Source organism: Methylobacterium sp. 275MFSha3.1 (genome assembly GCF_900108435.1).
In the GTDB taxonomy this organism is placed as follows: Bacteria; Pseudomonadota; Alphaproteobacteria; order Rhizobiales; family Beijerinckiaceae; genus Methylobacterium.
The window spans coordinates 112,677-169,299 of the sequence record NZ_FNWP01000011.1 but is presented as its reverse complement, the minus strand read 5'-3'; the positions used below and the strand labels follow the sequence as shown (position 1 = coordinate 169,299).

Sequence of the window (56,623 nt, the reverse complement as noted above, 5' to 3'; positions counted from 1 at the left end):
CCGGCTGCGCCCTGTTCGGCCTCATGGTCGAGCGGGCGCTGGTCCGCCCGTTCGTGGCGCGCGGCTCGGACGCGTGGCTCCTGGCGACGGTGGCGGGCGGCATCGTCCTCGACAACACCGTGCTGTTCACCTTCGGCAAGGAGCCGCGCAGCCTGCCGTCCCCGCTGGCGACGAAGCCGGTGGAGATCCTCGGGACCGGCATCTACCCGCTGCAGCTCGTGATCCCGGTGGTCGGGATCGCGCTGGCCTTCGCGATCCGCACGGTGTTCCGGAAGACCGATCTCGGCCGCGTCCTGCTCGCCGTGGCGCAGAACGCCGACGCCGCCCGGCTGATGGGGATTGACGTGCGCCGCACCGTGGCCTGCGCCTTCGCGCTCTCGGCGGTGCTCGCCGGCGTCGCGGGCCTGCTGATCGCGCCGCTGTTCTCGGTCTCGGCCGAGCTCGGCACGCTGTTCGGCATCAAGGCCTTCGCGGTCGCGATCCTGGGCGGCATCGGCTCCGCCACCGGGGTGATCCTGGCGGGGCTGCTCTACGGCCTCGTCGAGGCCGGCGTCACCGCGACCCTGGGCTCGACCTACACGCAGCTCGTGGTGTTCTCGGTGATCATCCTGGCCCTCACCCTGCGCCCCGACGGCCTGCTTGGCCGCGCCGCGGTCAACAAGGTCTGACCCGATGCCGTACCTGCGCTCAGGCCCGGCGATGCGGCTCGGCATCGCCGGCCTCACCGCCGCCGCGCTCGGCCTCGTGGCGCTGACCGCCGGCTACAGCCACTTCGTGATCGCCCTCGTGGCGCTGACCACGGTGGCGGGCGTCGGCCTCAACGTGCTCCTCGGCCTGACCGGGCTGATCTCCTTCGGCCAGGCCGGCTTCTACGCGATCGGCGCCTACGCGAGCGCGATCCTGACGCTCCACGGCGTCAGCTTCTGGCTGGCGCTCCCGGCGGCGGCCCTGATCGCGGCGCTCGTCGGCGGCCTCGTGGCGGTGCCGGCGATGCGGGTGAAGGGCCCCTACCTCGCCATGCTGACGATCGCCTTCGGCTTCATCGTCGAGCACGGGCTGATCGAGGGCGGCGAGCTGACCGGCGGCCAGAACGGCCTCGTCGTCACCGACGCGCCGAGCCTCCTCGGCGAGCCGCTCTCGCCGGCCGGCCTAGCGATGCTGGCGGTGCTCGCCGCCGGGGCGAGCCTCGCCGGGTTCGACATCCTCGCCCGCAGCCGCCTCGGCCGGACGATGCGCGCCGTGCGCGACGCCGACGTCGCCGCCGCGGCGCTGGGCTTCGACCCGGTCCGGGTGAAGACCCTGGCCTTCGCGATCTCCGCCGCCCTGACCGGCCTCGCGGGGGCAATCCTTCCGCCGCTGATGCTGTTCATCGCGCCGAGCTCGTTCCCGTTCACGCAGTCGATCCTGTTCGTCCTCTCGGTGATCGTCGGCGGCGCCGGCACGGTGCTCGGCCCGCTCCTCGGGGCCCTCGTCACCGTGCTGCTGCCGGAGGCGCTGTCCGGCCTCGCCGAGTACCGCCTGCTGTTCTTCGGCGTCGCGACCCTGGCGGTGCTGTGGCTGGTACCCTCGGGGCTGGTCGGCAGCCTCGCCCGGCTGCTGCCCCGGGGCCGCGACGAGGCGGCCGCCCCGGAGAGCGGGGAGTTACCGCTGCCCGGCACGGCGGCGCGCGAGGCCCTCGTCTTGGAGGGCGTCGGCATCCGCTTCGGCGGCATCACGGCGGCGGACGGCGTCGACCTCACGGCGCGGCCGGCGGCGGTCACCAGCGTGATCGGCCCGAACGGGGCCGGCAAGACCACCGTGCTCAACATGGTCTCGGGCTTCTACCGTCCGAGCGCCGGGGCGATCCGGCTGGGCGGGCGCGACCTCGCCGGGCGGCCGGCCCACGTCGTCGCCCGCGCCGGCATCGCGCGCACCTACCAGACCACGCGCCTGTTCGGCTCGCTGCCGGTGGCCGACAACGTCGCCCTCGGCCTCGCGCCGGGCCGGCTCTGGCGCCGCGCGCGGGCGCGGGACCGCGCGACAGCCGCCGCGCTCCTCGCCTTCGTCGGCTACCGGGGCGCCCTCGACCGCCCGGCCGCCGAGCTGCCCCACGTCGACCGGCGGCTCGTGGAGATCGCCCGGGCGCTCGCCGGCAGCCCCGCGGTGCTGCTCCTCGACGAGCCCGCCGCCGGCCTGTCGCGGGCCGACACCGACCGGCTGGCCCGGCTGATCCGCCGGATCGCCGACAGCGGCGTCGCGGTGGTGCTGGTCGAGCACGACATGCCGCTGGTGATGGGCATCTCCGACCACATCCTCGTCATGGATGCCGGCCGCCCGATCGCGCGCGGCACGCCCGCTGAGATCCGGCGCGACCCGGCGGTGCTGCGCGCGTATCTCGGCGGCGCCGATACCCCGGCCCGGCCGCGGAGCGCGCCGTGGCAGGGACCGGCAGACGCCGTCCTCTCGGTCCTCGACCTGACCGCCGGCTACGGCGCCGCGCCCGTCCTCGACGGCGTCCATCTCGACGTGCGGCCCGGCGAGACCGTCGCCCTCCTGGGCGCGAACGGGGCCGGCAAGTCCACGGCCATGCGGGCGCTGGCGGGGCTTCTGCGCCCGGTCGCGGGATCGGTCGTGTTCGACGACCGGCGCGTCGAGGCGCTGCCCGCCCACCGGATCGCCCGCGGCGGGCTCGTGCTGGTGCCGGAGGGCCGGCAGGTCTTCCCGGAGCTCACCGTCGTCGAGAACATCCGCCTCGGCGCCTTCGGGCGCGGGTCGCCGATCGACCCCGCCGAGGTCGAGCGCCTGCTCGACCGGTTCCCGCGGCTGCGCGACCGGGCGGCGAGCCGGGCGGGCCTGCTCTCCGGCGGCGAGCAGCAGATGCTGGCGATCGCCCGCGGGTTGATGGCGCACCCGCGCATCCTGCTCCTCGACGAGCCGTCGCTCGGCCTCGCGCCGGCGATGATCAACGCCCTCTACGCCACCGTGGCCGAGCTGCGCGACGAGGGCGTCACCATCCTGATCGTGGACCAGATGGCGGCGCTGGCCCTCACGGTCGCCGACCGCGGCTACGTGCTGGAGCAGGGCCGGGTCGTCGCGCGCGGAACCGCCGCGGAGCTGTCGGCGGACAAGGGGCTGGAAGCGGCCTATCTCGGTGCGGCGTAACGGGGGCTCTGATGGACACGAATGCCGGACACGGTCGCTACGGCTACAGCGCCCTCCCCGACCGCCCGGTCTACGACTGGCCGGAGGGCAAGCGGCTGGCCGTCTATGTCGGGCTGAACCTCGAGACCTTCGCGTTCGGCGAGGGCCTGGGCGCCGAGCTGGCGCCGGGCGGCCCGCAGCCGGACGTGCTCAACTACGCGTGGCGCGACTGGGGCAACCGGGTCGGCGCGTGGCGGATCGCCGAGATGCTGGACACTCTGGCGATGCCGGCGAGCGTGCTCGTCAACAGCAACCTCTACCGGGACTGCCCCGGGCTGATCGAGGCGTTCCGGGCGCGGGGCGACGAGATCGTCGGCCACGGACGCACCAACGCCGAGCGGCAGGGTACCCTCGACGAGGACGCGGAGCGGGCCCTGATCGCCGAGACGACCCGCGAGATCGCCGCGCGGGAGGGCCGCCCCCCCGCCGGGTGGCTCGGGCCGTGGATCTCGCAGTCGCGGGTGACGCCCGATCTCCTCGCCGAGGCCGGGTACCGCTACCTGCTCGACTGGGACCACGACGACCAGCCGACCTGGTTCAAGACCCGCGGCGGCGGCCGCATCCTGACGGTGCCCTACCCGCAGGAACTCAACGACATCCCCGCGATCGTCGCCCGCAAGGAGACGGGCCGCCAGTTCGCCGAAGCCATCGTCGACGCCTTCGAAGAAATGCTGGAGCAGTCTCGGGGCGCGCCGCTGGTGATGGGCATCGCGCTCCATCCCTATATCGTCGGGCGCCCGCACCGGCTGCGGCCCCTGCGGCAGGCGCTCCGGCACATCGCAGACCGCCGCGACGCCATCTGGCTCACCACCGCCGGGGCGATCGCCGACCACATCGTGGCGCGGGAGGCCGGGCCGCGCTGACGCGGCCCTGACCCCGGCGGGCTCAGAGCACCTGCGACAGGAACCGGCGCGTGCGCTCGTCCTGGGCGGAGGCGAAGAAGGTCGCGGGCGGCCCGTGCTCGACGATCACGCCGCGGTCGGTGAAGTAGATGTGGTCGGCGACGTCGCGGGCGAAGTTCATCTCGTGCGTGACGAGCATGCAGGTCATGCCCTCCTCGGCGAGTTCCCGGATCGTCACCAGGACCTCCTTGACCGTCTCCGGGTCGAGGGCGGCGGTGACCTCGTCGAACAGCATCACGTCGGGCCGCATCGCCAGCGAGCGGGCGATGGCCACGCGCTGCTGCTGACCGCCGGACAACTCGCCCGGATAGGCGTTCTCCTTGCCGGCCAGCCGGACCTTGGCGAGGAGCGCCCGCGCCCGGGCCTCGACCTCGCGCTTCTCCTGCCCGAGGACGTGGATGGGGGCCATCATCACGTTCTGAAGCGCGGTCTTATGCGGGAACAGGTTGTACTGCTGGAACACCATGCCGACCTTGCGGCGCAGCGCCAGCTTGTCGAGCCGCGGATCGGTCACCTCGATCCCCTCGACCTGGATCGAGCCCGCGCTCACCGGCACCAAGGCGTTGACGCAGCGGATCAGCGTCGACTTGCCCGAGCCCGAGGGGCCGATGATGCAGACGACCTCGCCCTTGCGGACGTCGAAGCTGATCCCCTTCAGCACCTCGAACGTCCCGAAGGATTTGTGCACGTCGACGACGCGGACGATCGGCTGATCGGGGGTCCAGCTCGGGGACGGGGTGGCGGCCAGGGTCGCGCGCGTCATGGTCTCAGCGGGTCTCGAAGCGGCGTTCCAGGGCGGCGGTGAACCGGTCGATCGGGTAGCAGTAGAGGAAGAAGCAGAGCAGCGCGAAGCCGTAGAGGGGCGCGAACAGCTCGGGGCGGCCGCCCTCGGCGGCGTGCACCTGCGCGGTCAGCGTCAGCATCTCGGTGACGCCGACGATGGAGGCCTGCACGGTCGCCATCGCGATGAGCGAGTAGACGTTCATCCAGGGCGGCAGCATGCGCTTCGCGCACTGGGGCAGGATGATGCGCCACATCGTCTGGCGCCGGGTGAAGGCCAGGGATTCGGCGGCCTCCCACTGGGTGTTGGGCACCGAGCGCACCGCGCCGCGGACGATCTCGGCGACGTTGGCCATGACCGGCAGGCTGAAGCCGAAGGTCGCCTTGACCCAGTCGGGCAGCGGCACGCGGACACCGAACACCGTGACCTGGAACGGGACCAGGAACATCACGAAGAACAGCAGGACCAGCCAGGGCACGTTGCGGAAGACCTGCGTGGCGCACCACGCGAGGCGCGGCAGGACCCGGCCCTCCGCCAACATGGCCAGACCGAGCCCGATGCCCGCCACCGTCCCGATCGCCATCGCCATCAGCGAGATCGCGACGTTGAAGGCGAAGCCGGTGAGCAGGAGGGGTGCCCACTTGATCACGACCTCCAGCGGCGACAGCGCGGCGGCCCCGCCCTGCGCCCAGGCCGGGACGGCGACGAGGGCGAGGCCGGCCAGCAGCCAGAGATGGGCCGGGCGCAGGCGCGCCGCCGCGCGGTCCGTCGGGAGCGCGAAGGGCAGCAGCACCGGCAGGTCGCCCGGTCGCCCGCCCCGCGGATCGGCAGCTTTCATCGGCCGTATCCCGGGATCCGCAGGGCGCGTTCCCAGCGGTGCATGATCCAGACGAGCACGCCGACGAGGACCGCGTAGGTCGCGAGCAGCACCAGCATCATCTCCAGCACGTTCTGCGACTCGGACCAGATCTGCTTGACCGCGTACAGCGTCTCCGGGACCGCGATGGCGTAGGCCAGTGTGGTAGTCTTGAGGAGGTTGATCAGGTTGTTGTTGAGCGCCGGCAGGCAGACGCGCAGGGCCAGCGGCAGGACGACGTACCGGTAGGCCTTGAAGCGCGTGTAGCCCAGGGCCTCCGCGGCCTCGACCGTGGTCCGCGGCACCGCCTCGATGCCGGAGCGGAAGATCTCCACGTTGAACGCGCCCGCGAACAGCGACAGCGAGATGATCGCCCACTGGACATTGTTGAGGATCGGCGCGCGCAGGCCGTCGGCCGAGCGGATGTCCGGGAGCAGCGTCCCGAGGCCGAAGTAGAAGAAGAAGATCTGCACGAGCGGCGGCGTGTTCCGGAAGACCACTACGAAGCCGTTGACCAGCGCCCGCAGGACGCGCGACGGCCCGCTCTGCAGGAGCGCGCCGACGGCGCCGATGACGAGGCTCGCCAGGATCGTGCTGATCCCGAGGAGCAGCGTCATCCGCAGGCCGGCCACGTACCGGTCCCAGTCGTAGGGATCGTAGAAGACCGTGAAGTTGAAGCCCGTGGTCTCGTAGAGCTGCTGGAACCACGCCTGGATCGTGGCGATCATCGCGGGCGAACGCTCGGTGTTGTCGCGCAGAACCGCATCAGTTGGTCGCGTTCTTGTACTTCTCGTGCATCGCCTTCGAGTAAGCGGTCGGCTCGATGCCCCACTTCTTCTCCTCGTTGACGATGAAGCCGGTCTTCATCCAGTCCTTGGTGGCGTCCTCGACCGCGGCCTGGAGCGTGGTGTTGCCCTGCGCCACCGCCATCATCCACGGGGCGTCGAGGATGCCCTTGAGCGGCAGCGCGTAGTTGGCCTTCCAGTCGTCGTCGAGCAGCTTACCCTGCAGCATGCTCTGGTCGTACACGTAGCCGATGCAGTTGCCCTGCTTGAGCGCGAAGAGCGGCTTCTCGGACCCGTCGAAGGCGACGATCTCCGCCCCGTAGGTCCGCGCGACGTCCTTGTTGTACCAGGCGCCCGAGGTGGCGCAGAGCGGCTTGCCCTTGAGCTGCGCCCAGTCGGTGATGCCGGACGACTTGGGCAGCAGGACGTTCACGAAGTCGGAATAGTAGTTCGGGTCGATCGCCTGCACCACGCGGCGGCGCTCCGGCTTGTCCGACAGGGTGGCGATCAGCAGATCGACCTTGCCCTGCTGCAGGAACTCGATCCGGTTGGCCGAGACGACCGGCACGAGCTCGAGCTTCACGCCGAGCCGCTTGGCGAGGTCGGCGGCGAGGTCGGGCTCCAGGCCGATGATGGTCCCGCTCGGGTCGCGGAAGCCGAACGGCTTGTAATCCGCCTTCACGCCGACGATCAGCGTTCCGCGCTTCTTGATCGCGTCGACGCCGTCGGCGGCCGTGGCCCGGCCGGGCAGCGCGACGGTCGAGAACGCCGCGAGCGCGGCCAGCGCACCGGTGGTCAGAAGGGTGCGGACGGTGAGACGCATCGGATCTTTCCTGCTCGGGTCGACGGATCTTGGCATGGTTTCAAGCAATCCACGAGCCATTGGCCGGCGCATCAACTGAAACGTGCCAGAGCGAAGGGCTTGAGATCGACGGTGCTACCGGTCCCAGCCAGCTCCGCGGCGACGGCCTCGCCGATGCCGGCCGAGTGCTTGAAGCCGTGCCCCGAGCAGGCGGAGACGACCAGGATCCGCTCCATCGCGGGATGCCGGTCGATGATGAAGCCGCGGTCGGGGGTCACCGTGTAGACGCAGGCGGCGGCCTGGACGACCTCCGGGGTCGCGCCGGCCAGCCGGTTCGCGACGCGCAGCCGGTACATGTCGTCGGATTCCGACGGATCGACGCGGCGCTCCACCCCGTCGGCGGTGGTGGTGGTGCTGTACTGCTCCGTCGCGACCTTGATGGACCCGTCGAGCGGCGGGAAGCCGTAGAGGTATTCCGTGTCGCTCGTCCCGTACATCCAGATGAAGACCGGCGCGTGCGGCCCGTAGGCGGTCTCGTCCGCGAGCGCGTACCAGTGCAGCAGTTGGCGACGGACGGTCAGGAGCCGGTCGAAGGGGCTCCCGAGCAGGGGGGCCGTCCAGGCGCCCGCGGCCACGACGGCGCGGTCGGCCAGGATGGTCTCCTCCGCCGTCTCGATGCGGACGCCGCTCCCGTCCTGCTGCAGCCCGACCACCGTGCAGTTGGTGCGGATCTCGGCGCCCGCGGCACCCGCGCGGCCGAGCTGCGCCGCGAGGCATCGCTCCGGGAACACGTAGCCGCCGCCCGGCTCGTAATAGGCCTTCTCGTCGCCCGCGAGGTTCAGGAATTGCGGGAAGCGGCGGGCCACCTCCGCCCCTGTCAGCACCTCGTGGACGATGCCGGCGCCCTCCGCGGCGCTGATGGACCGGCCCACGAAGTCCGGTTTGCCGTGGTGCGAGGAGACGCCGTGGCCCGGGGCCATGACGAGCGCCCCGCAGGCGTTCAGCAGGGTCTCGCCCGTCTCGGCCTCCAGCTCGCGCCAGATGCGGTGCGAGGCGGTGACGAAGGGGACGTAGTCGGAGCCCTCACCGACCGCCTGACGGGTGATCCGCGTCTCGCCGTGGCTCGACCCGAGCGCGTGGGGCGGCGCGAAGCGGTCGAGCCCGATGACCGCGGCGCCCCGCTTCGCCAGCTGGTAGAGCGCGGCGCTGCCCATCGCGCCGAGACCCAGCACGGCGACGTCGTAGCGGCGGCTCACGGCCGACACTCCCGCTCGATTCCGGGACGGGCCGCCGCGGCGGCGCGGAACGGAGGAAGATCGGCAGGTCGAGGCATCCGGAAGCGATCTCGCGCGGGACGGGGTAACGGCACACAGCATGATCAATGCCGAGGCGGGCGTTTGACTGAAACGGACGGTTTCCTGCACGTTTGAGCCATCGAGGAGCGGAGGGGGCGTCCGAGATGGAGGCGGAGACCGGGGATCGCCCACAGGAGATCGGCTTCATCCTCGTGCCCGGCTTCGCGCTGCTGTCCTTCGCTTCGGGGTGCGAGCCGTTCCGGGCGGCCAACGAACTTGCCGGGCGGCCGCTCTACCGCCTGCGCTACTTCGGCGAGTCGGAGGGCCGGGTGGCCGCCTCGTCGGGCGCCGAGGTCCCCACCGAGGCGCTGCCGCGCCAGCGCGGCCACCTCCACACCCTCTTCGTCTGCGCGGGCGGCGAGCCGACCGGGTGGGACAGGCCCGAGATCCACGCGACCCTGCGGCGGATGGCCCGACTCGGCGTCCGCATCGGCGGCATCTCGGGCGGTCCCTACCTGATGGCCGAAGCGGGCCTGCTGGCCGATCGCGCGTTCACGCTCCACTGGGAATATGCCGGTGCCACGGTCGAGACCTTCCCGGAGGCGCGCCTGAGCCGGGCGCGCTACGTCGCCGACGGCGATCGCCTGACCTGCGGCGGCGGCGTCGCGCCCCTGGAGATGGCCCACGCCCTGATCGCCGAACGCATGGGCGAGGCCTTCGCCCGGCGCGTCTCCGACTGGTTCCTCCACACCGCCATCGGCGCCGCCGACGACCCGCAGCGGGCCTCCGCGGTCGAGCGCTACGGAATCCACCATCCGGCTCTGCTGGCGGTGCTGGAGACGATGGAGAAGACCGTGGAGGCGCCGCTCGGCCGCCTCGCCATGGCGCGCCTCGCGGCGATCAGCCCGCGCCACCTCGACCGGCTGTTCCTCGACAAGCTCGGGCTCAGCTTCTCGGCCCAGTACAGGGCGATTCGCCTCGCCCACGGACGCCGCCTTCTGCGCCAGAGCCCGCTCAGGATCGGGGAGATCGCGACGGCCTGCGGCTTCACGAGCGCGGCCCATTTCGCCCGCTGCTACCGGTCCCATTTCGGCTGCAGCCCGTCCGCGGAGCGCGCGTGACGTCCGCCTGGGTCGTCCGAGCGGTCAGTCCCGCGCGTCCGGCAGCGCCTTCGGGTCTGCGGGATCGTCCCGGCGCAGCGCGACGCCGCTGGTGCCCTGGGCCAGCATCGCCCGCAGCAGCGCCTCCATCTGCGCGGCGGCCACCTCGACCGCCAGACCGCCCTCCCGGATGTTCGAGATGCAGTTCCGCCGGGAATCGGGCAGCCCCGGCGCCGGGCCGTACGTGACGTAGCAGCCCAGGCTGTCGGAGGCCGACAGGCCCGGCCGCTCCCCGATCAGAACCACGACGCAGCGCGCCCCGAGCCGCGCCCCGATCGGATCGCCGATCGCTACACGTCCCTGGCTCGCGACGACCACCGGCGCGAGGCGCCAGCCGGCCCGCCGCACCCGCGCTGCCAGCGCCGCCGCCGCCGGAACCGCGTTCAGCGCGACCGCCGTCGCCGACAGCCCGTCCGCGATCACGATCGCCACGTCAAAGCCCGGCCCGTGCCCGTCGAGTACCGACCCGGATTCCGGATCGAGGGTGCGGCCCCTGTCCGGCCGGCGCAGGTACTCCGCCCGGTCGGCCACGGCGGAGCGGACCTCCACCGCGTCGAGGCCCTGCGCCCGCAGCCCTTCGCGGATCGCGGCCACGTCGAGGGGCGTCCACACCGCCTCGCGGGCGCGGGCATGGTCGAGCCCGAAGGCGAGCGCCGCGCCGGTCGGCAGGCCAGCACCGTGCGCGCCGAGCGCGATGCGCGCCTGGGTCAGCCCGCGCAGCTCGCGCAGCTCGCGCAGCGTCGGGTGGCCCGGACGGGCCGGCTCGCCGCTCACGCCGCCCGCCCGGGCAGGAGGCGGGACGCCTCGGCCAGGGCCGGGGGCAGCGCGCCCGTCGCGCTGGCCAGCCGGCCCTGCCCGTCCGTGATGCCCACGGCCCGCAGCCACGCCTCGAATTCCGGGGCCGGACGGCGACCCAGGGTCTCGCGGGCGTAGACAGCGTCGTGGTGCGACAATGACTGGTAGTTCAGCATCACGTCGTCCGCCCCCGGCACCGTGATGACGAAGTTGACCCCGGCCGCGCACAGCAGGGTCAGGAGCGCGTCCATGTCCTCGCCGTCGGCATCGGCGTGATTGGTGTAGCAGACGTCCACGCCCATCGGCAGGCCGAGCAGCTTCCCGCAGAAGTGGTCCTCCAGCCCGGCGCGGATGATCTGCTTGCCGTCGTAGAGGTACTCGGGACCGATGAAGCCCACGACCGTGTTGACCAGCAGCGGGTCGAACTCCCGCGCCACCGCGTAGGCGCGCGCCTCCATGGTCTGCTGGTCGACGCCCCAGTGGGCGTCGGCCGAGAGCGCCGAGCCCTGGCCGGTCTCGAAGTACATGAGCTGCCCGCCCTCCGGGCAGCGGCCGAGCGCGCGGGCAGCGTCCGAGGCCTCGCGCAGGACGGCGAGGTCGACGCCGAAGCCGGCATTGGCCTTCTGCGAGCCGGCCACCGACTGGAACACGAGGTCGACGGGCGCGCCGCGGGCCATGGCCTCGATCGCCACGGTGACGTGGCCGAGGCAGCAGTGCTGGGTCGGCACGTCGAGGCGCAACCGCAGGGTCTCGAGCAGCTCGACGATGCGGATGTAGTCCGGCAGGGAATCGGTGGCCGGGTTGACGCCGATGACCGCGTCGCCCGAGCCCATCAGCAGTCCGTCGAGCGCCGAGAGCAGGATGCCCTCGGAGGAGTCGGTCGGGTGGTTGGGCTGGTTGCGGGTGGCGAGGCGCCCGGGCAGGCCGATGGTGGAGCGGAAGCGCGTCACCACCGGCCGCTTGGCAGCCACCGCGACGAGGTCCTGCAGCCGGCAGATCTTGGAGACCGCCGCGACCATCTCGGGCGTGAGGCCGGGCGCGAGGGCAGTGAGGGCGTCCGCGTCGGCGGCGGGCGCGAGCAGCCACTCGCGGAAGGCGCCGACCGTCAGGGATGAGACCGGCGCGAAGGCTTTCGTGTCGTGCCGGCGGGCGATGAGGTCGGAGACCTCGTCCTGGTCCGAGGGGATCAGCTCCTCGGCCAGGAAGGTCTTGAGCGGCAGGTCGGCGAGGGCGATCTGCGCGGCCAGGCGCTCGACCGGCCCGTCGGCGCAGAGCCCGGCGAGTTGGTCGCCCGAGCGCTCCGGCGTGGCCTTGGCGAGCAGGCTGCGCAGGTCGGGGAAGGTGAAGCGTGTGCCTTCGATCGTCGTCGCGTAGGCCATGCGGGCGCTCCCGGCGCGCTGTCGGACCTCAGGGGACCCGATCCTGCAGGATGTCGGGGCCGCCGGGAAGCGGGGACGGCGCGGGCGCTGCCCGCCCTCAGGCCGGCAGCACGACCACCTTCGTCTTCACCGGCGTGCGCGCGTAGAGGTGGATCATGTCCTGGCTGAGCAGGCCGACGCAACCGCTGGTGATGCCCGTGCCGATCGATTCGGCGTCGCTGCTGGCGTAGATCGTGTAGAGCGTATATGCGCCGTTCTGGTAGAGGTGCAGCGTGCGGGCACCGAGCGGGTTGTCGAGGCCGCCGGGCATGCCGCGGGCATACTTCGCGGCCTCGGGCTGGCGCCGGATCATCTCCTTGGGCGGGGTCCAGGTTGCCCACTCGGACTTGCGGCCGACATAGGCGTTCCCGTTCCACAGGAAGCCCTGGCGGCCGACATTGGCGCCGTAGCGGGTTGCGGTGCCGTCACCCTCGATGCGGTAGACGTAGTAGTTGGCGGGATCGACCACGATCGTGCCGGGCGCCTCCGACGAGGCGTACTGGACGGTCCGCCGGTAGTATTTCGGGTTGACCTTGCTGACGTCGACCGCCGGGATCGGGAACTTCTCGTTCGGCATCGGCCCGTAGGTCTTCGCCGCCTCGGCCATGAGCAGGGTGTCGGTCGTCCCGCACCCGCCGAGCGAGAGCGCGCCGATCCCGAGGGCCGAGCCGGCCAGGAACGACCGGCGGCTGAGAACTCCCGCCTCGCTTCCGAGGCGCCCGCGCCCGTCGAGCCCGCCGGCCTCGCGATCGTCCGTCTTCATCGCCCTGGACTTCCCTGTCCTGCAGCCCGGCGCGACTGGGCGGTGTGCCACCGCCGCGCGAACGGCCAAGCTTGAGAGTGCCGCGTGCCAGCGCGCGTGGCAAGCTTGTCTTTACAGAGTCGAGAGCGGCCGAAATGCGTCGCAAGTGTGGTGAGTCCTCGCGATCTCCGGACTTCGTCGCTGAACGACCGTACTGAACGCGCCGGGTGTGCTTCGGACGTCGCAGGTGTCTCGGTGCGGGGCGAGGCCGGTCGGCGTCAGAACTGCACGCCGCGGGTCAGGCTGCCGTCGACCACGAGGTTGGTGCCGGTGATGAAGCTCGCGGCCGGGCTCGCCAGGAACACGGCGGCGCGGGCCACCTCCTCTGGCCGCGCCATCCGGCCGGTCGGGTTCAGCCGGAGCGCCTCGGCGAACAGCGCCGGGTTGCCGGTCTCGATCTGGTGCCAGACGCCGCCCGAGAAGTAGGTGTTGCCGGGCGAGACCGAGTTCGCGCGGATGTTCCGGGGTGCGAGCTGGAAGGCCAGCCCCTGCGCGTAGTGGATCAGCGCCGCCTTGAAGGCGCCGTAGGGACCGGCCGCGAAGTCGATCTCCCGCCCGGAGACGCTGGAGATGACGACGATCGCGCCGGCCTCGGAGCGCTCGAGGTACGGCATCGCCGCCTCGACCGCCGAGACGGTGCCCATCATGTCGACGGCGAAGCCGCTGCGCCACGCCGCCTCGTCGCTGCCGACCGCCAGCGCGCTCACGTTCGGCACCACGATGTCGAGGCCGCCGAGCTCCTCCGCGGCCTCGGCGATCCAGTCGCGCAGGGCCGTGGAATCGGCGACGTCGACGGCGCGCCCGGTCGCCGCAACGCCCCGGGCGCGCAGGGCCGCCACCTTGGCGGCGACCTCCGCAGCGTTGCGGGCGCAGAGGGCGACCGCCGCCCCCTCGTCGGCCAGCAGGTCGACGATCGCCGCGCCGATCCCCTTGGTGCCGCCGGTCACCAGCGCGCGGCGGCCTCTGAGCCCGAGATCCATGCCATCCTCCTCCGTCGCCGGTCAGGCGTGGGCGATCGCCTTCGTGATCGAGGCGCCGAGCGTGTATTTCGGATCGACCATGTTGCCGAGCCGCACGCGCCCGCACTGCGTGAGCAGCATGTAGGCGTCGATCTCGTCGAAGCCGAAATCGGCGGCGAGCCAGCGGATCAGCTCCCGGTAGGCGATGCGCGCCGCGTCCTCCATCGGCCGGGACGAGCCGATCGTCATGTAGAAGTCTTCGGTCTCGAGCCGCGGCCAGCGGAAGGTCCAGCCCTTGATCAGGTCGATCTGCACCGTCGTGTGGGTCGGGTGCTCCACCGCGACGCCGCAGAGTTCGCCGTCGCCCTGCGCGGCGTGGCAGTCGCCGAGGTAGAGGAGCGCGCCCTTCGCATTCACCGGCAGGTAGATCACCGCGCCGACGCCCACGTCCGGCAGGTCCATGTTGCCGCCGTAATAGTCCGGCTGCAGCGAGGAGATCGCCTCGATCTCCGGCGAGGTGCCGATCGTGCCGATGAACGGCTGGTAGGGCAGCGTGATCCGGTCGTTCCAGCGCACGCCGGTCTCGGCCGTGACCTCGAGCTTGCGCACCCGCTCGGGGAGCGGCGGATTGAGGAGCGCGGTGTCGCCGGTGGCGACGAGGCCGCCGAATTCCGGCATGATCAGCGTCGTGCCGCAGGGCTGCGGGCCGCGCGGCCGGATCGAGCGGATCGCCACCGCGAGGCAGTCGCCCTTCTCGGCGCCGTTGACGTAGATCGGCCCGTTCTGCGGGTTGAGGTAGGGGAAATTCAGGATCTGCGTCGGGCTGTCGGTCTCGTGGCGGATCTTGCCCTCGAAGGCGTCGTGCGTCTCGACGGTGACGACGGCGCCGGGATCGACGGTCAGCACCGGCTCGGCGAAGGGCCCGTAGACGTAGTGGTAGCGGCCCTGCTCGGCCTCGGTGATCGTGTACTCCCGGCCGGGCTTGCCGCCGGCGACGCCCTTGCGGGCCATGATGGACTGGTCGAGCCACTGCATGGTCGTCTATCCCTTGATTGTCTGCCGTGTCGTCAGACGGCGAGGTGGCGCCGCACGAGATCGCGGTCGTCGAGGTCCCGGGCCGTCAGCTCCGCGACGATCCGGCCCTTGTCCATGACGTAGCTGCGCTGGGCCATGGCGCGGATCAGGTCGAGGTTCTGCTCCACGAACATGATCGTCACCCCGGTGCGGCGGTTGAGATCGACCAGGGTGCGGCCGATCTGCTGCACCACCGAGGGCTGGATGCCCTCGGAGGGCTCGTCGAGGAGGATCAGCGCAGGCCCGCCGACGAGGACGCGGCCGATGGCGAGCTGCTGCTGCTGGCCGCCCGAGAGCGTCCCCGCCCGCTGCCCGCGCCGCTCCCGCAGGATCGGGAAAGGCCCGAAGGCGCGCTCGTAATCCGGCCGCTCCCCCTTCGGCAGCAGCGACGCGCCGACCGTCAGGTTGTCGACGACGCTCATGCGCGGGAAGACATCGCGGCCCTGCGGCACGTAGCCGATGCCGAGGCGGGCGCGCCGGTGGGCGGCGAGCCCCTCGACGGCCGCGCCGCGGAACGCAATCCCGCCCGCGGAGGCGGGCAGGAGCCCGACGAGGCTGCGCATCAGCGTCGACTTGCCGACGCCGTTGCGGCCGATCACCGCCACGATCTCGCCGGGCCGGACCGCGAGGTCGACGCCCTGCAGCACGGGCTTGCCGCCGTAGCCGGCGCGGAGGCCGGTCGTCGCGAGGAGCGGGTCAGGCATCGGCGACGCTCCGAAGCGGCGGCGCGTCCGCCTCCCCGAGGTAGATCGCGGCGACCCGCTCGTCCGCGATGATCGCGTCGGTGGTGCCCTGAGCGAAGATGCGCCCGACATGGAGCACGGTCACCCGCTGGGCGATCTGCCGGACGAAGGCCATGTCGTGCTCGATGGCCAGCACGGCGACGCCGTCGCGGTTGAGCGCCTGCACCATCGCGCCGGTGGCGAAGGTCTCGTCCGGCGACATCCCGGCGGTGGGCTCGTCGAGGAGGAGCAGGCGCGGCTTGAGGCTGATCGCCATGCCGATCTCCAGCCACTGCTTCTGCCCGTGGCTGAGGTTACCGGCGCGGTCGGAGGCCGCCGCGGTGAGATTGAGGAAGGCGAGCAGTCGGCGGATCTCGGCGCCGAGCGAGGCGCCCTCCAGATGGTGCTGCAGGGCGATCTCCAGGTTGTGCGCCACCGACAGGCTCGGGAAGATGCCCGGCACCTGGAACTTGACGCTCATGCCCCGCCGGATCCGCGCGAAGGGCTTGAGCGCGGTGATGTCCTCGCCGGCGTAAAGGATCTGCCCCCGCTCCGGCACGTACTCGCCGAGCAGCAGGCGGAAGAAGGTGCTCTTGCCGGCGCCGTTCGGCCCGATCAGGCAGTGGATCTCCCCCGCCGCGAGTGCGAAGTTCACGTCGTTGGTGACGTGCAGCCCACCGAAATGCTTGCTGAGATCGCGGGTCTCGAGGAGCGGGCTCATCGGCCCGCCTCCCGGCCGCGCAGGCGCCCGAGCCCGCGCATGGCCGCCACCACGAGGCCGTCGGGCGCGGCCAGCACCACCACGACGAGGAGCAGGCCCATCACCACCAGGGCGTACTGGCTGCCGTAGATCGTCAGCGCCTGGAAGCCGCCGAGGACCACGAGCGTGCCGATGAGCGTGGCCGTCAGGTCGCCGCGGCCGCCGACCGCGACCCAGATCACCGGCAGCGCGGCGGCGGTGAGGCCCATGCTGGAGGGCGTGATGTACTGGCCCCAGGCGGTGTAGAGGGTGCCGCTCAGCCCCGCGAGGGCCGAGCCGATCACGAAGGCGGCGAGCTGGTAGCGCCGCACGTCGTAGCCGAGCATCTCGGCCCGTTCCGGGTTCTCGCGGATCGCCACCAGCACGTTGCCGAACCGGGCGTTCACCAGGATGCGCAGCGCGAGGTAGACGACGATCAGGAGGCCCAGGAGGCCGTAGTAGAGGGCGACGTCGGGAAACAGCACGACGTCGCCGTCGAGCCACGGCACTGTCAGGGGCGGCATGCCGCTCATGCCGTTGTAGCCGTTGAGGCGCGCCGCCCCGATCTTCCATTCCGGACCGGCGGTCTGCGCCATGAAGCGCTCCAGGGCGAGCGTCACCGACAGGGTGATGATGCCGAGGAACACCCCGCCGATCCGGCCGAAGAACAGGAAGTAGCCGAGGAGCGCCGCCATCACGGCCGAGAGCGCGACCGCCAGCACCAGGGCCGCCAGGGTGAAGCCGTAGGCCGCGCCGACATTGAGCGTGAGCACGCCGTAGGCGTAGCCGGAGAGGCCGAAGAAGGCGGTCTGGCCGAAGCTGAGCGCGCCGCCGTAGCCCCAGATCAGGCACAGGCCGAGCGCCATGAATACCCAGCAGAAGAAGTAGGCGGTGTTGCCGACCGTGTAGCCGTCCGCGAACCACGGGTAGGCCACGGCAGCCGCCACCGCGAGGGCGAAGGCGGTCCAGAAGGCCGGGCCGCGCCCCAGGGTCTGCGGGCCCTCGAGGCGCCGGAGCAGGGTCATCGCCGGAATCATCGCCATGGCTTCAGGCCCGCTCGCGCAGGATCAGGCCCGAGATGCCCCGCGGCAGCACCCGGATCACCAGGATCACCGCGACGAGGAGTCCGATCTGGCCGAAGAGCTGGCCCTGCCACGTCGTGAGCAGCGCCCGCACCGTGCCCAGCACGAGCGCCGCCGGCGCCGTGCCGAGGAAGATGTCGGCGCCACCGACCACCACGGTGACGAAGGCCTCCATGATGAAGGTCGTCCCCATAGTCGGCACGATGGTCATGGTCGGCGCGTAGAGCCCGCCCGCGAGGCCCGCCAGCGCCGCGCCGAGGCCGAAGGTCAGGGCGTAGACCTTGCGGGTGTCGACGCCGAGGGCCTCGGCCATGTGCGGCACCTGGATGGTGGCGCGGGCGAGCGTCCCGAAGCGGGTGGCGTTGAAGGCGAGATAGAGGCCGGCCAGCACAGCGACGGCGGCGACCATCAGCACCACGCGGTAGGTCGAATAGGAGTAGCCGCCGACCGTGAAGCTGCCGAGCGGCGTGCCGATCCCCGGCATGCTGGAGCCCAGCAGGATCAGCGTGCCCTGCGTCGCCGCGAGGCTGATGCCCCAGGTCGCCACGATCGTGTCGAGGGGCCGCCCGTAGAGGTGGCGGATGACGAGGCGCTCCATCACCATGCCGACGGCCCCGGCGACGAGCGCGCCGGCCAGGATGGCCAGAGGCAGCGGCAGCCCGGCCCGCGAGGTCGCCGCCGTGACGTAGGCGCCGCACATGATCAGCTCGCCGTGCGCGAGGTTGATTACGCCCATCATGCCGAACACCACCGCGAGGCCGCAGGCGGAGAGGACCAGGAACGAGAACGCGTCGCCGATCTGGTAGAGGAACGTGAAGGCGTGAGTCAGCAGATCCATCCGGAGGCCCGATCGTGATGGCTGTGGGCCGGGGCCTCGGCCCCGGCGATGTCGCGTCGTCTCCGGCCCGGGACCGCGGCGCGCGGGAACCCGTCCCGGCGGCTCAGGGCTTCGGCGGGTTGCTCGGCGTGTACTGCGCCATCGGATCCTTCTTCGTCAGGTCGCAGCCGGCCTTCCCGAGCCAGTACGGCTGGATGTTGTCCCAGGTCTTCGGGAAGGAGATCGCGTGCTTCTCGTCGACCTTGGCGAGGTAGATCGTGTGGGAGGCGTGCTGGCTCTTCGGGTCGATGCAGACCTTGCCCTCCGGCGCGTCCACGCAGACATCGCCCGCCGCGATGACCTTGCGCAGGTCGGCGCGCTTGGTCGAGCCGTTCGCCCGCTCGACCATCTGCTTGTAGAGGTAGACCGCGAGGTAGGAGTTCTCGGCCTCCTGGTTGACGTACGGCTCGTTCGGAAACTTCGCCTTCCACTTGGCCAGGAACGCCTTGCTCGACGGGCTGTCGACCTCCTCGATGTAGTTCGTGGTCACGTACATGTTGGCGAGGCTCGGGGGCTGGAAGCGCTTGTGCTCGTAGCCCTGGCCGATGTTGACCGAGGAGCCCATCGGCACCTTCAGGTTCGCGGCCGCCGCCTGCTCGTAGTAGGAGGCCTGCGCCGTCCCGACGAGCAGCGTCATCAGGATGTCGGGCTTGGCCTTCTGGATGTTCTGGATCGTCTGCGAGAATTGCGACACGCCGAGGGGGATAAATTCTTCCCCGACCATCTCGCCGCCGTTCTCCTTGACGATGTTGCGCACCCACTCGGCCGAGATCTGACCGAAATTGTAGTCGGCCGCGATCGTGTAGACCCGCTTGCCGAACTTCTCTATCATCCACGGGATCAGCGTCGAGAACTGCTGCTCCGGCACCGCGCCCGTGACGACCATGTGGCCGTCGCAGACGCCGCCCTCGTACTGGTTGTTGTAGAAGGCGAAGCCGTCGAGCTGGTCGACGATCGGCCGGTAGGCCTCGCGGGACGCGCTGGAGAAGCCCGCGAAGACGGCGTTGACCTTGTCGCGCTGGAGCACCCGGCGCATGAATTCCTGGTAGCGCGTGTTGTCGGACTGCGTGTCGTAGATCACGAGCTCCAGCTTGCGTCCGGCGATGCCGCCCGCGGCGTTGATCTCGTCCGCGGCGAGCTGGATGCCGTGGACCTTGCCGATGGTGGCGACCGCGAAGTCGCCGGACTGGTCCTCGAGGACGCCGAGCTTGATCGGGTCGGCGGCGCGGGCCGCCGGGGCGGCCAGGGATGCGCCCGCGAGCAGGGCGGCCGCGAGGGCGGACAGGCGGGATCCGCGGGGCGTTCTCGTCATCGGGTCGTCCTCGTCTACGGGGTGGAGTGCGTGCTTCAGGATCGGGCCAGCCGCGGCGAGAGGGCCGGCGCGGCGACGGACGGACGGGTGCGGACCAGCGCCTCGCAGTAGGCTTCCAGGGGCTGCCGGGCGCGCATGGCGTCGCGCCGCAGCGTCTCGTAGGCCGCGTCGTCGTCGAGGCCGTGCTCCTGCATCAGCCGGAGGATCGCCTTGACGACGTGGCGCCGACCGCGCCTCCGCTCCTCGTGGCGGGCCAGGCGCTCCTCGAGGAGACGGCGCCGGTTGTGCTTGTTCACCGCCAGGAACAGGGCGGCGTAGACCGAGGCGCCGTGGATCGGCTTGCGCAGCAGGCCGGTCGCGCCGAGCTGGAGCAGCCCCTTGAGACGGCTCGGCGCCTCGACGCCCACGAGCCCGACCACCGGGACCGGCGGCAGGTCGGGCACGGCGCTCGCCGCGAGGCCCGGCAGCGGCAGGTCGCCGTCCACGATGACGATGTGGTGCTCGGGGTCGAGGATCTCGAAATCGAGCCACGGCGCCTCGCCGGCCGGGACGACCGAGGCCACGGTGAGCCCGAGCTTCATCAGGGTGCTCGCCAGGACGTCCGTGGCGGTGCTCGGCGGCGCGATCAGCAGGGCCTGCGCACCGCTGAAATTCTGGATCAGCCGGGGCGTCGTCATGGCACCACCTTCAGGTGCGGGCGCCGGCTCACCGGCACGACGCGCGGATCGCTGCGCACCAGGTAGGGGTCCGGCGCGACCGGCGCCTCGGCCTGCGCCACGATGGTGAAGCGGGCCGCCGCCGTCGAGAGGCCGATCCGAGGGGTCAGGCAGGCGTGGAGGGTCGTCTCGTCGAGGCGCACCGGTCCCTGGGGCGCCTCGAACTCGTCGGCGCAGGCCGCCCGGCGCACCGTCGCGGCATCCTCGGTCCCGGCCCGCGCCAGCGCCCGCGCCAGGAGATGCACCGCGATGTACGAGGATTCCGCATCCGCCGAGGGGGTCGGGCCTTCGGGAAAACGCGCCGCGTAAGCCGCCATGAAGGCGCGGTTGCGGGGCGTGTCGATCGACGTGAAGTAGACGCTGGAGGACAGGTGGCCGTCGACCGCCTCCGGCCCGATCGCCTCCAGTTCCGGCTCGGCGAGGCTGCAGCTCGCCACCGGCATGGTCCGCGCCTGGTCGATGCCGCGCGCCGCGCAGGCACTCCGGAAGTCGCGGAAGAAGCGGTACGCCGAGATGCCGATCAGCGTGTTGAAGACGAAGTTTGGCTTCGCGTCCAGGATCGCCGCGATCACCTGATCGAAGACGGTCTCGCCCACCGCGAAATAGCGCTCACCCGCGACCCTGCCGCCGGCGATCGCCAGCGTCTCCCGCAGGATCCGGTTGTTCTCCCAGGCCCAGATGTAGTTGGAGCCGACGCAGAAGGCGGTGCGGCCGCCCCGGGCGAGGAGGTGCCGCACCAGCGGGACGATGTGCTGATTCGGCGCCGCCCCGGTGTAGACAACGTTCGCCGAGGTCTCGAAGCCCTCGTAATGCGACGGGTACCAGAGCAGGGCGTCCCGCTTCTCGAAGATCGGGATAATCTCCTTGCGGCTCGACGAGGTGTAGCAGCCGACGACGTGGCGGATCCCCGCGTCGAGGAGCCGCTCGGCGCCGGCGACGTAGCCCGCGAGGGCGCCCTGCGGATCGCGGATCACCGGCTCCAGGGCGCAGTCGGCCCGCGCGTTCACCTCGTCGACCGCCAGGAGCGCGCCGTTCAGCATCGCCCGCCCGACGAGACCGTAGGGTCCGTCCGCGGAGAACAGGATGCCGATGCGGTGATGGCTGAGGCCCATGCAATCCTTCAGAACGCAAAAAGCCCGCCAGTGCGGAAGCACTGCGGGCGGCATCGCCGTGAAAGATGGTGACGTATTGGCGCGAAACTGGGCAGCTTTGCCCCGCGCCTGAAAACTAGGCTCCTCGGTAATGGCCTCGGTGTCAAGTCCCGCGCAGTCTTTTCGGAACCGGCGTCTTGATGATTGCTTCCCGGGTCGCTGATCGGCGTCTGCGCCAAGCCCGTCCGCGGCGCCTGTACCCGCGGGGCGAGGCGGATGACGGCCGCGCCAAGCCGCGCGATTATTCCGATTTCCGGAATGATGAACTGCGGAGAACGCCTATTCTGCTCGCCCGAACGCGGCGGCATTCTCCTCACACGGCCCGGGGCGATCCCGGCCCCCGACGGAGATCCACGGTCATGAAGCTCTACCACCATCCCCTCTCCGGCCACGCGCATCGGGCCCGCCTGTTCCTCTCCCTGGTCGAGGCCCCGCACGAGTTGATCGAGGTCGACCTGAAGGCGGGCGGACACAAGACGCCGGCCTTCTTGGCCATGAACCCGTTCGGTCAGGTGCCGGTGCTCGACGACGACGGCGTGATCGTCTCCGATTCCAACGCCATCCTCGTCTACGTGGCGAAGCGGCTCGGCCGATCCGACTGGCTGCCCGAGGATCCGCGCGCCGCGGCGGCGGTCCAGCGCTGGCTCTCGGTCGCGGCGGGCGAACTCGCCTACGGGCCGGCGGCAGCGCGGCTGATCACGGTGTTCGGCGCCACGTTCCATCCGGAGGAGGTGATCGCCCGGGCGCACACGCTCCTGGGGCGGCTCGAGGCGCATCTCGATGGCCGGGACTGGCTCGCGGCCGAGCGGCCGACCGTCGCGGACGTGGCGGTCTACAGCTACCTCGCCCGCGCCCCGGAGGGGAACGTGGACCTGTCGGGCTACCCGCGGGTCGAGGCCTTCCTGCGCCGGATCGAGGGCCTGCCGGGCTTCGTCCCCTTCGCCCAGACCCCCGCGGGCCTCACGACCGCGGCGTGACCGGAAGGCCCCGGGCGCACCCGCGCCCGGGGGCGGATACGAGTGGAGGGCGCGGAGATGGCTGACGGTCAGACCTTTGCGACGCTGCCGACATGGCATGCCGGCGAGACGTCCATCCAGGAAACGGTCGGCGCCGCCGACCGAATGGCGGTGATCGGCCAGCGGGTGGTGCGGGACTTCATGCCCGATCAGCACCGCGCCTTCTTCGCGGAGATCCCCTTCATCGTGCTGGGCAGCGTCGACCGGCAGGGCGACGCCTGGGCCACGCTCCTAGCTGGCCGTCCCGGCTTCATCTCCTCGCCGACCGCCACGACCCTCGACATCGCCGCGCGGCCGGACCAGGCCGACCCCGCGTCCGATGGCACGGGCGACGGCGACGCAATCGGCCTCCTCGGGATCGCGCTGGACAGCCGCCGCCGCAACCGCGTCAACGGCCTCGTCCGCTCCACGGCCGGCGGAGTCCTGCACTTCGCCGTCGACCAGAGCTTCGGGAACTGCCCGCAATACATCCAGCTGCGCGACATGAGCTTCGTCCGCGAGCCGGGCGCCCCCGCTCCGGCCCCCGCCGAGGAGAGCGCGGAGCTCGACCCGGAAGCCCGCGGCCTGATCGCGGCGGCGGACACGTTCTTCGTGGCCTCCTACGCCGACCGGGAGGGCCGGCGCCAGGTCGACGTCTCGCATCGCGGCGGCAAGGCGGGGTTCGTCCGCATCGCCGCGGACGGCACGCTGACCATCCCCGACTTCGCCGGCAACCTGTTCTTCGCCACGCTCGGGAACATCTTCCTGAACGGCAGGGCCGGCCTGGTCTTCACCGATTTCGAGACGGGCGATCTCCTGCAGCTGACCGGCGACGCCGCGGTGATCCTGGACTCGCCCGAGATCGCGGCCTTCCAGGGCGCCGAGCGGCTCTGGAGCTTCCGGCCGCGCCGGGTGATCCGCCGACGCGGTGCCCTGCCGCTGCGCTGGTCGTTCCGGCCGGACGGCTGGTCGCCGAACGCGCTGATGACCGGCGACTGGGCGGAGGCCACCGACCGCGTCCGGGCGGCCGAGCGCGCGACGCAGTGGCGGCCGTTCCGGGTAGCCGAGATCGTCGACGAGAGCCGCACGATCCGGTCCTTCCACCTGACCCCGGACGACGGGGCCGGGCGGCTCCCGCACCGCGCGGGCCAGCACCTGCCGATCCGCGTGACACTGCCAGGGGCCGACGCGCCGGTCATCCGGACCTACACGCTGTCGGTGGCGCCCTCGGACCCGACCTACCGGATCAGCGTGAAGCGAGACGGTACCGTCTCGCAGCACCTCCACGACCGAGTTCGGGTCGGCGACATCGTCGAGGCGCGCGCGCCCGGCGGCGGCTTCACCCTCGACGCGAGCGCGGCGCGCCCGGCCGTGCTGCTCGCCGGCGGCGTCGGGATCACGCCGCTTCTCGCGATGCTCCGGCACGTGGTCTACGAGGGCCTGCGCACCCGCAAGATCCGGCCGACCACGCTCGTCTACGCTGCCCGCACCCGCGCCGAGCGCGCCTTCGACCGGGAGTTGTCCGAACTCGCCGCGGCGGCGCAGGGAGCCGTGCGGATCGTGCGCGTCCTGAGCGATGTCTCCGATGCCGCGGCTGGCGTCGATTACGAGGCCGCGGGCCGGATCGACATGGCCCTGCTCACGCGGTTCCTGGCCTTCGCGGATTACGATTTCTACCTGTGCGGCCCGTCGGCCTTCACCCAGGCGCTCTATGACGGCCTGCGCGGCTACAACGTGGCGGACGACCGGATCCACGCGGAGGCGTTCGGTCCATCGGGGCTCATCCGCGACACCGGAACGGCGGCGGCCGTGCCTCCGCGGCCACCGGCCTCCACGGAGACGGTGCCGGTCGCCTTCCTCGACACCGGCAAGGAAGCGCGCTGGACGCCGGATTCGGGCAGCCTCCTCGACCTCGCCGAGGCGCGGGGTCTCGCACCGGAGTTCAGCTGCCGCGAGGGCAGCTGCGGGACCTGCCGCACCAAGCTACTGGCCGGCGCGGTGACCTATCTGAGGGAACCGAGCGCACCGGTGGCTGAGGACGAGGTGCTGATCTGCTCCGCGGTGCCCGCGGAGGGCACGGACCGGGTGCAGCTGGCGCTCTGACGCGCGCGACGGCACGGCGCGCGCCGTGTTCCGCCTCGCGGGACCGGCGCCGGCGGATCATCCTGCGCCGCTACCGGAGCCGGGCTGAACCTTCCCCGAGGACAAGGAGCCCATCCTGTCCGTCCGCCGCTGCCGCCCTTCGACGCGCAGAGCACGATCACGAAGGTCCGCCTCGCCGAGGACGGGCTGATGCGCTATCGGCACAGCAGCATCAACGCGTTGCCGATCGCGGAATCGGACCGCGAGTTTCACTGGCCCCTCGGGCGCCGGCCGGACGACCATCCGGACCTGAGCCAATTCGGCTTCTGACCGATCGGCCGGGACGCCGACGCGGCAGGCCGGATCGGGCGTGAGCGTCGCGACACGGCCGCGAGAACCCGGAGCGAGGCTATGGATCGGTGGCAGGCCATGCGCATCTTCGCGAAGGTCGCCGAGACGGCGAGCTTCGCGCAGACCGCCCGCCTCCTGCACATGAGCCCGCCGGCCGTGACGCGCGCCGTGGCGGCGCTCGAGGAGACCATCGGCGCCCGCCTCCTGATCCGGACGACCCGCTCCGTGAAGCTCACGGAAGCGGGCAGCCGGTACTACGAGGATTGCCGGCGGATCCTGGCCGACATCGCCGAGGCGGAATCGGCGGCGGCCGGCTCCAACGCGACACCGTCGGGCACGCTCGCGGTGACGGCCTCGGTCCTGTTCGGACGGATGCACGTGCTCCCGATCGTCACCGATTACCTCGACACCTACCCGACCATGGTGGCGCGGACCCTCTTCGTCGACCGGCCGGTCAGCATGGTGGAGGAGGGAATCGACGTGGCGATCCGCATCGGCCACCTGACCGATTCCGGGTTCACGGCCGCTCGGGTCGGGTCGGTGCGCCACGTCATCTGCGGCGCCCCGGACTACTTCGCGCGGCACGGCGTGCCGGCGACCCCGGCAGATCTCAAGCGCCACCGGATCGCCGTCTCCACCGGGGCCTTCGCGTCGCCGGAGTGGCGGTTCGGCCGGAACGAGCGGGTGGTCGTCCGCCCCACTCTGGAGGGCAACACCAACGAGGTCTCGATCGGCGCCGCACGGTCGGGCTGGGGGCTGGCGCGTGTCCTGAACTACCAGATCGGCCCGGACCTGCGGGACGGCCGGCTGCAGATCGTGCTCGCCGATTACGAGGAAGCGCCGCTGCCCGTCCACGTCCTGTACCCGGAAGGCCGGCACGCGCCCGCGAAGGTGCGGACGTTCGTCGACCTGGCCGTGGCGCGGCTGCGCGCCAACCGGACGCTGAACTGAGAGCAGCCCGGATCGACGACGGTCGCATTGGTCGCAGCCGCGGCCGGGGAAAGGATGGCTCAGTCTTAGGTTAGTTTTTTAGGATCTTCCGCATCTTCTGCGGGCAATGGGGGCCCATACGTGACGAGACCCGAGCGCGCGACCGTGGGCAACCGCCCCTCAGCGGCCATTCGCCTGGATGTCGACGCGGTGGCGCTCTGAGAGGAGTCAGGCGCATGGATCAGTGGACCCGCCTGGATCCCGTCTACGATTCCGAGGCGGCCGCGCGCGCGATCGCCGCGTCGGCGCCCGCGCGCGCCGACGCCCAGGATCACGACGACGGCTTCCCACAGGACGATATCGCCGATCTCGCCCGCCTGGGGCTGCTCGCCGCGCCCGTACCGGTGGATCACGGCGGCGCGGGCCTCGGGACGGAGCCGGGCGCCGGTGCCCTGGCGGAGGTTCTGCGGCTGGTCGGCTACGGAAGCCTCGCTCTCGGCCGGCTCTACGAGGGTCACGTCAACGCCCTCCAGCTCGTCGCCCGTTACGGCTCACCCGCCCAGCGCGTCCGCCTGTTCGCCGACGCGCGCGCCGGCCACCTGTTCGGTGTCTGGAACACCGAGCCGGGGGAAGGCGGCCTCACGATCGAGGCCTCGGACGTCGACGGCCATCTCCGCGGCGTGAAGACCTACGCGTCGGGCGCCGGCTTCGTCACCCGCGCCCTCGTCACCGCCCGGCATCCGGGACAGGGCGGCACGGCGATGATGGTGGTGCCGCTCGACGCCGGCACGCGGTCCGATCTCTCGGCGTGGCGGGCGCAGGGCATGCGCGCCTCGGCGACCGGCACGATCGACTTCACCGGCCTCGCCTTCGCGGCCGACGATATCCTCGGCCAGCCCGACGATTACTTCCGGCAGCCGGCCTTCTCGGGCGGCGCGTGGCGCTTCGCGGCGGTGCAGCTCGGCGGCATCGAGGCCGTGTTCGATGCCTGGCGCGGCCATCTGCGCCGCCTCGGCCGGGGGAGCGATCCGCACCAGCTGGCGCGCCTCGGCGAGGGCGCTATCGCGGTCGAGGGCGCGCGTCTCTGGGTCGAGCGCGGGGCGCAGGTCGCGTCGGACGCGGCGATGCCGCCGGAGCGCGTCGTCGCCTACATCAACCTGGTCCGCCTCGCGGTCGAGCGCGCCGGCCTCGACATCCTCCAGCTGGCCCAGCGCTCGGTCGGCCTCCAGGGTTTCCTGCGCGGCCATCCGCTGGAGCGGCTGTCGCGCGATCTCGCCACCTACCTGCGCCAGCCCGGACCGGATCACGCGCTCACCAGCGCGGCCTCCGAGATCCTGCGCGGGGACGGCCTGGCCGGTGACCTCTGGACCGAGAACGCCGCGTGACGGAGCAGAGCGGCCACGCCACCGCATCGCGGACCGTCTGGCTGGACACGCCGGAGCGGTACGGTCGCGTCAGCCGCGGCTTCCACTGGGTGATGGCGGCCCTGTTCGCCTGGCAATTCACCGGGGCGCTGCTCTACGTCACGATCGGCGATGCGGCGCTCACCCGCCTCGTCGGCGGCAGCCACTTCACCCTCGGCTTCACCCTGTTCGTGCTCGTGCTCCTGCGCGGGGTGTGGGGCCTCGCGAACCTTCACCGGCGCCCCGCCCATCCGGGCGCGCCGGGGCGCGCGGTCGCGGCCGGTCACGGCCTGATCTATCTCCTGATGGTCCTGGTCCCGAGCCTCGCGCTGCTGCGCCAGTACGGATCGGGCAAGCCCTTCGCGCCCTACGGCATCCCGGTCATGCCGGCGCGCGAAACGAAGATCGAGTGGATGATGCTGCCCGCCGACCTGTTTCACTACTGGCTGGGCTTCACGCTCCTCGTCGTCGTGCTCGGCCACGCCGCGATGGCGTTCCTGCACCGCAGGCTCTGGAACGAGACCGTCCTGACCCGCATGACCTGACCGGCGGCGGGCCCGCGGGACGCGATCCTCAGCCCGTCGCCTCCGCCGCGGCGGGCGCGCGGTCGGGCAGCGGCGCGTCCAGCGTGAAGACCACGCCGCGGGGGCGGTACTCGATCTCGGCCGAGCCGCCCATCTCGGCGGCCAGCGCCCGCTCGATGAGGCGCGTGCCGAACCCGCCGCGGGCCGGTGCCGTCACCGCGGGTCCGCCGACCTCCTCCCAGCGGAACCAGAGACGGGCCGGCGTCGCCCCGTCGACCACGTCCCAGTTCAGGACCACTCGCCCCCGGTCGTTCGACAGGGCGCCGTACTTCACGGCGTTGGTCGCCAGTTCGTGCAGCGCCATCGTGAAGGCGAGCGTCAGGCGCGGCGTCAGCCACACCTCCGGTCCGTTGATCAGGAAGCGCTGTCCCGCCCCGCCCCGGAACGCCTGGAGGGTGCCCTCCACGATGACGTCGAGCGTGGCCCCGATCCAGCTCTGGCGGGTCAGGACGTCGTGGGCCGCCGAGAGCGAGTGCAGCCGCGCGTCGAGGGTCCTGTGCGCCTCCTCCAGGGAGGCGGCGTTGCGCAGGGTCTGGTGCGCGATCGACTGCATAGTCGCCATCGAGTTCTTCACCCGGTGATTCAACTCGTCGGCCAGGAGGGCGCGGTGCTCCTCCGCGCGCTTGCGCTCGGTCACGTCGATGGAGACGCCGGCCATGCTCAGCGGCTGCCCGACCGAGTCGTAGAAGGTCTGACCCCGGATCTGCAGCCAGCGAAGCTCGCCGCCGGGCGTGCGCGCCCGGTACTCGATGTCGTAGTCGCTGTGCTCGCGGATCGAGGTCTGCACCGCGGCCTGCATGCGCGGCCGGTCCTCGGGCTCGATCGCGGCGATCAGGTCCTCGTAGCTGAACGCCTCGCCCGGCACCCGCCCGAAATTCTCCTTGCAGGTCTCGGAGGCCACGAGCCGCATGTCGGCGAGATCGAGGGTCCACGAGCCGAAACGTCCGGCCTTCAGGATGAATCGCAGCCGCTCCTCGCTGCGGGTGAGGTCGCTGGTGCGGCGCTCGATCTCCTGCTCGAGCGCCTCCCGGTCGCGCTGCATCCGCGCGAGCTTCTCCCGCTCCAGCGTCACGTCGAACTGCGACGCGAAGAAGTAGGTGAGCTCCCCGGCGCGATCGAAGACCGGCGAGATCAGCAGCCGGTTCCAGAAGAGCTCGCCGTTCTTCTTGTGGTTCAGGAGCTCGATCTCGATCGGCACGCGGCGGGCGATCGCCGCCCTGATCTTCGCGATGTCGGCCTTGCTGGTCTCAGGCCCCTGAAGGAACCGGCAGTTCCGGCCGATGATCTCGTCGTGGCCGTACCCGGTCAGCTTGGAGAAGGCGGCGTTGACGAAGACGATGGGGTTGTCCGGCTGATGGGGATCGGTGATCAGCATCGGCATCCGCGTCGCCCGGACGGCGGAGACGAAGGGGTCGGTGCTCGCGTCGGTCCGGGCGAATTCCGCCTCGAAACGCGTGCGTTCCTGCTGATCCGTCAATGCCCGGTCGCCCCTGTCACGACTCGCCGATGGCGGCCTTCGGCCCTCGTGGCGTGGCTGTACCACAGCGGGGATAGCTTGTGCGCAATCATGATGCGGTCCGAGACGCCGCAGGGGGTCGCGACGCCTCGCCCGATCGGACCCGGGAAGAGGCCCGCCGCTACACCGCGGCCCGACCGGGGCCGAACCCGGCCGGCGGGCGCGAGCCGAGATGGTCCCGCAGCGTCCGGCCCTCGTACTCGGTGCGGAACAGGCCGCGCCGCCGCAGCTCCGGCAGGACCAGCGCGATGAAGTCGTCGAGGCCGCCGGGCAGCGTCGGCGGCATGATGTTGAAGCCGTCCGCCCCGCCGGCCCGGAACCGCGCCTCCATCTCGTCCACGATCTGGGCCGGCGTGCCGACGATCTGCGAGTGGCCGCGCGCGCCGGCGATGCGCAGGTAGAGTTGGCGCAGGGTCAGGCCCTCGCGGCGGGCGAGGTCGAACATGAGCTGCTGGCGGGACTTGATGCCTTCGGTCTCGGGCAACTCCGGCACCGGCCCCTCGGGATCGTAGCCCGACAGATCGTGGCCGCCGATCATGCGACCGAGCAGCGCCAGCCCGACCACCGGGTCGATCAGGTCCTGCAGCGCCTCGAACTTCGCCCGCGCCTCGGCCTCGCTGCGCCCGACGACGGGGAACAGGCCGGGCATGATCTTCAGATCATCCGGCGCACGACCGAAGCCGGGCATGCGCCCCTTGAGATCGCCGTAGAACTCGACCGCCTCCTCCAGCGTCTGGTTCGCGGTGAAGACGATCTCGGCGGTCCGCGCCGCGAGGTCCTTGCCGGGCCCGGAAGCGCCGGCCTGCACCAGCACGGGCTGGCCCTGCGGCGTCCGCGAGATGTTGAGCGGACCGCGGACCTCGAAATGCTTGCCCCGGTGATCCAGCGGGCGGAAGCCGTCCGGCTTCGAGAACTGGCCGCTCGCGCGGTCGATGATCACGGCGCCGTCGTCCCAGGTGTTCCAGAGGCCGAGGACCACGTCCGCAAATTCCTCGGCGCGCTCGTAGCGGTCGGCGTGACGGCCGATCCGGTCGCCGCCGAAATTCGCCGCCTCCGCGTCGGTCGCGGAGGTCACGAGGTTCCAGCCGGCGCGCCCGCCGCTGAGATGGTCGAGGGAGGCGAACCGGCGCGCGACGTTGAAGGGCTCGTTGAAGCTGGTGGAGGTGGTGGCGACGAGACCGATCCGGCGCGTCACCGCCGCGAGGGCCGACAGCAGCGTCAGCGGCTCGAAATGGGTCGAGCGCGCGGTGCGCTCGCTCGACCGCAGGTCGAGGTCGCGGATCCCGCTCCCGTCCTCCAGGAAGATGAGGTCGAACTTCGCGGCCTCGGCGCGCTGCGCCCAGCCGACGTAGCGCTCCAGGACGAGCCCGCCGTCGGCCTCGCTGGAGGGATGGCGCCAGCCCGCGACGTGGTGGCCGGTCGCGTAGAAGAACGCGCCGAGGCGCAGGGTACCCTGTCTCATCGAACCGACCGTCATCGTGCCTGATCCGCTCCGTGCCTTCCGCGCGGGCCGGTGTCCAGCCGAACCGTGCGCACGGGCGGACCCCGCGTCGCGCACGGCTCATCCGCCGCACCGGAACTCCGGCCGGGCGGCCGGAGCCTCAGCGCGGGACTGCGGCGTCCGGCGCGTTGTCGGCGGGGAGGTCGCGCAGGTCGGACGAGGCGTAACGCCCGTGCCGGGCCGCCAGCGAGCCCCTTGCCTCCTGCATCGGCATGAAGGCCGCGAATCCGACCGGCTCAGCCATGTCGTGGTAGATCGCCTCCATGCCGCCGCGCATGTGGTAGGTCTCGTGCCAGATGCCGACGCCGCGCGTATCGCGCAGGAAATCCCGCCACCAGATCCGGTGCGGCTCGGACTTGGACCACGCGACCATGCTGTCCATGTCCCGCCAATACCAGCGCATGCCGACATGGAGCGGGCGCAGGCTGAAGATGATGTTGTTCTCGTAGTGCAGGAGGCCCTCTGGCCGCGCCGCGCCGACCCTGTCGATCCGCGGCCCGAAGCCGAGCAGGGTCTTCACGCCGGCCAGGGTGCGGACCTTCATCCCGAGATAGATCACGACGAGGTCCGGGTAGCCCGAGAAGTCCGGGACCGCGTGTCGCCGGTTCGCCCCCATGATCGCGCCCTCCCTCGCCGGCCAGTCCTGGTGGGCCTTCAGCGTCGAGAATAGGCGACGATGCGGTCGGAGAGCAATATTCGTGGACCGCGTTGCTTACGACCCGCGACGTCCGGCAGTATCGGACGAACGCGATCGCCCTCCGTCACGGCCGCCGCGCGGCAGGCGCGATCCGGGCGGACGCTCCCTCGCGCGCCGCCGCGGAGATCCTCGAGGTTCGTGCCGACCGCCTCGAAGATCTCCGCTCCGTCGCCGGATCGTTCGGGGTCGCGCGCGGCTCAGCGCGTGCGCTTGCCGCAATCCGGGCCATTCTGCTGGGAGCGCGGCCAGGCGCGGGTGCGGATGTACTGTTCGACCACGAGAGCCCCTCCTCCAAGAACAACCACAGCGAGAATGGTTTCGCGGAAATTGCCAGGATCGATCATCGCCTCGGCTCCTTGAAATGAATCGCCCCTGCCGGAGCCTGAGAGCTCTTCAACTCTGCTCGCCCTCGTCAATCCCTGATCGCTTCCCGGGTTGCGCTGCCTAGCTGACAATTGCCCTTCGACGACGTGAACATTCTGTAAGACCGAGGATCGTGAGAGCGGCGCGTCGGCGCCGAGCGCGCGGCCGGAGAATGGGCCCGTTCACCGCGTGCGCTGGCCGACTGGCATCGTGTCGACGGCGCAAGGCCTTCGAGATTTCGCGCGACGCGCCCGTGTCGGATGCTAGGATCCGACGATGCAGCAGCAGATCTCGGTCATCACGCTCGGCGTCTCATCGCTCGGCCGGTCGCGCGCCTTCTACGGCGACGGCTTCGGCTGGGCTCCCGTGTTCGAGAACGACGAGATCGTCTTCTACCAGATGAACGGGTTCATGCTCGGAACCTGGCAGAACCCCAACCTCGACCAGGACATGCGGCGCGCGAGCGAACCGAGCCCGAGCGCGTTCTGCCTCGCCCACAACGTCCCGAACCGCGGCGACGTCGCGCCCACCATCGCGCGGCTCGTCGCGGCGGGCGGGACGCTCCTGCGCGCGGCCGACGAACCGCCCCACGGCGGATACCGCGGATATCTGAGCGATCCAGACGGACATGCCTGGGAGATCGCCTGGAACCCGGCCTGGCGGATCGATGAAAGCGGTCGGGTGACGTTCGGACTCTGAGCGGGCGCGGAGGCCGCCGAGAGATCGGCCGTGCCGGGAAGGCCGCGCCTCAGAGGTGGGTGAGCCGCAGGCGCCACCCGGACGAATCCGCGACGATGGCCGGGTCGAGGGCCGGATCGGGGGGCCGCGCCGCGGCCGGCGCGGCCGTCGGAGGCTCCGCCACGGCGATGTCGGCGGACGGGGCGCGGCCGGAAACGCAGCCGCAGAGGGGCAGCGCGAGGGCGAGTGCCGCGACGGCGACAGACCGGATCGGTACGGTCCACCCGCGGATCGGCGATCCGGCCTCGACCGCGCGGGAGACCGCGGCGCTCCGTCCTCGGCGCGGAGCGCGTCCGGAAACGGGTCCCGGCGAACGGCCTGAAGCGGCGCCGTGGAGGGGCCGGGTGCCCGACGCGGACATGGCCCGGCCCCGGCACTCGGCCTCAGGCGCCCGCCGGCCCGCGGCTCACGTGGCCGCCCAGAAGGAGCGCCTTGGCGGCCGCGTCGATCCGGCCGAGCCACTTCTCCGCGGTCTCCGCGCGCAGGTCGGCGACGCGGACCTGCTCCTCGGCGGCCCGGACCCAGGCTTCGGCCTCCGCGCGGATCGTCCGGACGCGCGCCTCGGCCTCCGCGCGGATGTCCTGCACCTGGGCGTCCGCCTCGGCCTGGACGCGCTGCAGCCGGATATCGGCGCGGGCCTCGACCTCGCGGACGCGCATCTCGGACAGTTGCAGGCGGTGCCGGGTCTCCGCCAGCGCGCGCTGCGCGGCGGCCAGGGCGGCCTCGTGCGACATGCTCTGCTCCTGCAGGCGCTGCTTCTGCGCTTCGGCGCGGCCGGCCATGCCGGTGATGATGTCGAGCGTGCTCATCCAGTCCGACACCGCCTCGGACTCGCAGGGGACCGGCGCGGGGCCCGCGTCGTTGACCGCGGGTTCCGGCAGGATCGGCGGGTGCGCGACGGGCTCGATGCGCGGCGCGGACAGCGCGGCCGGCCCCTCGACCGTGTCGAAGGACGGCTTGAGCTTCAGGATCTCGGCGGACGGTCCCTCGACGAAGCGGTCCAGGCTGTCGGCGACCTGCGAGAGGATGTGGGACCACGTGGCTGTGGGGGCCGCGACCATGATGGCTCTACCCTGGCGGGATTTTGGCAATAGCTAATACAATCTCCGGTATGGTTAATGGGTGGTTAATCGGCGGCGCGGCGGCGCGAATCCTGGACAGTTCGTGGCGGCCCAATCAGTCTCGGCAAGCCCGGACGGGAAGGCTCGACAATCTTCCGCCGGTTCGGTTCCAGTCTCCGAGGCGCTTCGAGCGGTTTCGGCAGGATATCGACCGCCGACGACCGGACTCCCGGACCGGCCGCGCTCGGGCCGGCATCATCGCGCGGCCTGCGTCGCGGGCGCGGCCTGGATGATCGGCGCGGCCGCGGCCAGGATGGACGCGGCGTCGCGGTCGAGGGGCGGATAGATGCGCGTGCCGTTGATGATCCGCTTCGTCGCCTTCGCGGCGGCGCCCGACGAGACCAGCGTGCCGCGATCCCAGCCGGCGGTGTAGACCGCCCCCCAGGCGCCCAGATCCAGCACGGTGACGTAGTCGGGCGCGGCGAAGCGCAGCCGCCGCTCCGGCCGGCCGGCGAGATCGCAGACGGCGTTGAAACCCGCGAACCGACCCATCGGCCGGGCGTGCTGGCACGACATCACCGTGCGATGACCGGCATCGTCCGCCGCAGCCGAGGCGATGTCGCCGGCCGCGTAGACGCCAGCGAGCCCCTGGACGGCCAGGAAGGCGTCGACGGGCAGGCGCCCGAGCGGGTCGAGGGGGAGGCCGAGCGTGCCGCCCAGCGGGCTCGCCCGCATGCCGGTGGCGCAGACACTCGTCCACGCCGGCAGGCGCGTCCCGTCCGCCAGCGTCACCCCGGCGCGATCGACGACACGGACCCGCGCACCGCCGATGCAGGTCACGCCGGCATCGCGCAAGGCCTCGCGGATCCCCGGCAGGGCCGCCGCGCCCATGGCGCTCCCGACCTCGCGCGCGTGGTCGATCAGGATGGTCCGCACCGGACCCGTGGCCCCGGCCCGGTCCCTGGCAGCGGCGAGCCGGGCGGGCAGCTCGCAGGCGAGTTCCAGTCCCACGAGGCCGCCGCCGATGACGACGGCGGTCCAGCGGCCGGCCTCATCCGGCCCGCCCGGGTCACCGAGACGATCGAGATGCGCCGCGAGGGCCTGGGCCCCCGCGAAGGTGTCGACATCGAAGGCGCCCGCGATTCCCGGGATCTCGGGGCGCCACAGCAGGCTTCCGGCGGCGAGGATGAGGCGGTCGTACGCCAGCGTCTCGACGACGCCCGACGACGCGGCAGACGACGCGGCAGACGACGCGGCGGACGACGCGGCGGACGACGCCGCGGACTCGACCGTGACCGTGCGCGCCGCGGGGTCGATGTCGATCGCGCGCGCCTCGCGGCGTTCCACGCCGATCGGCCCGAGAACGTCGTCGAGGGGCACGCGCAGGGCGCCGAGATCGGTCTCGTAGCAGCGGACCCGGATGACGTGGAACGGGTCCGGCGCGATCACCGTGACCGCGACGCGGTCGCCGAGGCCGAACTCGGTCCGGGCGCGCGCCGCGGCGGCGGCGGCCCACAGACCGGCGAAGCCGCCGCCGATCACGACGATTCTCGAGATCATGGCAGAGTTCCCCCCGTGCCGGAGACATCGAACTCTGCACGTCGCTCGGCGATGCGGCAACGGTTACAGTCCTGGCGCGGGCGCGGATCGCTTCCGACAGTCGAGCGCCGGCGGTTCAGCCGTCGTGGCAGCCGCCACCCTGGCGCGCCTTCGGGCGCCGGAAGGACCCGTCAGCCCGCAGCCGCGGTCTCACGTGAGTGCGGGCCGCGCGGCTCCAGCGTGGCCGCGGCGCGGCCCGGGAGGACAGACGCCGCGCCTCGCGCGCGCGGACGCGTAATTTTTTCTCGTCCTGGGTCGGCCGACCGAAAATTCTTGCTTCGACGCCGCGAAGTAGAGAAAGCCCTTTTGTTGACTCCGCGACCGGCCGACAGGATCTTGTATTCACAGTTACGCCGAGGGCCGCGCAGGTACGATGAAGACGCAGGGGCGGACCGGGCGTGATCCCGCAGCCGGGGGATGTGTCGGCGCGGATCGCGCGATCGGGGCGGTCCCGGGTCTCGGACGCGCCGGATGCGCCCGGCCGATCGTCTCGCCGCCGGCGCCGCGTCCCTGAACCCAGCCGCCCGGACGAGACCGCTCGGGACCGCGCCGCGGCGCGGATCCCCTGCCCCGCGCCGGCCCCGCACCCCGCCCTCCGTTTCGCCACGACATCAGGCCCGACCATGCGCTCCACCCGCCGATCCCTCCTGGCCGCCGGCCTCGCCCTGGCCTGCCTCGGCGCGCTCGCGCCGCGCGAGGCCCGCGCCGACGACCCGAAGGAGATCCGCCTGGACTGGGCGACCTACAACCCGGTCGGCCTGCTTCTGAAGGAGAAGGGCTTCCTGGAGGAGGCGCTGGCGCCGCGCGGCATCAAGGTCCGCTGGGTCCAGTCGCTCGGCTCCAACAAGGCCCTCGAGTTCCTGAACGCCGGCGCCATCGATTTCGGGTCGGCGGCCGGCGCGGCGGCCCTCGTGGCGCGCATCAACGGCAACCCGATCAAGGCGATCTACGCCTACTCGCGCCCCGAATGGACGGCGCTCGTGACCCGCAAGGACAGCGGCATCACCAAGCCCGCCGACCTGAAGGGCAAGCGCGTCGCCGTCACCCGGGGCACCGATCCGCACATCTTCCTGATCCGCGCGCTCCAGGGCGCCGGCCTCACCGAGCGCGACGCCAAGCTCGTGCTGCTGCAGCACGCGGACGGGCGGACCGCCCTCGACCGCGGCGACGTCGATGCCTGGGCCGGCCTCGACCCGATGATGGCGGCGGCCGAGATCGAGAACGGCGACGTGCTGGTCTACCGCGACGCCGCGGCGAACACCTGGGGCCTGCTCGACGTCCGGGAGGACTTCGCCACCGCCCATCCCGACCTCGTCCGGACGGTGATCGCGGCCTACGAGCGGGCGCGCGCCTACGCGCTGGCCAACCCGCAGGCGCTCGCGGCGGCCCTCGTGGCGGCCACCAAGCTGCCCGAGCCGGTGATCGCCCGGCAGCTCGAGCGGACCGACCTTTCCCAGCCGGCGATCGGCCCGGCCCAGGCGCAGTCGATCAAGGCGGCCGGCACCGCCCTGCAGCAGGCCGGGATCATCCCGGCGGGCACCGACGTGTCCGCCGCCGTCGACGGGCTGCTCGACACGCGCTTCAATCCCGTCGCCGGACAGTGAGCGGCCGCGTGCCGCTGCTGCGGCGGGGCGGTCGCGCCGGCCTGGGTCTGCTGCTGCCGCTCGTCCTGGCGATCGGCTGGGAGATCGCGGTCGCGAGCGGCGCGGCGTCGGGGCGGCTGCTCCCGCCGCCGAGCCGGATCGCCGCGACCCTCTGGGCCCTGGCCGTCTCGGGCGATCTCTGGATGCATGTCGAGGCGACCCTCGTGCGGGTCGGCCTCGGCTTCCTCTGCGGCGCGGCGGCCGGGATCCTGGCCGGCGCCCTCGTCGCCACGGTCCCGCCGCTGCGCTGGCTCCTCGACCCGAGCCTGCAGGCGCTGCGGGCCGTCCCGTCGCTCGCCTGGGTGCCGCTCTTCATCCTGTGGTTCGGCATCCTGGAGACGCCGAAGGTCCTCTTGATCGCCGTCGGGGTGTTCTTCCCGGTCTATGTCGGCGTCTCGGGCGCGATCGCCTCGGTCGACCGCAAGCTGGTCGAGGTCGGCCGGATCTTCCGCCTGTCCCGCCTCGCCCTCGCCCGCCGGATCCTGCTGCCGGCCGTGCTGCCGGCGACCCTGGTGGGCCTGCGCACGGGGCTCGGCCTCGGCTTCCTGTTCGTCGTGGCGGCGGAGCTGATGGGCGCCTCGGAGGGGCTCGGCTACCTGCTGGTGGACGGGCAGCAGTTCAGCAAGCCCGATCAGATCGTGGCGGCGATCATCGCCTTCGCCCTCGTCGGCAAGGCGGCCGACATGGCCCTGGTCACGCTGACAGCCCCCCTGACCCGGTGGCAGGATACCGTGCGGGACAGCCTGTGACCGCGGCGCCGGCCCGGACGCGCGCCGCGGACCGGGAGGCCGCCCCGCGCCGCGATCCCCACGCCACGCCCGCCGAGAGACGCCCGTGCTGACCGTCGACGACCTCTCCAAGACCTACGCGGACGGCACGCAGGCGCTCGCGGGCATCGACCTGTCGGTCGAGCAGGGCGAGATCGTCGCGCTGATCGGCGGCTCGGGCTGCGGGAAGACGACCCTGCTCCGGCTGATCGCGGGGCTCGACCACGCGAGCGCGGGCGCCGTCGCGGTCGACGGCGAGACGATCCGCGCACCCCATCCGAGCGTGGGCGTCGTCTTCCAGGAGCCGCGCCTGCTGCCCTGGCTCGACGTGGCCGGCAATGTCGGCTTCGGCCTCGCCGACCTGTCCCGGTCCGAGCGCCGCGCCCGCGTCGCCCACGCCCTGGAGCGCGTCGGGCTCGCCGAGCACGGCGGTCGCTGGCCGCGGGAGCTGTCCGGTGGCCAGCAGCAGCGCGTGGCGATCGCCCGCGCCTTCGTGGCGCGGCCGCGGGTGCTGCTCCTCGACGAGCCGTTCTCGGCCCTCGACGCCTTCACCCGCAAGGGGTTGCACGACCAGCTCCTCGGTCTCTGGGCCGAGTCGAAGCCGACGATCCTGATCGTCACGCACGATGTCGGGGAGGCCGTCACCCTGGCCGACCGGGTGGTGGTGATGCGCCCGCGGCCCGGGCGCCTCGACGAGACCGTCCCGGTCGCGCTCGCCCGGCCGCGCGAACCGGTGGCGGCGACCTACGAGGAGGCCGTGCGCCGCGTGCTCGCCGCCCTCGACCACTCCCTGCGCCCGGCGACGAGCAGCCGGCCGCCCGCGCCCGAGACCCGCGCGAGCTGGTGGTAGGGCCGCCGGCGAACCGCGGCCTCAGGACCCGACCGCGGTCAGTTCCAGATCCGCGGGGTCCGCGCGCCGGAACCGGGCGCAGCGCAGCGCCATCACCGGCAGGACCAGCAGGTTCAGCACCGTCGAGGTGATCAGGCCGCCGAGGATCACGAGGGCCATCGGGCCCTCGATCTCGCGGCCGGGCTCCCCGGCCCCGAGCGCCAGCGGCAGCAGGCCGAGGCCCGTCACCAGGGACGTCATCAGGATCGGCACCATCCGGTCCGCGGCGCCCGCCGCCGCCGTGGCGGCGTCCCAGGCGCGCCCGTCCCGGGTGACCATCTGCTCGTAATGGGCGATCAGCATCACGCTGTTGCGCAGCGAGATGCCCGACAGGGTCACGAAGCCGACGATCGAGCCCAGCGACAGCACACCGCCGGTGAGCGCCACGGCCGCGACGCCGCCCACGAAGGCGAAGGGCAGGTTGACGAGAACGAGGAGCAGGTTCGCCGCGGAGCCGGTGACGATCGCCAGGAGCACCACGATGCCGAAGCCGGCCATCCCGGCATGGACCAGCAGATCGCGGCGGGCGGCCGCCTGCGCCTCGGCGGCCCCCGAGAAGGTCACGTAGCCCCCCTCCGGCAGCCGCACCTCGCGGGCGATCTTGCGCTTGGCCGCCGCCACGAAGCCCGCGACGTCGCGGTCGGCGACGTTGGCGGTCACCGCCTGCACCCGCTGCGCGCCGAGATGCTGGACCTGGTAGCGGCCGGCGCTCTCGTAGACGTCGGCCACCTGCGACAGCCGGACGTAGCGCCCGCCCGGCGTCCGCAGGGGCAGGTCGCCCACCGCGCTGAGGCGGTCCCGCACGCGGGCGTCGAGGATCACCAGCACGTTGAACACGGCGTTGCCGCGGTAGGTCTGGCCGACCGTGTCGCCCTGGTAGGCGGTGCGCACGGCCTCCAGCACCTCCACGGGGTCGAGCCCCCAGTGCCGCAGGTCCACCGGGCGCAGCGCCACCGTGACCTGCGGCAGCCCGGCCGGCGAGGCCTGCTGGACGTCCCGGGCGCCCTTCACCTCCGAGAGCTCCTGCGCCACCGAGCGGGCGGCCGCCTCGATCCGGTCGAGGTCGCTGCCGACCACGTTGACCACGACCGGCGCGGTGAAGCCCGAGACCGTCTCCTCGATGCGCTCGGTGAGGAAGGTCTTGAGCGAGAAGGCGGCCCCCGGGAAGTCGGCGATCAGCTGCCGGATGGCGCCCTCGACCCGGCGCTGGGCGGCGCCGTCGAGCCCGGGCTCGAGGTCGATGTGGATCTCGCTGTAGTGCGGCCCGGCGGTGTCCTCGGCGGCCTCGGCCCGGCCGATCTGCGCCGCCACGGCGCGCACCCCGGGGATCTCCTTCAGGTCGCCGGTGATCAGCGTCCCGAGCCGCTCCGATTCCTGCAGCGCGGTGCCGGGGATGGCGACCATGTGCAGGATCATGTGCCCCTCCTTCAGGTCGGGGAGGAACACCGCGCCGAGGGTCGGCAGGACGGCGGCGCCCGCGAGGGTGACCAGCAGGGCGCCCGCCATGGCGACCCGCGGGACCCGCCCGATCCCGGCGAGCAGCCGCAGGTAGGCGGCGCGGCTCCAGCGCACCACGGGCGGATCGGGCGGCGCGGCGCCGGCGTCGCGCCCCATCCGGCCCCCGAGGAGCAGGAGCGCCAGGGCCGGCGTGACCGTGAGCGCCACGAGGAGCGAGGCGACGACGGCCGCGATGTAGGCGAGCGCCAGCGGCCCGAACAGGCGGCCGGCGACGCCGGTCAGCGCCAGGACCGGCAGGAACATCAGGATCACCGCGAGGGTCGCGTAGGCGACCGAGGTCCGCACCTCCAGCATCGCGGCGAGCACCACGCGCGGCAGGCCGCGGCGCCCACCCCGCGACTCCCGCAGCCGGCGCGCGACGTTCTCGACGCCGATCACCGCGTCGTCGACGACCTCGCCGATGGCGAGGGCGAGGCCGCCGAGGGTCATCGTGTTGAGGCTCTCGCCCCAGGCCTGGAGGGCGAGGGCGGCGGCGATCAGCGACAGCGGGATCGCCGTGGCGCTGATCAGGGCCGCCCGCCAGTCCGCGAGGAAGACGAGGAGCACGACCACCACCAGCACGCCGCCGAGCGCCAGCGCCTCGATCACGTTGCCGGTGGCCACGTCCACGAAGTTCGCCGGCCGGAACAGGTCGGCCCGCAGGCTCACGCCGTCGCGCTTCAGGACCGGGCGCAGCTCGTCGAGGGCCGCCTCCAGGCGGGCGGTCACGGCGCGGGTGTCGACGCCCACCTGCGCGCCGACCATCAGCAGCACGCCGGGCCTGCCGTCCACGAGGGCCGCGCTGATCGCCGGCTCGGGCGCGGCCGTGACGGTCGCCACGTCGGAGAGCACCACGCTCGCCCCGCCGTCGTTGTGGAGCACGATCTGCCCGAGCGCCTCCGGGGTGAGCGACTGCCCCTCGGTCCGGAGCAGGACGCGCTGGTTCGGCGTGTCGACGAAGCCCGCCCCGCGCACGCCGGTCCCCTTCCGGGCGGCCGTCAGGACGTCGTTGAGGCCGATCTGGAAGCGGATCAGGTCGTCGGGGCGAACCTGGATCTGCAGGGCGCGCACGCCGCCGCCGTAGATCGAGACCTGGGCGATGCCGGGCACCGCCTGGAGCCGCCGCCGCACGGTCCACTCCGCGACCTGGCGCAGGTCCATGGCGTCGCGGGTCTCGGAGGTGAGACCCACGAGGAGCACGGTCAACGTCGAGGAGGTCAGCGGGGTCATGGCGGGCGCCGCCACGCCGGCCGGCATGCGGCCGGCGAGCGCCGCCAGGCGCTCGTTGACCCGCTGGCGGATGCGGTCGACGTCGCTGCCGGACCGGAACGCGGCGGTGATCACCGACAGGCCCTGGATCGAGGTGGAGCGCAGGGTCTCCAGGCCCGGCAGGCCGCCGACCGACACCTCCACGGGCTGCGTGACCAGCACCTCGACCTGCTCCGAATCGAGGCCCGGCGCCTCGGTCTGGATGGTCACGGTCGGCGGCGCGAATTCCGGGAACACGTCGTAGCGCGCCCCCGAGAGGGCGTAGAGCCCGAAGACGAGGACGGCGCAGGCGAGCGCCAGGACCACCCTGGGCAGCCGGACGGCGAAACCGACGAGGGCCGCCTGCGGACCGCCGCGACCGGCGGCAGCGGGCGGCTCAGTCATCGTCGTCGCCCACGACGCGGATGCGGCTCTTCATCTCCTCGGACAGGAGCGCCTGCGCGCCCCGCAGCACGATCTCGCTGCCGTCCGCCAGATCCTCGACCACGAAGGCGTCGGCCGACATCGGCGCGTCCGGCCGCACCGGGTGACGCACGAAGGCGCCGTCGCCGGTCCCGCGATACACCCAGGTGCCACCCTCGCCGTGGACGACGGCGTCCTCCGGCACGAGGACGCCCTTCACCGCGCGCGGCGCCGGCAGGAACGCCATCGTGCTGGTCCCGGGCAGGAGACCGCTGTCGCCGGAGACGAGATAGAAGAAGCTCTGCCCCTGGATCCGCGGATCGGTCCGCGTCGCCGGCGAGACCAGCCGGAGAGCGACCCGCTCGCTCTGCGGCGGCACCTCGGCGAAAGCGGCCTTGGGCGCCTCCGGCAGGGTCTCCCCCGGCGGCAACGTCACCTGCATGAGGAAATCGGCCCGCTCGATCAGGCGCGTCACCAGCGGCGACCGCTCGATGATCGCCTTTCCGAGCACCGGCCCCCATTCCTGGCGCGCCGTCGCCGCGAAGGTGCGCAACTGCGATTCCGCCACCGTGACCGACGCCTGATCGGTCAGGAGCGTGCCCTCGGCGGTCTCGATCTGCGCCACCGCCACCACGCCGGCGCCGAGGGTCCGCGCCCGGCGGGCGGCGCTGGCCGAGACTTCGACCCGGGCGCGCGCCGTCTGGAGCGCCGCCACGGCGCCGGCGTAGCTGTTGGTCAGCTCGGTGATGCGGGCGAGGTCGAGGACGCTGCCGTAGGCGGTCAATTCCTGGCGGTGCAGGACGGCGGGACGCGCCTCGGCGACGAGACCGATCCGGGCGCGCTCGGCCGGCGTCAGCCGGACCAGGGTCCGGCCGTCCTCGATGGCGGTGCGCGGCGCGGGAAGCTGCGCCGCCGCCGACAGGTTCTCTCGCCGCTCGGGAATCAGCGCCGCGACGCGCGCCCGTACCTCGGCGACGATCGGGCCGGCATCGGCCCGGAGGCGCGCGCCCGTCGGCGTGACCGCGAGACCGGCCGCAGCGAGCAGGACCCCTCCGATGAGCAGCAGCGCCCGGCGACCACGCACGTCGCTCTCCTCCCCCGAACCGATTGCCGAATCTACCCGGTTTCGGTGCCAAATACAGCCGAACTCGGCCAGCTCAAACTGTCACGCTCGGTTCTGGTCGTGGGTCGGGCCTCGCGGGTGCTCAGGAACGCGAAAGCCCGCCTCGACGGTGCGAGGCGGGCTTCCGGTCTGCTGGGATTATGTCGGTTCGGATCAGCAATCGTTGCCGGAGACCGGGGCGGTCTGCCGATCGGCGGCGGCCTTGTTCATGGCGCCGACCGTGCCGGGCGACGCGGGCTGGTTGCCGCCGGCCAGGTTCGCGGCGGCCGGATCGGTCGAGTTCGACTTGGAGCCGGCGTCCGTCTGCGCCTGACGGTCGGCGGTCTGGTTGGCGCCCACGTTGTTCATGGCACCGACCGTGCCGGGCGACGCGGGCTGGTTGCCGCCAGCGAGATTCTTGCTCGACTTGTCGACGTCGGAGCTCTTGGGATTCGATGCCTGCTGATCGGGGCTGTTCGACTTCGTGGTTCCGGTGTTGCACGGGGCCGCGAGGGCGGGCCCGGCAGCGAGGGCCAGAAGCGCAACAGCGCCGGCCAGATGAGAGACCTTCATCAAACGCTCCTCCAGGATTTATCGATCTCCCAAGTGCCTAATCGTCCCGTGAGTTCCGTCGCGACTGCCCAGATCTTCGATTGAGAGCGGGCCGCACACCGGATTTCGGTGCCCTCAACGTGGATAAATGTATGAATTCAGACATTGGTGCCGAAGATACCGGGCCGCTCACGTCGCGGCGGCCGATCTTCGGTGCGGCATCTTATCCCACGGGGCCCGGCCGAGCTGTTTCATCGGCCCGGCGGGACCGCGCATCGATCCGGTCGTCGCCGTGCGCCGCGCCGCCGCTACCTCGTTTGGTCGAGTTCTTGAGTCCGGGATGCCCGGGATAGCGTCGACTCGCGAGGGGGCGTGTCCGCGGCAGCCTCGAGCGGTGTCAGGCCGCGGGGCGGATGGGACACCGCCTCACCCGGGGCGTCTGAGATCGAGCGATGGCGTTTCCACGACACTTGACGGGCCTCGGACACGGTCCTGCCGGCGGCCTCGCTTGGTCGCCGGGCGGGCCGTACGGAACGGATCACCGCTGGGCCCATTCGGGCGCACCGGGCGATGGCGGGGCCGAGGCCATGCCGCGGCTCGGCGTGGCCGCCGCCGCGTGGATCGTGCTGTTCCTCTTCGCCCCGGTGGTCGGCGAGCAGATCAAGCTGCCGGGCGTCGACAAGGCGATCTGGATCGGCAGCGACCTGATCGCCTTCGCGTTCCTGGTCATGCGCCGCGACCTCGCCGCCACCCTGTTCGGCAGCCGTCTGCTGCTGCTCAGCTGGCCGCTCCTCGCGATCGCGTCCGCCCTGTGGTCCCTCACGCCCGGCCTCTCGGCCTATCACGGGCTCCAGCTGCTCGCGACGATCGTGGCCGGCATCACCCTGCGGACGACGATGGGCCTGTCCCGCCTCGTCAGGATCGTCTTCCTGGGCCTCCTGGCGGGACAGCTCCTGTCGGCCTTTCTCACGGTGGCGGCGCCCGCCCTGACGCGCGGGACGGACGGCAACTGGGCCGGGATCTACTCGCACAAGAACGTCCTCGGATCCCTGTCAAGCCTCCAGATCCTCTGCGCGGCCTGCCTGTTCCTGCAGGGCTGGAACCGTCTCCTGACCGCGTTCGGATTCTGTCTGGCCCTGGCGCTCCTCGTGTCGACGCACTCGGCCACGGCCCTGGTGGCGGCCGCCGCGGGGCTGTTGCCGCTCGCCGCGATCTTCGCTTGGCGCCAGGGCAAGCACGTGACGGGCTTCTGCCTCGGCATCGCCATCGCTTTGGCGGGCGTCGGGATCCTCGTCGTCGCCGCGCGGGGCGCCGACATCTCGGCGAGCGTGCTGTCGGATCTCGGCAAGGACACCACGCTGACCGGCCGCACCATCCTTTGGCAGTTCGGCCTCGACCAGTTCTGGCGGGAGCCGCTCATCGGCATCGGCTACAAGGCCTACTGGGAGAGCCCGCTCACCACGGCCGCCTACCTGCACTTCGTCACGAAGCAGAAGCTGTGGTTCTTCCACAACAACTTCATCGACACGGCCGTGGCGTTCGGGATCGTCGGCCTGATCCTCTTCACGGCCGCGCTGCTCGACACCGCGCGCCGGGTGATCGCCCATTTCGCGCGCTCCTCCGGCTACGTCGAGGCGTGGCCGATCCTGTTCATGAGCCAGCTCTTCGTCCTGGTCTGTTTCGAGTGCCCGCTCTTCGTCAATCACGGTCTCCACCAACTCCTGCTGGCGGCGATCCTGCCGGTGGTGCGGTCGCCGACCGTCGACGACAGCGACCAGGCCGCCCGCGATTGAGCTCGCAGGCCCGAGCGCCGTCCGGACCCCGGCGCAGATCCGGACGGCCGGAGCCGAAGGACGCGGTCGGGAAGGATCACGGCCGCCGAACGCGGCCGGCCCGACGGGCCCCATCAGAGGTGACTACGATGTACTGCTTCGGGATCTCCCTGCCCCGGTTCCGCGAACGGCACGCCTACCTATCCCGGCACCTCGCCGAGGTGTGGGGGCCGCGCTGCGAGATCACCGGCTATGAAGGCCCGGTCCCGGATCCGAACGCCCCGTTCCAACCCGACCTGACGGCCGGTCAGATCGGGTGCGCGCTGTCCCACATGAGCGCCTACGAGCGGATGATCGCGCTCGACCTGCCGCACGCGCTCATCGTCGAGGATGACGTCGTTCTGCCGCCGCAGATCCATCAGATCGTGGCCGGCATCGAGGCCGCCTTGCGGCCGGGCGACGTCGTCCTGCTCTTCAATTGGGCCGAGACGGTCGGGCCGTTCAGCTCAGTCGATACCGTCACCATCGGCGAATACCGGTTGTGCCTGCCCATGGACATGAGCAGCCTCGGCACGGCCGCAGCCTACGTGATCACCCGGTCGGCGGCCGAGGGGATCCTGCGGGCCAACCGCCCGGTCGCGGTGACGTCGGACAACTGGGCCTACTTCTTCGAGCGCGGCGCCCTGACATGCGGTCGCGCGCTCGTCCCGAACGCCGTCTCGCGGAAACCTTTCGAATCGACCATCTTCACGTCCCGCTCCAGGATCGCGGCCTTCCTGAAAGGCAACCCGATCCTCAAGCCCCTCTTCGCCGCGCGCCGCCGGGTCCTGGCGGAGCGGGTCGCCGCCAAGCTGACGTTCGTCGACGAGACCTCACCGCTGGCGGGACAGGCGCCGCGCTGACGCCCGTCCCACCGCGCGCAGCGGCGGGTAGAGCCCGGGGGCCGGGACGGTCGGGGTAGCCGAAAGGCGTAGGGGCGATCGCCCTCTTTGCAGCCTCTCACACCCCCGTGAAGTGCCAAGCTCTCCGGCGAGGCAGGAACCCGGGGCGGCAGGACAGGTCCGCGGCGGGTCCTCCTCGAGACGCCCGCATGACGGCGGACCCCGTTCGGCCGCTGGCCGCCCCGTCAAAGCGGGCCCTTGAGGATGAGAGGTCGTCGCTGGGCGCAGCGGCGGTCGCACCAGCGCGGCGGAAGACAGACGATGAGCAGCACGCTCCCGATCACCGGCCCGGACAAGGCCCTCGACACCGCCCTGCGACGCCTCGTCCGACCGGTGGCGGAGCGGGCGCGCTACTACCTGATCCTGTTCGCGCAGATCGGCGCCCTGCTGGTCCTGCTGAAGATCTCGCACGGCGTCACGGCGATCAACAACTACTACGGCGTGGTGCTGCCCGTGGCGCTGGCCCTCGCGATGACGCGGGTGCGCTTCGCCGCCGCCGATCTCGCGTCGGTCCGGCTGCTGCAGATGATCGGCGTGATCGCGGGCGGCTACGCGCTGATCCACTACCCGCTCTTCCCCGTCATTCTGCCCGGGGCGAAGGCGACCGTCGCCGTCACGGCCATCGCGGTGCTGTGGGTCGCGGCCGTGGCCGGCGGCGTGCTCTGCCTGCGCTGGCCCTCGCTCGCCCTGATCAGCGCCACCTACCTGGTCTGGAGCAAGCAGGCGGTCATCCGGGTGACCGGCCTCTGGCACGGGCACATCACCGACGTGGTGCCGCTCGCGGAGGTGAGCTTCTGCCTCGTCGCGGGCCTGCTGATCGCCCACGGGACGGCGCGTCTGCGCGACTGGCGCGGGCTCGGCGCCGCGGCGCGGTCGGACGTCGCGTCGGCCAGCGCGATGTTCTCGAAGGTGCTGATCGCGGCGGCGATCAGCATCCACCTCGGCAACTACTATTCGTCATTCCTGGCCAAGGTCACGCTCGACGACGGGCCGTTCTCGTGGCTGCTGAACAACGATCCCGGCAAGATCTTCATCGTCGGCCTCGACAACAACCACGTCCCCTACGCCGGCTGGCCCGTGCTGGTGGAGGCGATGCGCACGATCCTGAGCCATTCGAGCGCGCTGACCAACACGCTCATCCTGGTCGGCCAGGGCATCGCCCTGGTGGGGATCCTCATGCCGCGCCGCTGGCTGCTGCTGCTGCTCCTCGGCTTCGACGTGATGCACCTGTCGATCATCGTGCTCATGGGCGCCAACTTCGCCCCCTGGATCATGCTGAACCTCGCCATCGCGGCCGTCGTCGTGAGCCGGCACTACGAGCGGCCCCCGGTCTCGGTCGGGATCCTGTCGGTGCTGTTCATCCTGACCGGCAACACGTTCATGACCCAGGCCTGGCTCGGCTGGTACGACACCCTGGCCAATAATAAGATGTACTTCGAGGCGGTCGACCGGACCGGCCAGCGGCACTACGTGCCGACCAACTTCTTTACCTTCTACTCCTACCCGTTCGCCCACATGGCCTACGGCGCGCCCGACGCGGCGAACGCCTTCGCCCTCGACAACCCGAACGGCGGCACGCAGGTCTTCCGCAAGGTCACGGCCTCGACGACCTGCGACGTTCCCGTCCTGACCGCACCGGACGGCCTGGGCCAGGAATACTCGAAGTCGGAGATCGACGGGCCGGCGCTGGACGCCTACGTCCGGGGCTACCACCGCCTCGTCAGCGCGATCCGCGACAGGACGGGCCTGTTCCCCTACGCGGTCTATCCGCACCACTTCTTCGTCCCTCTCCAGTACGCCGCCGGCTTCGACACCCTCGCCATGGCCGACATCGTCGCCTACGTGTACCGGCGCGAATCCGTCTGCTTCAGCCTGCAGGACGGCGTCCCCGTCCGCCGCGTGGTGTCCGAAGCCGAGCACAGGATCGACCTGACGCCATGACCGCCCCCTCGACCGAGGCCGCCCTGACGGTGGTCTACGACGGCGAATGCCCGTTCTGCTCCAACTACGTGCACCTCATGGCCCTGCGCCGGTCGGTCGGCACCGTCGCCCTGGTGGACGCCCGGAGCGGGGGTCCCCTGGTCGACGAGATCGCGCGGCGCGGGTACGACCTCGACGAGGGCATGGTCGTCCGGCACGGCCCGGACCTCTATTACGGCGCGGACGCCCTCGTCCTGCTGTCGCGCCTCAGCGACGACCGGGGCGCGGCGAGCCGGCTCCTCGCGCGGCTGCTGCGCAGCCCCGGACGCGCGCGGCTTCTCTACCCGGCGATGAAGCTCGGGCGGCGCATCACGCTCCGGATGCTCGGCCGGACGCGCCTCGCGCGGCCCGGCGACGCGCCGGCCCGCTGAGCGGGCCGCGCTCCCGCGCCTCCCGCCGGCCCGGAGCGCCCTAGGCCCGGGCGGGCGCGCGCGTCAGCAGCGTCCGTGCGCTGTGCCAGGCGAAGGCCAGGACGCCGCTCAGATTGGCGGTCACGATGGCGCGCCATGTCAGGCCGAGCTGCGCGTCGAAGCGCGGACCCCCGACCAGTTCGCGGGCGGCGTTGCGGGCGGACCAGTACAGGTGCTTGATCAGCCACGGGCTGCGGCCGATGTGCTTGGCGTAGAGCGCGCCGTTGCCGAATTGGTAGTTCCAGTGCAGCCGGTCGATCGTGCGCGGGTCCCGGCGCCCGTGGAAGTGCTTGACGCTCATGTCGGGCACGTACTCGACCGCCACGCCGGCCGCCCAGCCGCGGTAGATGAAGTCCGTGTCCTCCGCCGCGCGGAACGTCGCCCCGGGGCCGAACGCCGCGTCGAACCCGCCGATCCGCTCGATGACGGCCCGGCTGCAGGTCATGTTGCAGCCGTGGACGAAGCCGCCGGGATGGGCCGGGTACGTCAGCCGGCTGGCCAGGGCCTCGGTCTTCGTGGTGAAGTCGATGTCCTGGGTCGATCCCAGTTCGACGCGGCCACCGCGGATGACGCTTTCCGTGTCGCCGGCATAGTGCGCGATCAGATCCCGCAGATACTGGTCCGACACGACGCAATCGTCGTCGATGAAAGCGATGATGTCTCCGGACGCGCGCGCGATCGCGGCGTTCCGAGACCCGGCGACACCTGGGCGCGCCTGCGCGAGGAGCAGAACGTCGCGTCGATCGATCGAGACGGACGCGGACCAGCGCTTCAACGCCGCGTCCGTGCCGTCCTCGGACCCGTTATCGACGACGATGATCTCGGCCTCAGCTTCCGGCGCAGCCTCGATCGCGCGGACCACCGAGTCGAGCGTCTGCAGGAGGGACGCGACACGGTTGCGAGTACATACGATGAAGCTGATCTTCATTTGGCATTATTCCATAAATACTGCCAGAATTGCGACCTTCTAAAACGAGTCACAGACAATGTATAGTAATATTATTGCACTTCCTCGATCCGTGCGCCGTAGGGGCGGCTACGCCTTTTGGATGCGGAACCGAATGTCATGCAGTTGTGGCGGCGCAATATCCGGCGTCCCCGACGCAAAGCGACGGCCGCTTGAATTTTCTGCCGCGCTATAGAAAAGTCCAGATCCGCGCCGGAATCGAACGATGATCTCGTTTATTCGATCCCACCGACTCGTCAAGCCGAGAACATCTTGCGGAGATTTACTGTTTCATCGACGATAACGCGGAATAGGGCACGCGCGCGCCGTGACGGAATTCGACTCGTCGGGCCTTTCGACCGGGATTCCAAGGTGTTCCGCAAGGTCTTCGGCCGAAACATCAGATCATCCCGGCCGTGCCGCGCGCCGCTTGCACATTCGTATATCTTCGTTCGGCCTCGGCATACGGTGCTGCCAGCGTGAACGGGGCTCGAAGTGCGTTCGGCAAGATGAATATATTACGTGCCGGTTCGTGACGCGGGCAGATCACGGATATGTCCGCCCGATACAGTCAAATCGGATTCCCGGACTCGGGAGCGGGCGAGTTCTCGGGCCTCTCTGCAGCGCCTGATCTGCACGGCGGCCCGACCTGACCTCGGCCATCGGGCGTGGGCCCGGTCCTCCGATTGGCCAGCTGCCGCGGTCCACCGGGCACTGTTAAGCCGTCCCGACCGATCGCGCCCTGGCCGCCGCCAGCGCCGCCGCCACCCTGTCGCGTCCGAAGGATCCCATGGCAGAACTCCGAGAGGGGCCGGAAGCGACGGCGCCGCCCGCGTTCTCGAAGCGCCGGAGCCTGGCCTGGATGGGATTCTGCCAGGGCGGGTTGTTCCTGGCACAGTTCGGCACCTCGCTGGCCCTCGCGCGGCTGCTGACGCCCCACGAGACCGGCATCTTCAGCCTCGCCGCCGCGATCGCGGGCCTGCTGTCCACGCTGCGCTCCTGCGGCCTGTCGAGCTACATCGTCCGGGCGGACCGGGTGGACGGGGCCCTGCTGGCGAGCGTGTTCACGGTGAACCTGATCCTGTCGGGCGCGGCGGCGATCCTGATCCTGGCCTTCAGCGTGTTCGGCAGCGTCCTCCTGGGCGAGCCGGAGGTCCAGCGCGCCCTGGCCATCCTCGCCGTCGTGCCGCTGGTCGGCGCGCTGGAGTTCCGCCCGGCCGCCATGATCGAGCGGCACGGCAATTTCCGCGGCGTGGCCCTCGTCAACATGCTGCGCGGTCTCGTCGCCAGCGGCGCGATGCTGGCGCTGGCGCTCCTCGGCTTCAGCTACATGAGCCAGGCCTACGGGCAGGCCGCGGGCGCCGTCGCGGCGGCGCTGGCGGCGAACGGCCTCGGCCTGCGCTACGTGTCGCTGCGCATGGGCCTCGCGGGCTGGCGCGAGATCCTGACCTACGGCGGCCGGCTCTTCGCCATCGCGGGGGTCGCGGGAATCGCCGGCCGGATGGGCGACCTCGTCCTCGGGCGGATGCTCGGGCTCAGCGCCCTCGGCCTGTACTCCCGCGCGGCGAGCCTCAACACCCTGATGTGGGACCACCTGCACGTGGTGATCACGCGCATCACCTTCGTGGACCTCGCGAACCAGCAGCGGAACGGGCAGTCCCTGCGCACCTGCTACCTCCACACGCTGCGGATGATCACCGTGCTGCTCTGGCCGGCCTTCGCGGGCGCGGCCGTCCTGGCCGGGCCGATCATGCGCGTCCTGCTCGGTCCGGGCTGGGACGGCGCGGCGCTGCCCTTCTGCCTGCTGTCCCTGGCGGCGATCGTGCTGAGTTCGCTCAGCATGACCTGGGAGGTGTTCCTGATCCGGGACCAGACCGCCCTGCAGGCGCGGTTCGAGTTCCTGCGCCACGGCGCCGGCCTCGTGATGTTCAGCATCGGCTGCCTGTTCGGACTCGGCGGCGCGGGCGCGGCACGGGTCGGCGAGGCGCTCCTGGCCGTGGGCCTCTACCGGCCGCATCTCGAGCGGATGACCGACACGTTCCGGCGCGACTACGCCCCCATCTACCTCCACGCCGCCGTCCTGACCGGCATCGCCGTCGCGCCCGCCGTCCTGGTGATGTCGGCCTGGGGATGGTCGGCCGAGACGCCGCTCCCGAGCCTCGCGGCCGCGATCGCCGCCGGGATCGCCGGCTGGGCCTGCGGCCTCTGGTACCTGGACCATCCCCTCGTCGCGGAAGCGCGCCTGCTGCTCGCGCACATGCGCCCGGCCCGTCCGGCCACGAGCGTGTCGAACCTCTAGCGGCGAGCGGCGGCCGCGCGCTTGCGCTCGCGCGCATCGGGGCGCGATATGACCGAGCACGACGGCGAGGCGGGACGATCGCGGGATGGCGGATTTCCGCAGCTTGGAGGTGTTCTACTGGGTCGCGAAACTCTCGAGCTTTCGCCGCGCCAGTGAGAAGGTGAACACCACGCAGCCGGCGGTCTCCCAGCGCATCGCGGCCCTGGAGCACGAGTACGGGACTCTGTTCGAGCGCCGCAGCCGGGACGTCGCGCTGACGGAGCGGGGACGCCTGCTCCTCGGCTTCGCGGAGCGGTTCCTGGCGCTCCAGACCGAGATGAGCGCGGCCCTGCACGAGACCGGCCGGACGCGGGGCACCCTGCGGCTCGGCGTGTCCGAGACGATCGTGCACCTGTGGTTGTCGCGCTTCATCGAGCGGATGCGCGCCACCCATCCCGGGATCGGCGTCGACATCACGGTCGACATCTCGCCGAACATGCAGGCCGCCCTGGTCGCCGACGAGATCGACCTCGCCCTTCTCGTCGGCCCGATCACCCTGCCGAGCTTCGCCAACCGGCCCCTGTTCAGCACCCCCGTCGCCTGGATCGCCGCGCCTGGCCTGCTGCCGGACGACGAGCCCCTGAGCCTCGGCGCGCTGCTGCACCACCCGCTCATCACCTACCCGCGCAACACCAGCCCCTACGTCGAGCTGCGCGATCTCGTCCTGCAGGAGAACCTCCTGCCGAGCCAGATCCACACGAGCGCCTCTCTGGCCACCATCGTGAAGATGGGCGTGGAGGGCCTCGGGATCTGCGTGATCCCCCCGGCCGTGGTCGAGGCCGAACTGCGTGCCGGCACCCTGCGCGTCCTGCCGGCCGAGCCGCAGCTCTCGGACCTGACCTTCACGGCGATGCACACCAAGCGGCCGGCCCACCACTTCGTGGCGGACGCGGCCCGCCTCGCCCAGGACGTCGCCGAGACCTGGGCCGCCGAGACCTGGGCCGCCGGCCGATAAGTCCGGTTTATCGCGCCCCATTCGCAATCACGATTGGCCTGCTCCGCGGCGCGATGGGATCGTTGCCGCAGGAAATGAATCGCTGAAGCGATCGGGATCTCGCGGAATACGGACGGCCGACGCGGCCGCTCCGGCGCGCGACGACCAGTCAGGGAGATCAACGCGGTGAGCCAGCACGCGGGCGCCGACGGCGCGCCACCTGTCTTCGCCGACGCGGCGGACGCGCGGCGCGCGATCCGCGCGGGTCGGTTCCGGGGCCACACCTCGGGTCTCGTCCCCGCCCACGCGCAGGGCAACCTGATGATCCTGCCGCGGGCCATGGCGGAGGATTTCCACCGCTTCTGCCAGCAGAACCCGAAGCCCTGCCCGATCCTCGGCGTCTCGCGGCCCGGCGCCCGGGCGCTTCCGACGCTCGGGACCGATCTCGACCTCGCCACCGACGTCCCCGGCTACCGCGTCTACGAGGGCGGCGCGCTCGTGGCCGAGCTGCCCGACCTGACCGGCGTGTGGCGGGACGACCTCGTCACCTTCGTCCTCGGCTGCTCCTTCTCGTTCGAGGCCGGCCTGATCGAGGCGGGCATCCCGCTCCGGCACGTCGCCCTCGGCCGCAATGTCGCGATGTACCGGACCTCCATCGCCACCCAACCGTCGGGCCCGTTCCACGGCCCGCTCGTCGTCTCCATGCGGCCGATGAAGGCGGCGGACGCCATCAAGGCCGTGCAGGTGACGGCCCGGATGCCGGCGGTCCACGGGGCGCCGATCCATCTCGGAGATCCGGGCCTGATCGGCATCCGCGACCTCGCGCGGCCGGATTTCGGCGACCCCGTGCCGATCGAGCCGGACGAGATCCCGGTCTTCTGGGCCTGCGGGGTCACCCCCCAGGCGGTGGCGATGGCGGCGCGGCTGCCGCTCTGCATCACCCACGCGCCCGGTCACATGCTGATCACCGACCTCCTCAACCGCGACCTGCCGTTCCTGTGACCATCCCGGCCGCGCGGCGGCCATTCCGCAAAGGAGTTGCGCCATGTGGGTGAGAGACACGAGTCCGGCGGAGCGCCGGGTCCTGGGCGCGGCCTTCGCGGGCTACGGCGTCGATGCGTTCGACTACATGATCTACACGTTCCTGATCCCGACCCTGGTCGTGGTCTGGGGCCTGACCAAGGTCGAGGCCGGCAACATCGCCACCGCCGCGCTGGTGACCTCGGCGATCGGCGGCTGGGCGGCCGGGATCCTCGCCGACCGCTACGGCCGGGTCGTCGTCCTGCAGGGCACCGTCGCGTGGTTCACCCTGTTCACGGTGCTCAGCGGCTTCACCCAGTCCTACGAGCAGCTGCTCGTGACCCGCGCACTGCAGGGCTTCGGCTTCGGCGGCGAGTGGTCGGTGGGCTCGGTGCTGATCGCCGAGACGATCCAGGCCCGCTACCGCGGCAAGGCGGTGGGGCTCGTCCAGTCGAGCTGGGCGGTCGGCTGGGCCTGCGCGGCGATCGCCTTCTGGGCCGTGTTCGCCCTGGCGGAGCCGGCGGTGGCGTGGCGGATCCTGTTCTGGCTCGGCGCCCTCCCCTCGGTGCTGATCTTCTGGATCCGCCGCAACATCGAGGACCCCGAGGTCTACCGGCAGACCCGCGCCGCCATGCGGGACGTCGGCGACACCGGCAGCTTCCTCGACATCTTCTCCCGGCCGCTGATCGGCCGGACCGTGCTGGCGAGCCTCCTCGCGACCGGCATGCAGGGCGGCTACTACGCCGTGACGACATGGCTCCCGACCTACCTGAAGACCGAGCGCAACCTCTCGGTCCTGAACACCAGCGGCTACCTGCTGATGCTGATCTTCGGGTCGTTCGTCGGGTACCTGACCAGCGCGTGGCTCTCCGACCGGATCGGGCGCCGCCTGGGCTTCGTCCTGTTCGGCTTCTGCGCCGGCATCCTCGTCCTGGCCTACACGCTGATCCCGATCACCGACCCGGTGATGCTGATCCTCGGCTTCCCGCTGGGCTTCTTCCTCTCCGGCGTCTTCTCCGGGATGGGCGCCTTCCTGAGCGAGCTGTTCCCGAGCCGGATCCGCGGCTCCGCGCAGGGCTTCTGCTACAATTTCGGCCGCGCCACCGGCGCGATCTGCCCGGCCGTGGTGGGCCACCTCAGCGGTTCGCTGACACTCGGCATCGCCATCGGCGTCGTGGCGGCGGGCGCCTATTGCCTCGTGATCGTCGCGGCGCTTCTCTTGCCGGAGACGGCGGGCCGCGCGCTCGATTCTCGCAGCGCGGATCCGGCCGAGCCGGAACCCGTTGCGGCCCTATGAGACCCGATCGGCACGCGGAGCGGCGGCGATGACCAGCGTGGACCTGAATTCCGACCTCGGCGAGGGCTACGGCGCCTACGCCTGCGGCGACGACGCGGCGATCCTCGGGATCGTCACCTCGGCCAACGTCGCCTGCGGCCTCCACGCCGGCGACCCCGAGATCATGGCCCGGACCTTCGCGCTGGCGAAGGAGCGCGGCGTCGCCGTCGGCGCCCATCCGGGTTTCCCGGACCTCTGGGGCTTCGGGCGGCGGCGGATGCCCTACAGCCCCGCCGAGATCGAGCGGCTCGTCGCCTACCAGATCGGCGCCGCGCAGGCGCTCGCCGCCTATGCCGGCCACCGCATCACCTACGTGAAGGCGCACGGGGCGCTGGCCAACGTCGCCGCCGAGGAGCGGCCGGTGGCCGACGCCATCGCCCGCGCGGTCCGCGCGGTGGACCGGGAGCTCGCGCTGCTCGCCATCGCGCTGACCGCCCAGGTGCCGGCGGGCGAGGCCTGCGGCCTCGACGTCCACCAGGAGATTTTCGCCGATCGCGGCTACACGCCGACAGGCCTCCTGATCCCCCGCAGCGAGCCCGGCGCGATGATCACCGATGCCGGCGAGGCGGCCGACCGCGTCCTCCGCATGGTCGAGGCGGGCGCGATCCTCACGGCCGACGGCCAAGCGCTGCCGACGCCGATCCGCTCGATCTGCGTCCACGGCGATTCGGACCACGCCGTTGCCACGGCGCGGGCGGTGCGGACCCGGCTGGAGGGCGCGGGCGTCACGCTGGCGCCGTTCCGGCCGTGAGCGCGGCGCTGGACGAGCCCCGCCTCCTCGACGCCGGCGAGGCGGCCCTCGTGGTCGAGTTCGGCAGCACCGTCGACCCGGCGATCAGCGACCGGGTCCTGGCCCTCGACGACGCCCTCGGGGCGGATCCGCCCGAGGGGCTGCGCGAGCGCGTGCCGACCTACCGCTCCCTGATGCTGCACTACGACCCGCTGGTGCTCGACCGCGAGACGCTCGCCGAGCGGGTCCGGGCGCTGGTGGCCGGCGCGACCGCGCGCGCGGCGAGCCCGATACTCTGGACGCTGCCCTGCTGCTACGACGCCCCCCACGGTGAGGACGTCGCGCAGGTCGCCGAGCGGAGCGGCCTGACCCCGGAGGCGGTGGTGTCGACCCACGCCGCCACGACCTTCCGGGTCTACATGTACGGCTTCGCCCCGGGCTTCGCGTATCTCGGCGGCCTGCCGAAGTCCCTGGCGGTGCCCCGGCGGCCGAGCCCACGGCCGCCGCATCCGCGCAACGCCATCATGATCGGGGGCGGCCTCGCCGCGGTGGCGACCGTGCCGATGCCGACCGGCTGGTACGTGATCGGCGCGACGCCGGCCCGCCTCTACGCGCCGGAGCGCGACCCGAGCTTCTTCGTCGGCGCCGGCGACCTGATCCGCTTCGAGCCCGTGGATGCCGCGACCTTCGACGCCCTCACGGCGCGCGAGGCGGCGGGCGAGCCCGTGGCCCGCCGCGGGGAGGCGCGCTGATGCCCGCCCTCGTCATCGACTCCGCCGGGCCCGGCATCACCCTGCAGGACGGGGGCCGGCACGGCTACCTGCGCTACGGCATCACCGCCGCGGGCCCGATGGACCCGCTGATGCA

Annotated in this window: 51 protein-coding genes and 1 pseudogene (2 of these 52 only partly in view); 26 read left to right on the top strand and 26 right to left on the bottom strand. The window is 71.8% G+C overall.

What is annotated here, in order from left to right; genetic code table 11:
- The 3 genes in view from BLW78_RS15330 to BLW78_RS15320 are tightly spaced (at most 11 nt apart) and all read left to right on the top strand, a layout consistent with a single transcriptional unit that may run on beyond the window.
- A protein-coding gene (locus BLW78_RS15330; protein WP_091680587.1) for a branched-chain amino acid ABC transporter permease crosses the window boundary here: on the top strand, positions 1-668 show its 3' portion. Its footprint begins 202 nt before the window's first position; only the last 668 of its 870 coding nucleotides appear in the window; its start codon lies beyond the left edge, outside the window; its stop codon occupies positions 666-668.
- Positions 669-672: 4 nt separating this feature from the next.
- The gene (locus BLW78_RS15325; protein ID WP_091680585.1) at positions 673-3,141 is read left to right on the top strand and encodes a branched-chain amino acid ABC transporter ATP-binding protein/permease; all 2,469 of its coding nucleotides are present in this window, start codon (positions 673-675) and stop codon (positions 3,139-3,141) included.
- 11 nt (positions 3,142-3,152) lie between these two features.
- Entirely contained in the window at positions 3,153-4,043 is an 891-nt protein-coding gene (locus tag BLW78_RS15320) for a polysaccharide deacetylase family protein (protein WP_091680584.1), read from the top strand.
- A gap of 22 nt (positions 4,044-4,065) precedes the next feature.
- Here the strand turns inward: BLW78_RS15320 and BLW78_RS15315 are convergent, their stop codons facing one another.
- The 5 genes from BLW78_RS15315 to solA form a co-directional block, all read right to left on the bottom strand.
- A complete protein-coding gene (locus BLW78_RS15315) occupies positions 4,066-4,845 on the bottom strand; it encodes an amino acid ABC transporter ATP-binding protein (RefSeq protein ID WP_042674771.1) in 780 nt (259 codons plus the stop codon).
- A 4-nt stretch (positions 4,846-4,849) separates the two neighbouring features.
- Positions 4,850-5,701 (bottom strand): amino acid ABC transporter permease, encoded by an 852-nt coding sequence (locus tag BLW78_RS15310; RefSeq protein WP_091680582.1) that lies wholly within the window; start codon positions 5,699-5,701, stop codon positions 4,850-4,852.
- A complete protein-coding gene (locus tag BLW78_RS15305; RefSeq protein WP_012320251.1) occupies positions 5,698-6,447 on the bottom strand; it encodes an amino acid ABC transporter permease in 750 nt (249 codons plus the stop codon). Before BLW78_RS15305 ends, BLW78_RS15310 begins: the two co-directional genes overlap by 4 nt.
- 37 nt (positions 6,448-6,484) lie before the next feature.
- Positions 6,485-7,327, bottom strand: coding sequence for a transporter substrate-binding domain-containing protein (locus BLW78_RS15300; protein WP_020093110.1), 843 nt, complete (start codon positions 7,325-7,327; stop codon positions 6,485-6,487).
- Positions 7,328-7,398: 71 nt separating this feature from the next.
- Positions 7,399-8,562: an N-methyl-L-tryptophan oxidase gene (solA, locus tag BLW78_RS15295; protein WP_091680647.1), complete on the bottom strand. Its 1,164-nt coding sequence runs from the start codon at positions 8,560-8,562 to the stop codon at positions 7,399-7,401.
- A 203-nt stretch (positions 8,563-8,765) separates the two neighbouring features.
- Between solA and BLW78_RS15290 the strand changes: the two genes are divergently transcribed.
- Positions 8,766-9,722, top strand: coding sequence for a GlxA family transcriptional regulator (locus BLW78_RS15290; RefSeq protein WP_020093108.1), 957 nt, complete (start codon positions 8,766-8,768; stop codon positions 9,720-9,722).
- A gap of 24 nt (positions 9,723-9,746) precedes the next feature.
- Here the strand turns inward: BLW78_RS15290 and eutC are convergent, their stop codons facing one another.
- The 12 genes from eutC to BLW78_RS15230 form a co-directional block, all read right to left on the bottom strand.
- Complete coding sequence (eutC, locus tag BLW78_RS15285) at positions 9,747-10,535, bottom strand: ethanolamine ammonia-lyase subunit EutC (protein ID WP_091680581.1); 789 nt, start codon at positions 10,533-10,535, stop codon at positions 9,747-9,749.
- A complete protein-coding gene (locus BLW78_RS15280; RefSeq protein ID WP_091680579.1) occupies positions 10,532-11,935 on the bottom strand; it encodes an ethanolamine ammonia-lyase subunit EutB in 1,404 nt (467 codons plus the stop codon). Before BLW78_RS15280 ends, eutC begins: the two co-directional genes overlap by 4 nt.
- Before the next feature lie 97 nt (positions 11,936-12,032).
- Positions 12,033-12,737: a L,D-transpeptidase gene (locus tag BLW78_RS15275; RefSeq protein ID WP_091680578.1), complete on the bottom strand. Its 705-nt coding sequence runs from the start codon at positions 12,735-12,737 to the stop codon at positions 12,033-12,035.
- Positions 12,738-12,994: 257 nt separating this feature from the next.
- Entirely contained in the window at positions 12,995-13,756 is a 762-nt protein-coding gene (locus BLW78_RS15270) for an SDR family NAD(P)-dependent oxidoreductase (RefSeq protein WP_091680576.1), read from the bottom strand.
- Between the two features lie 21 nt (positions 13,757-13,777).
- Positions 13,778-14,770: an acetamidase/formamidase family protein gene (locus BLW78_RS15265; RefSeq protein WP_091680575.1), complete on the bottom strand. Its 993-nt coding sequence runs from the start codon at positions 14,768-14,770 to the stop codon at positions 13,778-13,780.
- A 32-nt stretch (positions 14,771-14,802) separates the two neighbouring features.
- Entirely contained in the window at positions 14,803-15,513 is a 711-nt protein-coding gene (locus tag BLW78_RS15260) for an ABC transporter ATP-binding protein (protein ID WP_091680573.1), read from the bottom strand.
- Positions 15,506-16,252, bottom strand: a complete 747-nt coding sequence (locus BLW78_RS15255) for an ABC transporter ATP-binding protein (protein ID WP_091680572.1) — start codon at positions 16,250-16,252, stop codon at positions 15,506-15,508. The genes BLW78_RS15260 and BLW78_RS15255 overlap by 8 nt, the downstream gene beginning before the upstream one ends.
- Positions 16,249-17,307: a branched-chain amino acid ABC transporter permease gene (locus tag BLW78_RS15250; RefSeq protein ID WP_091680645.1), complete on the bottom strand. Its 1,059-nt coding sequence runs from the start codon at positions 17,305-17,307 to the stop codon at positions 16,249-16,251. Before BLW78_RS15250 ends, BLW78_RS15255 begins: the two co-directional genes overlap by 4 nt.
- A gap of 10 nt (positions 17,308-17,317) precedes the next feature.
- On the bottom strand, positions 17,318-18,190 hold the full coding sequence (locus BLW78_RS15245) for an ABC transporter permease subunit (RefSeq protein WP_091680570.1): 873 nt from the start codon (positions 18,188-18,190) through the stop codon (positions 17,318-17,320).
- 103 nt (positions 18,191-18,293) lie between these two features.
- A complete protein-coding gene (locus tag BLW78_RS15240; protein WP_091680568.1) occupies positions 18,294-19,541 on the bottom strand; it encodes an urea ABC transporter substrate-binding protein in 1,248 nt (415 codons plus the stop codon).
- Between the two features lie 35 nt (positions 19,542-19,576).
- Positions 19,577-20,218, bottom strand: a complete 642-nt coding sequence (locus BLW78_RS15235; protein WP_091680567.1) for an ANTAR domain-containing response regulator — start codon at positions 20,216-20,218, stop codon at positions 19,577-19,579.
- Positions 20,215-21,369 (bottom strand): transporter substrate-binding domain-containing protein, encoded by a 1,155-nt coding sequence (locus tag BLW78_RS15230; RefSeq protein WP_091680565.1) that lies wholly within the window; start codon positions 21,367-21,369, stop codon positions 20,215-20,217. Before BLW78_RS15230 ends, BLW78_RS15235 begins: the two co-directional genes overlap by 4 nt.
- Before the next feature lie 398 nt (positions 21,370-21,767).
- Here BLW78_RS15230 and BLW78_RS15225 point away from each other — a divergent pair, with 398 nt between their 5' ends.
- The 6 genes and pseudogenes from BLW78_RS15225 (at position 21,768) to BLW78_RS15205 (ending at position 27,714) form a co-directional block, all read left to right on the top strand.
- A complete protein-coding gene (locus BLW78_RS15225; protein WP_091680564.1) occupies positions 21,768-22,385 on the top strand; it encodes a glutathione S-transferase family protein in 618 nt (205 codons plus the stop codon).
- Positions 22,386-22,442: 57 nt separating this feature from the next.
- Complete coding sequence (locus BLW78_RS15220) at positions 22,443-24,506, top strand: 2Fe-2S iron-sulfur cluster-binding protein (RefSeq protein WP_091680644.1); 2,064 nt, start codon at positions 22,443-22,445, stop codon at positions 24,504-24,506.
- A 174-nt stretch (positions 24,507-24,680) separates the two neighbouring features.
- Positions 24,681-24,815 (top strand): annotated as a pseudogene (locus BLW78_RS31755) (DUF1348 domain-containing protein); the annotation flags it as partial.
- Between the two features lie 81 nt (positions 24,816-24,896).
- On the top strand, positions 24,897-25,787 hold the full coding sequence (locus BLW78_RS15215; RefSeq protein ID WP_020093092.1) for a LysR family transcriptional regulator: 891 nt from the start codon (positions 24,897-24,899) through the stop codon (positions 25,785-25,787).
- A 215-nt stretch (positions 25,788-26,002) separates the two neighbouring features.
- Positions 26,003-27,151, top strand: coding sequence for an acyl-CoA dehydrogenase family protein (locus tag BLW78_RS15210; RefSeq protein WP_020093091.1), 1,149 nt, complete (start codon positions 26,003-26,005; stop codon positions 27,149-27,151).
- Positions 27,148-27,714: a cytochrome b gene (locus BLW78_RS15205; RefSeq protein WP_020093090.1), complete on the top strand. Its 567-nt coding sequence runs from the start codon at positions 27,148-27,150 to the stop codon at positions 27,712-27,714. Before BLW78_RS15210 ends, BLW78_RS15205 begins: the two co-directional genes overlap by 4 nt.
- Before the next feature lie 28 nt (positions 27,715-27,742).
- Here BLW78_RS15205 and BLW78_RS15200 read toward each other — a convergent pair whose 3' ends face one another.
- The 3 genes from BLW78_RS15200 to BLW78_RS15190 form a co-directional block, all read right to left on the bottom strand.
- Positions 27,743-29,230 (bottom strand): HWE histidine kinase domain-containing protein, encoded by a 1,488-nt coding sequence (locus BLW78_RS15200; RefSeq protein ID WP_020093089.1) that lies wholly within the window; start codon positions 29,228-29,230, stop codon positions 27,743-27,745.
- A 160-nt stretch (positions 29,231-29,390) separates the two neighbouring features.
- Complete coding sequence (locus BLW78_RS15195) at positions 29,391-30,731, bottom strand: LLM class flavin-dependent oxidoreductase (protein WP_026604917.1); 1,341 nt, start codon at positions 30,729-30,731, stop codon at positions 29,391-29,393.
- Positions 30,732-30,870: 139 nt separating this feature from the next.
- A complete protein-coding gene (locus tag BLW78_RS15190) occupies positions 30,871-31,386 on the bottom strand; it encodes a DUF4188 domain-containing protein (protein WP_056533255.1) in 516 nt (171 codons plus the stop codon).
- A 92-nt stretch (positions 31,387-31,478) separates the two neighbouring features.
- On the opposite strand from BLW78_RS15190, the gene BLW78_RS15185 reads away from it, so the two are divergent.
- Positions 31,479-31,832 (top strand): hypothetical protein, encoded by a 354-nt coding sequence (locus BLW78_RS15185; RefSeq protein WP_091680562.1) that lies wholly within the window; start codon positions 31,479-31,481, stop codon positions 31,830-31,832.
- A 274-nt stretch (positions 31,833-32,106) separates the two neighbouring features.
- On the top strand, positions 32,107-32,529 hold the full coding sequence (locus BLW78_RS15180; protein ID WP_091680561.1) for a VOC family protein: 423 nt from the start codon (positions 32,107-32,109) through the stop codon (positions 32,527-32,529).
- Between the two features lie 422 nt (positions 32,530-32,951).
- Here the strand turns inward: BLW78_RS15180 and BLW78_RS15175 are convergent, their stop codons facing one another.
- Together BLW78_RS15175 and BLW78_RS15170 are read right to left on the bottom strand one after the other, a co-directional pair.
- On the bottom strand, positions 32,952-33,629 hold the full coding sequence (locus BLW78_RS15175) for a hypothetical protein (protein ID WP_056533247.1): 678 nt from the start codon (positions 33,627-33,629) through the stop codon (positions 32,952-32,954).
- Positions 33,630-33,884: 255 nt separating this feature from the next.
- Positions 33,885-35,189 carry an NAD(P)/FAD-dependent oxidoreductase gene (locus tag BLW78_RS15170; RefSeq protein WP_091680559.1) on the bottom strand — a complete coding sequence of 435 codons (1,305 nt, stop codon included), beginning with the start codon at positions 35,187-35,189 and terminating at the stop codon, positions 33,885-33,887.
- 662 nt (positions 35,190-35,851) lie between these two features.
- On the opposite strand from BLW78_RS15170, the gene BLW78_RS15165 reads away from it, so the two are divergent.
- The 3 genes from BLW78_RS15165 (at position 35,852) to BLW78_RS15155 (ending at position 38,488) form a co-directional block, all read left to right on the top strand.
- Positions 35,852-36,832 carry an aliphatic sulfonate ABC transporter substrate-binding protein gene (locus BLW78_RS15165; RefSeq protein WP_020093082.1) on the top strand — a complete coding sequence of 327 codons (981 nt, stop codon included), beginning with the start codon at positions 35,852-35,854 and terminating at the stop codon, positions 36,830-36,832.
- A gap of 8 nt (positions 36,833-36,840) precedes the next feature.
- The gene (locus BLW78_RS15160) at positions 36,841-37,620 is read left to right on the top strand and encodes an ABC transporter permease (RefSeq protein ID WP_244435397.1); all 780 of its coding nucleotides are present in this window, start codon (positions 36,841-36,843) and stop codon (positions 37,618-37,620) included.
- Between the two features lie 85 nt (positions 37,621-37,705).
- Positions 37,706-38,488: an ABC transporter ATP-binding protein gene (locus tag BLW78_RS15155; protein ID WP_020093080.1), complete on the top strand. Its 783-nt coding sequence runs from the start codon at positions 37,706-37,708 to the stop codon at positions 38,486-38,488.
- Positions 38,489-38,509: 21 nt separating this feature from the next.
- Here BLW78_RS15155 and BLW78_RS15150 read toward each other — a convergent pair whose 3' ends face one another.
- The 3 genes from BLW78_RS15150 to BLW78_RS15140 form a co-directional block, all read right to left on the bottom strand.
- Complete coding sequence (locus BLW78_RS15150) at positions 38,510-41,677, bottom strand: efflux RND transporter permease subunit (protein WP_091680557.1); 3,168 nt, start codon at positions 41,675-41,677, stop codon at positions 38,510-38,512.
- Positions 41,670-42,779, bottom strand: coding sequence for an RND family efflux transporter (locus BLW78_RS15145; protein WP_091680556.1), 1,110 nt, complete (start codon positions 42,777-42,779; stop codon positions 41,670-41,672). Before BLW78_RS15145 ends, BLW78_RS15150 begins: the two co-directional genes overlap by 8 nt.
- 192 nt (positions 42,780-42,971) lie before the next feature.
- Positions 42,972-43,370: a hypothetical protein gene (locus BLW78_RS15140; RefSeq protein WP_020093077.1), complete on the bottom strand. Its 399-nt coding sequence runs from the start codon at positions 43,368-43,370 to the stop codon at positions 42,972-42,974.
- A gap of 566 nt (positions 43,371-43,936) precedes the next feature.
- On the opposite strand from BLW78_RS15140, the gene BLW78_RS15135 reads away from it, so the two are divergent.
- The 4 genes from BLW78_RS15135 to BLW78_RS15120 all read left to right on the top strand — a co-directional run bounded on the left by BLW78_RS15135 (position 43,937) and on the right by BLW78_RS15120 (position 48,413).
- Positions 43,937-45,142: an O-antigen ligase family protein gene (locus BLW78_RS15135; RefSeq protein WP_091680554.1), complete on the top strand. Its 1,206-nt coding sequence runs from the start codon at positions 43,937-43,939 to the stop codon at positions 45,140-45,142.
- Between the two features lie 128 nt (positions 45,143-45,270).
- Positions 45,271-46,023 carry a glycosyltransferase family 25 protein gene (locus BLW78_RS15130; RefSeq protein ID WP_020093075.1) on the top strand — a complete coding sequence of 251 codons (753 nt, stop codon included), beginning with the start codon at positions 45,271-45,273 and terminating at the stop codon, positions 46,021-46,023.
- 300 nt (positions 46,024-46,323) lie between these two features.
- Positions 46,324-48,003 (top strand): hypothetical protein, encoded by a 1,680-nt coding sequence (locus tag BLW78_RS15125; RefSeq protein ID WP_091680552.1) that lies wholly within the window; start codon positions 46,324-46,326, stop codon positions 48,001-48,003.
- A complete protein-coding gene (locus BLW78_RS15120; protein ID WP_091680550.1) occupies positions 48,000-48,413 on the top strand; it encodes a DCC1-like thiol-disulfide oxidoreductase family protein in 414 nt (137 codons plus the stop codon). The genes BLW78_RS15125 and BLW78_RS15120 overlap by 4 nt, the downstream gene beginning before the upstream one ends.
- A 40-nt stretch (positions 48,414-48,453) precedes the next feature.
- Here BLW78_RS15120 and BLW78_RS15115 read toward each other — a convergent pair whose 3' ends face one another.
- On the bottom strand, positions 48,454-49,380 hold the full coding sequence (locus tag BLW78_RS15115) for a glycosyltransferase family 2 protein (protein WP_091680549.1): 927 nt from the start codon (positions 49,378-49,380) through the stop codon (positions 48,454-48,456).
- A gap of 808 nt (positions 49,381-50,188) precedes the next feature.
- Here BLW78_RS15115 and BLW78_RS15110 point away from each other — a divergent pair.
- From BLW78_RS15110 to BLW78_RS15080, 7 genes are all read left to right on the top strand, one after another.
- A complete protein-coding gene (locus tag BLW78_RS15110) occupies positions 50,189-51,697 on the top strand; it encodes an oligosaccharide flippase family protein (RefSeq protein WP_244492281.1) in 1,509 nt (502 codons plus the stop codon).
- An 85-nt stretch (positions 51,698-51,782) separates the two neighbouring features.
- Positions 51,783-52,691, top strand: coding sequence for a LysR family transcriptional regulator (locus BLW78_RS15105; RefSeq protein ID WP_091680547.1), 909 nt, complete (start codon positions 51,783-51,785; stop codon positions 52,689-52,691).
- A gap of 165 nt (positions 52,692-52,856) precedes the next feature.
- The gene (locus BLW78_RS15100; protein ID WP_091680545.1) at positions 52,857-53,672 is read left to right on the top strand and encodes a putative hydro-lyase; all 816 of its coding nucleotides are present in this window, start codon (positions 52,857-52,859) and stop codon (positions 53,670-53,672) included.
- 43 nt (positions 53,673-53,715) lie between these two features.
- Positions 53,716-54,987: an MFS transporter gene (locus tag BLW78_RS15095; RefSeq protein WP_091680544.1), complete on the top strand. Its 1,272-nt coding sequence runs from the start codon at positions 53,716-53,718 to the stop codon at positions 54,985-54,987.
- Positions 54,988-55,015: 28 nt separating this feature from the next.
- Positions 55,016-55,777, top strand: a complete 762-nt coding sequence (locus BLW78_RS15090) for a 5-oxoprolinase subunit PxpA (protein WP_091680542.1) — start codon at positions 55,016-55,018, stop codon at positions 55,775-55,777.
- Positions 55,774-56,508: a 5-oxoprolinase subunit B family protein gene (locus BLW78_RS15085; protein ID WP_091680540.1), complete on the top strand. Its 735-nt coding sequence runs from the start codon at positions 55,774-55,776 to the stop codon at positions 56,506-56,508. Before BLW78_RS15090 ends, BLW78_RS15085 begins: the two co-directional genes overlap by 4 nt.
- Positions 56,508-56,623, top strand: the start of a protein-coding gene (locus BLW78_RS15080; RefSeq protein WP_091680538.1) for a 5-oxoprolinase subunit C family protein. It continues 901 nt past the right edge of the window; only the first 116 of its 1,017 coding nucleotides appear in the window; the start codon lies at positions 56,508-56,510; its stop codon lies beyond the right edge, outside the window. Before BLW78_RS15085 ends, BLW78_RS15080 begins: the two co-directional genes overlap by 1 nt.

Bases quoted from the DNA above. Each gene is read 5' to 3' on its own strand.
- BLW78_RS15325 (WP_091680585.1), top strand. From the start codon at position 673: ATGCCGTACCTGCGCTCAGGCCCGGCGATGCGGCTCGGCATCGCCGGC.
- BLW78_RS15320 (WP_091680584.1), top strand. From the start codon at position 3,153: ATGGACACGAATGCCGGACACGGTCGCTACGGCTACAGCGCCCTCCCC.
- BLW78_RS15315 (WP_042674771.1), bottom strand. From the start codon at position 4,845: ATGACGCGCGCGACCCTGGCCGCCACCCCGTCCCCGAGCTGGACCCCC.
- BLW78_RS15310 (WP_091680582.1), bottom strand. From the start codon at position 5,701: ATGAAAGCTGCCGATCCGCGGGGCGGGCGACCGGGCGACCTGCCGGTG.
- BLW78_RS15305 (WP_012320251.1), bottom strand. From the start codon at position 6,447: ATGATCGCCACGATCCAGGCGTGGTTCCAGCAGCTCTACGAGACCACG.
- BLW78_RS15300 (WP_020093110.1), bottom strand. From the start codon at position 7,327: ATGCGTCTCACCGTCCGCACCCTTCTGACCACCGGTGCGCTGGCCGCG.
- BLW78_RS15290 (WP_020093108.1), top strand. From the start codon at position 8,766: ATGGAGGCGGAGACCGGGGATCGCCCACAGGAGATCGGCTTCATCCTC.
- BLW78_RS15280 (WP_091680579.1), bottom strand. From the start codon at position 11,935: ATGGCCTACGCGACGACGATCGAAGGCACACGCTTCACCTTCCCCGAC.
- BLW78_RS15275 (WP_091680578.1), bottom strand. From the start codon at position 12,737: ATGAAGACGGACGATCGCGAGGCCGGCGGGCTCGACGGGCGCGGGCGC.
- BLW78_RS15270 (WP_091680576.1), bottom strand. From the start codon at position 13,756: ATGGATCTCGGGCTCAGAGGCCGCCGCGCGCTGGTGACCGGCGGCACC.
- BLW78_RS15265 (WP_091680575.1), bottom strand. From the start codon at position 14,770: ATGCAGTGGCTCGACCAGTCCATCATGGCCCGCAAGGGCGTCGCCGGC.
- BLW78_RS15260 (WP_091680573.1), bottom strand. From the start codon at position 15,513: ATGCCTGACCCGCTCCTCGCGACGACCGGCCTCCGCGCCGGCTACGGC.
- BLW78_RS15255 (WP_091680572.1), bottom strand. From the start codon at position 16,252: ATGAGCCCGCTCCTCGAGACCCGCGATCTCAGCAAGCATTTCGGTGGG.
- BLW78_RS15250 (WP_091680645.1), bottom strand. From the start codon at position 17,307: ATGATTCCGGCGATGACCCTGCTCCGGCGCCTCGAGGGCCCGCAGACC.
- BLW78_RS15245 (WP_091680570.1), bottom strand. From the start codon at position 18,190: ATGGATCTGCTGACTCACGCCTTCACGTTCCTCTACCAGATCGGCGAC.
- BLW78_RS15240 (WP_091680568.1), bottom strand. From the start codon at position 19,541: ATGACGAGAACGCCCCGCGGATCCCGCCTGTCCGCCCTCGCGGCCGCC.
- BLW78_RS15235 (WP_091680567.1), bottom strand. From the start codon at position 20,218: ATGACGACGCCCCGGCTGATCCAGAATTTCAGCGGTGCGCAGGCCCTG.
- BLW78_RS15230 (WP_091680565.1), bottom strand. From the start codon at position 21,369: ATGGGCCTCAGCCATCACCGCATCGGCATCCTGTTCTCCGCGGACGGA.
- BLW78_RS15225 (WP_091680564.1), top strand. From the start codon at position 21,768: ATGAAGCTCTACCACCATCCCCTCTCCGGCCACGCGCATCGGGCCCGC.
- BLW78_RS15220 (WP_091680644.1), top strand. From the start codon at position 22,443: ATGGCTGACGGTCAGACCTTTGCGACGCTGCCGACATGGCATGCCGGC.
- BLW78_RS15215 (WP_020093092.1), top strand. From the start codon at position 24,897: ATGGATCGGTGGCAGGCCATGCGCATCTTCGCGAAGGTCGCCGAGACG.
- BLW78_RS15210 (WP_020093091.1), top strand. From the start codon at position 26,003: ATGGATCAGTGGACCCGCCTGGATCCCGTCTACGATTCCGAGGCGGCC.
- BLW78_RS15195 (WP_026604917.1), bottom strand. From the start codon at position 30,731: ATGAGACAGGGTACCCTGCGCCTCGGCGCGTTCTTCTACGCGACCGGC.
- BLW78_RS15190 (WP_056533255.1), bottom strand. From the start codon at position 31,386: ATGGGGGCGAACCGGCGACACGCGGTCCCGGACTTCTCGGGCTACCCG.
- BLW78_RS15180 (WP_091680561.1), top strand. From the start codon at position 32,107: ATGCAGCAGCAGATCTCGGTCATCACGCTCGGCGTCTCATCGCTCGGC.
- BLW78_RS15175 (WP_056533247.1), bottom strand. From the start codon at position 33,629: ATGGTCGCGGCCCCCACAGCCACGTGGTCCCACATCCTCTCGCAGGTC.
- BLW78_RS15170 (WP_091680559.1), bottom strand. From the start codon at position 35,189: ATGATCTCGAGAATCGTCGTGATCGGCGGCGGCTTCGCCGGTCTGTGG.
- BLW78_RS15165 (WP_020093082.1), top strand. From the start codon at position 35,852: ATGCGCTCCACCCGCCGATCCCTCCTGGCCGCCGGCCTCGCCCTGGCC.
- BLW78_RS15150 (WP_091680557.1), bottom strand. From the start codon at position 41,677: ATGACTGAGCCGCCCGCTGCCGCCGGTCGCGGCGGTCCGCAGGCGGCC.
- BLW78_RS15140 (WP_020093077.1), bottom strand. From the start codon at position 43,370: ATGAAGGTCTCTCATCTGGCCGGCGCTGTTGCGCTTCTGGCCCTCGCT.
- BLW78_RS15135 (WP_091680554.1), top strand. From the start codon at position 43,937: ATGCCGCGGCTCGGCGTGGCCGCCGCCGCGTGGATCGTGCTGTTCCTC.
- BLW78_RS15130 (WP_020093075.1), top strand. From the start codon at position 45,271: ATGTACTGCTTCGGGATCTCCCTGCCCCGGTTCCGCGAACGGCACGCC.
- BLW78_RS15125 (WP_091680552.1), top strand. From the start codon at position 46,324: ATGAGCAGCACGCTCCCGATCACCGGCCCGGACAAGGCCCTCGACACC.
- BLW78_RS15120 (WP_091680550.1), top strand. From the start codon at position 48,000: ATGACCGCCCCCTCGACCGAGGCCGCCCTGACGGTGGTCTACGACGGC.
- BLW78_RS15115 (WP_091680549.1), bottom strand. From the start codon at position 49,380: ATGAAGATCAGCTTCATCGTATGTACTCGCAACCGTGTCGCGTCCCTC.
- BLW78_RS15110 (WP_244492281.1), top strand. From the start codon at position 50,189: ATGGCAGAACTCCGAGAGGGGCCGGAAGCGACGGCGCCGCCCGCGTTC.
- BLW78_RS15105 (WP_091680547.1), top strand. From the start codon at position 51,783: ATGGCGGATTTCCGCAGCTTGGAGGTGTTCTACTGGGTCGCGAAACTC.
- BLW78_RS15095 (WP_091680544.1), top strand. From the start codon at position 53,716: ATGTGGGTGAGAGACACGAGTCCGGCGGAGCGCCGGGTCCTGGGCGCG.
- BLW78_RS15090 (WP_091680542.1), top strand. From the start codon at position 55,016: ATGACCAGCGTGGACCTGAATTCCGACCTCGGCGAGGGCTACGGCGCC.